Origin of the sequence: Bacillus sp. Y3, from assembly GCF_008123875.1 — a bacterium.
Lineage (GTDB): Bacteria > Bacillota > Bacilli > Bacillales > Bacillaceae > Bacillus > Bacillus altitudinis.
On sequence record NZ_VSSC01000007.1, the window covers coordinates 115,344 to 173,014 of the forward strand.

The window sequence follows — 57,671 nt, forward strand, 5'->3', positions numbered from 1 at the left end:
TAGTCAAATACGCCGTGGCTATGCCGCTTAATAATCCGACACCTAATAGAAGAATACCAACTCCGATCTGCGTCACCACCACATGCAAACCGTCTTGAAAAATAAACGGTGAACCAATGATGCTCCAAAAACCGCCGAGCAGACCAACTAGCGTCATTGTACCTGTCACGAGTGGAATGCACCAAATCACCATATACACAGAAAGAAACAGCAGGAAGACTGTTGCTAGAATACTGCCCCATAACGGAAAGCCTAAAATGAGGATGGAGAGCCTTGTGGCTTTTTCTCCAAACGTCGGCACCTGAACGGTTTTGATTCCTTGTTCCTTCATAATCCCTTCAGCGATGATGGCAGGCTGACCGACTTGATGAACTGCCTCCTGTTCACTGTAGCCATCTTCCTGATAATCCTCGATCATTTCATCGTAATACTCGATGAACCGATCACTTTCTTTTTCGCCTAGACGATGCAGGTGCTTCTCCAAGCTGGCTAAAAATTCTTTTTTATTCATTGCTCTGTCCTCCAGAAATAAAGTCGTAAATCGCCATCACTTGATCCCATTCCGCTAAAAATTGCGCGATATGCTCCCGTCCGTTCTTTGTCATCCGGTAGTATTTTCTTAATCGACTGTTATGTTCCTGTGAATAGGTCTCCACATAATTGTTTTGCTCTAACCGCTTTAATATCGGATATAATGTCGATTCTGAAATCTCAATACAATGGGACATATCTTTAATCATTTGATAACCATAGGAATCGCCTTTCTTTAATACCGCCAGTACACAGAATTCCAGTAATCCTTTTTTTAGTTGTGCATTCATGTTTACAACTCCTAACTATTCATACTATACAATACATAGTATGATGTGACAAGAGGTATTTATTTTGTAAAAGCATAAAAAAAAGACCCCCACAGGGCCTTTCACTTTTATATATTCACAAATCCTTCTCCAAACACATCACGCACGTCATGGACAACAACGAATGCGTCTCGATCAATTTTCTTAATGATTTTCTTTAAACGCATCAGCTCCTGTTTTTGAATGACCGCATAGAGAATTTCCTTCGATTCCTTTGAATAATGACCGCGACCGTTTAAAATGGTCACGCCTCGATCCAAGGTGTGATTGATTTCTTCTGCAATATCATCTTTGCATGAAGAAATGATCGTCACTGCTTTTTTCGTGTTAAGCCCTTCTATGACGAAGTCCATCACCTTAGTCGCCACATACAACATCACAATGGTAAACATTAATTTTTCCGCACCAATAATAAAGTAAGAAGCAAAAACAACGATCAGATCAAAGAACAAGATGGCGTAGCTCACGTTCCAGTCTAGATACTTATTCGCAATTCGCCCGAGGATAGCAGATCCCGCTGTTGTACCGCCCGCTCTTAAAACAAGACCAATGCCAATCCCAATGATGATCCCAGCGAAAATAGAACCAATGATCAATTCATGGACATTCACCACCCATGTAGTGGTCAAATGTAAAAATAGAGAGTTACTTGCGACAGCTACCACTGTGTAGATCGTGGTCTTCTTGTCCAAGTATTTATACCCCACAAGTAATAAAATCGCATTCAACACAAGGTTTGTCAGCCACGGCGCAATCTCAAACATATAGTAGAAAATGATGGACAGCCCCGTTACGCCGCCTTCACCAAACTCAAGTGGAATGACAAACATGTTCACAGCTGCAGCAAATAAAAAAGAACCAACTAGAATCATTGCAATATCTTTTACACATTTTTTCAATTTCTTCTTTCCTCCTTTTTTAAGCATATAAAAAACCCTCTTTCTGCACGAAAGAAGACAGTCGTTGGACAAAATAAAAATCAAAAGACGGCGCCTTTTGATGAAGCTTTCTGAAATGAACCTTTCCATAATATATATCTCTTTTTAGAGGCTGTCAATGACTTGGTTTTCTATTATTTCGACTGCATGTTTATGCACTCAAACCCGCATGTTTTCAGGGTTTTTCCGTCATATGATGCTTATTCCTCTCCTTGACAAAAACACTTTAGTCATTTAAACTACTGCCTCATATCATATCCATTATTTCCGATCGACAAAGGAGGCTGTTTGATTTATATGAATCCTATTCAAAGCCGTTTACAGGCTCACACACCTTTGATTTTAGATGGTGCACTTGCAACGGAGCTTGAACGAAAGGGCTGTGATTTAAACGACAGTTTATGGTCAGCCAAAATCCTCATTGAACAGCCAGAATTGATTCAGCAAGTACACTTGGACTACTTCCAAGCAGGTGCTGACTGTGCAACAACAGCCAGCTACCAAACGACAATTGATGGCTTTGCTGAAAAAGGCTATACAAAAGAAGAAGCCATCGAATTAATGAAACGATCTGTCATTTTAGCAAAAGAAGCATGTGAGCAGTTTTGGCAGGATGAGACACAACGTAAAGAGCGGACAAAACCATTTGTCGCTGGATCTGTGGGGCCTTTCGGCGCTTATTTGTCTGATGGTTCAGAATATAAGGGAAATTACGGTCTCACGGAGCAGGCACTCATTGATTTTCACAGACCAAGAATTCAAGCTTTAGTAGAGGCTGGTGCAGATATTCTCGCTTGTGAAACCATCCCTTGTCTCATTGAAGCAATCGCCATCGCTAAACTGCTGGAGGACGAATTCAGCGGTGTGTATGCGTGGATCACGTTTAGCGCAAAGGATGGCAAGCACATTAGTGAAGGGGATCTGCTGAGAGACTGTGTACAAGCGCTCGAGCCATATGAGCAGATCGCTGCTGTTGGCGTAAACTGTACACCGCCGCAATATATGTCTTCTCTTATTCAGGAGATGAAAAAAGGGACGAGCAAACCGATTGTCGTGTATCCGAACTCAGGGGAATTATATGATCCTGAAGAAAAGGTTTGGAGCGGAGATACGTCTCACCATACATTTGGTGAATGTGCGCAGCAATGGTATAAAGACGGCGCACAAATCATCGGCGGCTGCTGCCGGACGACACCAGAGGATATTACCGATATCTTAAAACAGGCAACATCGTAGCATCATGACTCAACACACATACTTCTAAGCAAAAGGGCGGGAAGACATGGAACAAGCAAAAGATCAGTCACAACAATATCAACGAAAAATGACAAGCCGTCACCTGTTCATGCTTTCTTTAGGCGGCGTGATTGGCACAGGACTCTTTTTAAGTTCAGGATATACGATCAATCAGGCCGGACCTGCGGGAACGATTTTGGCTTATCTGGTCGGGGCATTAATTGTGTACCTCGTGATGCTCTGTTTAGGTGAACTGTCTGTCGCAATGCCGGTTACAGGCGCTTTTCACACATATGCAACAAAATACATTGGGCCCGGCACAGGCTATACAGTGGCTTGGCTTTATTGGCTGACATGGACCGTGGCACTTGGTTCAGAATTTACAGCGGCAGGTCTTTTAATGCAGCGCTGGTTCCCGGACACATCGGTTTGGATGTGGAGCGGTGTTTTTGCGCTTCTCATCTTTTTACTCAATGCTTTTACAGTTAAATTTTTTGCAGAATCGGAATTTTGGTTTTCTAGCATTAAAGTCATGGCTATTATTCTCTTTATTATCCTTGGCGGAGCCGCGATGTTTGGATTGATTCCACTAAAAGGCGGTGAGGCCGCTCCGTTCTTCTCTAACTTCACTGGAGATGGGGGTCTCTTCCCAAACGGCTTTTTACCGATTTTAATGACCATGTTGGCTGTTAATTTTGCTTTTTCGGGTACTGAGCTGATTGGGATTGCTGCGGGCGAAAGTGTCAATCCAGATGAGACCATTCCCCGGGCGATTCGCACGACTGTGCTACGTCTTGTCCTGTTTTTTGTCGGAACGATCGTGGTCTTAGCCGGCTTAATTCCAGTAGAAGAAGCCGGGGTGATCAAAAGTCCTTTCGTTGTGGTATTTGACCGCATCGGTATTCCTTATGCGGCAGATTTCATGAATTTTGTCATTCTGACAGCGATTTTATCTGCGGCAAACTCAGGGCTATACGCCTCATCTCGCATGCTATGGTCCCTTTCTGAAGAACGAACATTACCTAAAAAGCTGGCAAAATTGACGTCAAAGGGAATTCCTTTGAATGCACTCATTTTGAGTATGATTGGGGGCATTCTCTCTTTGCTATCGAGTGTCATCGCACCTGAAACAGTGTATCTGGTTCTTGTTTCAATCTCTGGACTCGCCGTTGTTGTTGTATGGATGGGAATTGCAGCTTCACAGTTCATGTTTCGCAAAAAATTCTTACAGGATGGCGGACAGCTTCATGATTTATCTTTCCGAACCCCGCTCTATCCGGTGGTTCCGATTGCTGCCTTCCTCCTATGCCTTGCATCTGTGATCGGCATTGCTTTTGATCCAAATCAGCGTATTGCTCTTATCTGCGGTATCCCTTTTATCGCACTCTGCTATGCTGCCTATTACGTGACAACATGGATTCAGAAAAAACGAGAAAACCCTGGTGTATAGCACCAGGGTTTTTGTTTGTCCCAAAAAAGGATATCACTAGCAAAACAAAGACATTTTGGTATATGATAGGAATCTATGATTTTCAGGATGAATCAAGGGAGCTGTTTTTAATATGGAAATGACCATTACAAGAGCATTAAGTGAACTGAAAATGTTAGATAAGAGAATCAGCCGAACGATTGATGAAGCCGTACTCGGTGGTTTGATCATCGGGAAACATATACAGAACGGATTTCAAAATCAAGAAGAAGTAGAAAAAAAGGCAAAAGCAGATGACCAATCGATTCAAGCATTAATCAAACGCCGAAATGCCATTAAATCAGCCATCGTTGTGTCGAATGCTACGACAACGATTGAGGTGGCGGGTGTTAGCATGACCGTAGCAGAAGCTATTGAACGCAAGACATCCATAGATTACGATATTCGTTTTTTACGAAAATTAAAAAAGGTCTACACAGAGCTGGTTGACCGGTCAGAACAAATCAATGAAGATGTGAAAAAGAGACTGGATCAACATTTAGAAACACTATTTGGGAAAGACGGAAAAACACAAGCCGCTGCCAACCAAGAGATCGTCAAGTCATTCCTAGCTGAAAATGAGGCGGCGATCATTGACCCTCTTCGTCTTCGAGTGAAGATTGAACAGCTTTCGAAAGAGATTGAAGATTTCCAAATGGAAGTGGATTTCTCCTTATCAGAAAGCAATACCTTGACCAAAATACAGATCGACTAGTCGCTTTTGTTAGTGAGCCGAAAATCGATAGGACTAAACACCTCCGAGGGAAAGGTCATTCCCTCCTCATCTGATGATCATCTTAGGATGATCCATGATAAAAGCTCAAAGCTGAACGTTCAAAGCTGAAAGCTCAAGTATTCAAAGTTCTTATCCATCAAAGTTCAAGATGAAAAGCTCAATGCTCGATCGAATCTGGGAGAAACGGCTCATGAGTGTTTGTTTATCGACTCTTTCGGTTGCCGCCCAGCAGGTTTGCTAACAAAAAGAAAAGGATGTCACTAGCTGACATCCTTTTTTTCTATGAAAACGACAGGAATTTCGCCAAGTCGCCTCTTCTAGCAGATTAGTAACGTGATGTATATGCCAAATGGTACACACTTGTCACATTTGAAGATAGCGTGATGTCGTTTGATGTGAAAGTCACTGGAACGATATCGTAGTAATGTGTAGACCAGCCTGCATTATTGTATGTACGGTAGCCTGCACCTGCAGGAACTTGAATCGTTAGTGAAAATTGTCCATTCTCGTCTGTTGTACCTGTTGCTGTTTGAGCATATGATTTGATTGCTGCTTCAAAATAAAGCTGAATTGGCTGATTCGCCATGAGTTGACCACTTGTGTCCTTTAATGTTCCTTTAAAAGTAGCTGGATAATATGAACCTACACGATATTTACTACCAGAACCGTAATTGACCATACCACCGTCTGCTGCTGTGACGCCTGTTACTTGTACGGATGCTGGTACTGCTCCTGTTTCCTCTGCATGTGCAAAGCTTGGGAAAACGAGAAGCAATGATAGAAAGAAAGCAAACATGATTTTTTTCATCGATAAATCCTCCTTTTTTTTCCTACTATATTACTATCGACAGTTATTGTCATTTTTCCAGTAAAAACAAAAAACTTCCCTTTTTATTCAAAAAAGGGAAGCTACAAGACTATTTTTTCACAACAACTTTCACTGCTTTACTTTCTCTTTTTCTCACATCTGAAGCCGTCACATACAAGACAGTTTTGGCTTTTTGCGGCTTGATTTTAGCCGTAAATGCGCCTTTGCTATTGGTTTTGACCGTTTGAATGACTTTCTTTGATTTGTTCTTCACCTTGATCGTCAAGCCTGCACCCGCAGTTCCTTTGACCGTTTTACTTTTCACTGTTACTCGATTCACCTTTGGCTTAGCTGGCGCTTTGCCCTTTTTCACGACCGTTTTGAGCGAAGTCGCAGCCTTTCCTTTTGATATCTTGATGTGAAGCACTTTATTTTTGTTTTGATGCTTGATCTTCACACTAAAGGTTCCCTTTTTGCTTGCCGTGCCTTTTCCAAGCAGGGTTTTGCCTCTATACACAGAAATGGCAGCGCCGGCTTTCGCCTTTCCTGTCACCTTTTGATGCTGATCTTCTACTTTGTTAACTGATGCGTTTAATTCAACAGCACTTAATGCGGCAAAAGCATTGAGTCTGCCATGTCCTGTCATCCAATCGATACCCGGAATTTTCGGATCAACAACAGGCTCGTCATTTTCATCATAGAAAATGTCATCTGTTCCATCAACAGCTTTAAATGAAATATCATCCGCTGTATTTTGTAAAATATTTCTCACTTGATTTGGTTTCAGGGTTGGATTTTTAGAAAACAGTAATCCTGCTGCTGCTGCAACATACGGTGTAGCCATTGATGTCCCGCTTAGGTATGAAACATTCCCATCAGGCATTAAGCTTGGAATATCAGACCCTGGTGCAGACATGCTTAATCCTTTCCCATAGCTTGAGAATTCAGCGGCAATATCCATGCGATTGCTTGCACCAACTGCCATGGCGTACTTGGAAGTCGCAGGATAACCCATTTCTGGAATGCCATCGTTTCCGCTCGCCACTACCACTAATACATTTTTTTGTGCAGCATAGTTCATCGCATATTCAATGACCTTGCTGTAGTAGCCGCCAAGGCTCATGTTGATGACCTTTGCACCTTTGTCCACTGCATGTTTAATGCCAAGAGCAATATGCTCTGTATCTCCATTTCCATACGCATCCAGTACTTTGACTGGGATGATACCTGTATGTTGATTCAGCCCTGCCATGGAGTAATGATTGTCGGCTTTTGCTGCAATGATACCTGCCACATGGGTACCGTGGCCATTGTCATCAATTGCATCTTTATTACGGCCAATCAGATTAGCACCTAAGTCTGTGCGAACCGTTCCGCTTAAATCGGACAAACGGCTGTCGACACCTGTATCCACAACAGCAATTAACGTTTGCTTCATTTTGCTTGTGCCAATCAATGTATTCATTTGTTCAAACTTCACATCAGCGCCTTTTTTCCCACTGTTCTGCGCACTGTTTTTCAGCGGCCACTGGTAACCATACTGCGCGTCATTACTGAGCGCACGATACGTTTGTACAGGCTCTGCAAATTCAACATTCGGCATACTAGAAAGCTTTCTCGCCGTGCTTTTGATCACAGCTTTGCCTGCTTTAAGCGTTTTGCCAGCTGATTCTTTCCCTGCCGGTACATCGTAAACATACATTCCTTTAAATAAAGGATTTACTGACTGAGATGTCACACGGTTTTCTTGAATTCCGTAGCCTTTCATCTTCTTTTTTGCGGATTGAAGCGTTTGTCCATCCTTTAATTTAAAGATGATTTTGTTTGTGTTGACCTTTTCTTCTGGAACAAGCTTTTGTTTCTCTAATACATAACCGATCGATTTTCCTTCAAGCTGATCGATTCCTACTTTTTGTCCCACTGTTTCTAATTCCTTTTTTAGATAGGCTGGACTTGCCTCTTTGAGCATATCAAAAAGGGAACGGATCGCCTGTTGCTCTTTCTCTGTGACGATATGACCGCTGAATGCACCATTTTTCTCTACGTCATTCAGCAATGATTTTAATGTAAGCAAATGATTGTACACCGTTTGCTGCTTTTTTTGATTGTTGATGAGTTTAGATTTAAGAAACGGCTTTGTTTTTTGTAGCAGACGTGTAAGCTTCTGACCATCGGCTGTTTCATTGAATCGTTTGTCTTCGATCGTACGAATGGATTGAAGAATTTGACGTCCATGCTTTTTCTCAATAATGATGATCCCTAGCTCTTCTTCTTCAGGGAAAATCGGTTCAGATGGCGGAAGATTCGCGCCTTTATACCCGATTGTATATGCTGCATCCTCTTCCTCATCACGGCTGTCTTCCTCTGAACCTAAATACAGCACTTTGACATAGTAAGGACCTGACCATGCATGCGGGAAGTTGATTTCTGTCTCTCCACTTGCTGTGTCCACACGATATCTCGAATAAGTGTCATCCTTTATCGCTCTATCCTTACTTGGGTAGACCGATACAGATAACACTTGTTTGCTTTTGACAGCAATTTGCATATGTGTATGTTTTGCCACATCTTGTGCAGATGGCGTGATTTGGTACCATGACTCTTCTTTTTCATTCTGTAATGTACCTGAGATGACTTCACCATTTTTTAACCCAATGGCTTCATTGACACTTGTGCCCTTACTAACTGCTGATGCCTCGTACCCAGGTAATGCAGCCATACATAGAATGATAGCCATGAGTACAACCACACAGGATTTGACCTGCTTTTTAAACATGAAAAGACCCCCTTATCTTTTACAATACCTTGGAAGAATATCACAGAATCCCTTTTAGTAGAATCTGTTTTTGACATAATTAAACTCGTTTTAAGCTAGGATTTGAGATATTCAGATGGCTAGTCTGATCGCTTCATAAACTTTTTGCCATTTCAAACGGAAAATGATGCTATTTAACCATGTCGAAAAGTACATTACAATCGAATTGTAAGCGCTTAACAAACAAGAGAGAAGGGATCAGCTTGTTCCAAAAAGATCATGTTTTTACACAAGTAAACGGTCGATCAAAGAATGAGATTTTACAATACATTTCCGAGAAAGCTGAAGACCTTCACATTACAGATGATCAGTCAGGGTTATTAACAGATTTGTTGAAACGCGAAGACGAAGTCTCAACAGGACTTCAGCAAGGTTTTGCGATTCCTCATACAAAAAGCTCTGCTGTTCAAACGGCTTCACTTCTCTTTTTAGAACTTGAACAACCCATTGATTGGGGAAGCTTCGACGATTTGCCAACAAGCTATTTATTTACACTGCTCGTTCCACTAGAAGAGGCCAATGTCACACACCTCAAATTACTGTCTGGCATTGCCACAAGTTTAATGGAGCCTGCTTTCATCGAAAAGATTCAACCCGGTCAAACAGCAGACTATTATTACGAAGTCATTGAACAACAATTGAAAGAGGGGATTACACAATGAAAATTGTCGGTGTCACTTCATGCCCAGCAGGGTTAGCTCATACACCAATGGCAGCAAAAGCATTAGAGAATGCGGGTAAACAGCTTGGACACGAGATTAAAATCGAGCAACAAGGAATTATGGGACAGGTGAATGGCATTACAGCAGAGGAAGCCAAGCAGGCAGACCTTTGCATTATCGCCTCCAATCAGCATATTAACGACGCTGAACGCTTCTCAGGTATTCCTACTGTTCGTGTCGAAATCGGACGCGCCCTAAAAAATGCCGAGCAAATCATCACAAAAGCCGTTGCGCTGGTTGAAAAGAAAAAATCTGAATCCCAATAAACAAGAGCAATGCCATATAGAAAGGAGCAAAGCAGAATGAAAGCAAAATTAAAAGTCATTGAAGGCCACCTCATGACCGGTATTTCTTATATTCTTCCGGTGATCATCGGAGCTTCACTTATCGTTGGTTTAGCCAAACTAGTCGGGTTAGGTTTTGGTGTATCAGATTTAAACGCCTATAAAGATGCAGGCGGCATTTTACATTGTGCCTATTTGATGGAACAGGTTGGCTGGACAGGCATTGGCTTAATGAACGTACTGCTCGCTGGCTTTATTGCCTATTCGATTGCGGATAAATCTGGTCTTGCAGCCGGCTTTATCGGCGGAGCTCTTGCCAGCTCAACAAATGCTGGTTTTATCGGCGCCGTCATTGCAGGTTTCTTTGCCGGATATGTCGCTCTCTTTGTGAAAAGAAAAATTCAAATTCAAGGCTCCGCAGCTGGACTCGTCCCTCTGCTCATCTTACCGCTCATTACTGTTGGCTTAACCGGACTTCTCATGTCCGTTCTGCTGGGCGGTCCATTAGGGGCTTTGAACACCGCATTAATTGAATGGATCAAAGGCATGGTCGCAGATGGAACAAGTACACTCGCACTTGCTCTCATTTTAGGCGCCATGATTGGCTTTGATCTTGGCGGCCCAGTGAATAAATCAGCTTGGATGGCTGGTAATGCGCTCTTCCTATCAGGTGTCTATCTTCCTGCCATTCTCGTCAATATCGCGATTGTCATTCCGCCGCTTGGATACGGGCTTGCGACATTGATTCGAAAACGCAACTTCTCTCCTACCTTTAGAGAAGCCGGACGAGGCGGTCTTGTGATGGGGATTATCGGGATTACAGAAGGAGCCATTCCCTTTACACTCGTCAATCCTTTGAAATTGATTCCGCTGAATGTCGTCGCTTGTGCTGCTGGAAGCGGGGTTGCTGCCTTATTAGGTGTCCATGACATCATGCCGCCAATTGGCGGACTCTACGGATTCTTCTCAGTAGGAAACTGGTGGGCATATTTAATCGGCGCGCTAACTGGCGCACTTGTTATTGGAATTGGTGCCAACCTACTTGTGAACTTCTCTGAGAAAAAAGAACCCCAAAAGCCAGAACATGATCAGAAGCAGAAAGAAGAAGATGATTTTGACCTTGTGCTAGAAGGATAATTTGAACAAAGAAAGGTGTCGTTACACAATGACTGTCAATGTACATGTGATTCCACATACTCACTGGGACCGGGAATGGTATTTTACCACCTCCCGCTCCCGTATCTACTTAATGAAAAGCGTAATGGACATATTGGACACCCTCGAAACAGATGAACGGTTCCATTACTTCATGCTCGATGCACAAGCATCCTTGCTAGATGATTACTTGAAATGGCGCCCAGAGGATGAGGATCGAATCAAACAGCTCGTCACAGCAAAACGCCTCATCATCGGTCCATGGTATACACAAACGGATCAGCTCGTGATTTCTGGGGAATCGATTGTACGGAACCTGCAATATGGGATTGAGCGCTGTCAGCAGTTTGGACATGTCATGAAGGTCGGTTATGTCCCTGATTCCTTCGGTCAATCTGCACAAATGCCTCAAATTTATCAAGGCTTTGGTATTGTCGACACAGCCTTTTGGCGCGGCGTTTCTGATCATATGACGAATCACACAGAATTTAATTGGCGCGGGGCGGATGGCAGCGAAGTGTTTGCAGTGAATCTGCCATTTGGCTACTACTACGGAGGAAATATTCCTGAAAAGGATGAAGACCTGCAAGCCTTTCTTTCTGAAAAAATCGGGGCGCTGCAAGCAAAAGCCACGACAAAGAATGTCTATTTCCCAAATGGCTTTGACCAGGCGCCTATTCGTAAAAACCTGCCTGACTTATTAGAAAAAGCCAAAGAAATAGACGAGCACCACTATCAAATCAGCAGTTTAGAAGACTACATTGCAGCAGTGAAAAAAGAGCGGACTTCTTTTGAGACATTAGAAGGAGAACTCATTCATGCCAAGCATATGCGAATTCATAAGTCTATTTTTTCAACAAGAGCAGATTTGAAAATCTTAAACAACCAAATTGAAAACTATCTTGTCAATGTGATGGAGCCGATCCTTACAATCAGCTATTCACTCGGACATGACTATCCGCATGACACGGTGCGTGATATTTGGTACCTCATGTTTGAAAATGCAGCGCATGATAGCATTGGCGGCTGTAATAGTGATACGACGAATCAAGATGTCTTCTTCCGCTATAAACAGGCAAAGGAAATCGCCGAGAATCTTGTGGACTTACACATGCGTCTCATCGCCATCCGGCTGCAAACTGAGCAAGAAATCACGTTCACTTTATTTAATACACTGCCTTCAAAGCGCTCTGAAGTCATTGAAGTCGAAACCTTTATCACAGAACGTCCATTTACACTAAAAGACGCTGATGGACGAACTCTTCACTACACAGTCAAAAGCAAAACCGATGTGACAGATTATGTCTTGGCACAACAGATTTCACTTAACCCAAGTAAAGAGGTGTACATGCCAAAGCAAGTATGGAAAGCTGTTTTACTCATTGAAGCAGTCGACTTGCCTTCCGTTGGTTATACACAAGTCAGCATGGTTTTCGATGAATCTAGTGAATCCATTTTGGAAAAAACAGAAGGTCGTGTCATTGAAAATACGTTTTACCGCATTGCAGCAAATGACAATGGGTCATTAGAAATTACGGATAAACAGACCGGACGAACGTTCTCTGAGCAAATGATCTTTGAAGACAACGGAGATGATGGGGATTCTTATAACTATTCACCACCGCGCGAGGATCTTTATGTATCATCTAAAGATATCTCATCAGCCGACATCACCGTATCTAAAAGCAGTTTACAGGAAGAGCTCACCATCAAGCTTCAATTGACTGTCCCATATGATTTAAAGGAACGTTCGGAGCAAAAGGTGACGACTTCCCTCCCGATCACAGCGAAGGTGGCTTTAAATAAAGATGAAGCGGTCATCCGTTTTCATGTGAATGTGGACAACCATGCGCTAGACCACCGTCTACGGGTACTCTTTGATACAGGTATTGCATCAAACGTATCACTCAGCGATCAACAGTTTGGCACCATCGAACGTCCAACGGAGCTGACGCAAGAGCTAGAATGGTGGAACAATGAACATTGGGAAGAAAAACCGATTACCATTGAACCCATGCAATCATTTGTTGCACTTCGCGATGAAGCATATGGTGTCTCTCTTTTAACGGACTGCGTCAGAGAATACCAAATCACAGGCGCGGACTACACAACCATTGCTTACACACTCTTCCGCTGTTTCGGAAAAATGGGGAAAGAAAACCTTCTTTACCGTCCTGGCCGGGCTTCTGGAGAAAAAATCGTGGAAACACCTGACGCCCAGCTTCAAGGATCGCTATCATTCTCCTTTGGCATGCACTATAGCCAAGAAGCGGTGAGTGAAGGACACTTGGCTCAGCTTGCTAAACGTTACACCACCCCGGTTCAGTGCTACGAGCGGGCAGACTTTTTAAACGGTCGTTTAATTTTCTCTTTCCGAGATGAAAAAGAAGACTTACAATCTACTTATAGCCTGCTTGACATTGAAACAGACGGGGCTGTTCTAAGCGCTTTGAAAAAGGAAGAGCATGGAACAGGCATTGTCATTCGTCTCTTCAATCCATATTTAACACGTCAAACAGCCGCTTCAATCAATAGTTCATCTCTACAACATGGAGAAACAGCGAATTTAGGCGAAACACCTGAAGGACATATACTGAAAGCACAACATGGATCATTACACATTGAACCGCTCACGCCTTGTCAGGTACAAACCTACATTGTAAAGAAAAAATGAACATGTAGGGGCGGGATCCATTTGGATTCCGCCCCTCTTTAATGGAGGGCATTGATCATGCGAATTGGAGGCATCGAAGCAGGCGGTACAAAATTTGTCTGCGGCTACGGAACAACAGACGGAACGATTGAACATATGACTTCCTTTGCAACAGGGAACCCAGAAGAAACATGCCGGCAAGTGATCGAATACTTTACAGAGCATCCAGTCGATGCGATTGGCATAGGCGCATTCGGACCTGTCGATGTAAAAGAACACAGCCCCAGCTATGGAACGATTCTCGAAACACCCAAAACAGCTTGGCGCCAATTTCCATTACTCTCAACCTTAAAACAAGCACTCGGTCTCCCTATGAAGCTTGATACGGATGTGAACTGTGCGGCGCTCGGTGAAGCTCGTTTTTCAACAGAAACAGACAGACCAAATTCCTTGATCTATATCACGGTTGGGACGGGAATCGGTGGCGGTGCCTATATTGAAAACCGCCTCATTCACGGACTGCTTCATCCAGAAATGGGACATATCACCGTTCAGCGCCACCCTCATGACACCTATGGGGGCTGCTGCCCGATCCACCATGATTGTTTAGAGGGACTAGCATCTGGACCTGCCATAGAAGGCCGCTATCATACATTGGCACAAATGCTGCCAGAGGAGCATCCAGCCTGGTCACTTCAAGCTTATTATCTTGGGCAAATGACCGCAAATTTATTACTCACCCTTTCACCAGAACGCATTATTTTGGGTGGAGGTGTCATGAAACAGCCGGCCTTGCTGCCGCTCATCCTTGAAGAAACAGACAAGCGCCTTCATGGTTACTTACAATTACCAAAGCCATTAAATGAAATCGTCACAAAGCCTTCCTTTGACGGATTATCTGGTTTAATGGGAGCCATCGCCCTTGGAGCTGATGCCTTAAAGGAACAAGGAGCGGCGCAATGATGATGACGGCAGATACTCGAACCTACCAGCTCATTCAGCGGCTATTTGAAACGAAAGGGTTCGTGAAGCTGGAGGAGCTCACTGCCTCTTTTCGCTTATCTGACCGCTCCATCCGCAATTTAATCAAAGAAGCAAACGAGCTGTTAACACAAGCTGGAGCCATGATCAAGACCATCCGCGGGAAAGGGTATACGCTCTTAACAAGTGACCAAGACGCTTTCCTGCTTTGGCTTCATCAGCAAAAGCTTCCTGCCCGCTCTCTCGTACCCGTCATGCCAGAAGAGCGCATACGATTTATGATGAGAAAACTATTGCTTCAATCAGACTACTTAAAAATTGATCAATTAGCAGAAGAATTGTTCATCAGCCGTATGACGGTCAGCAGTGATTTAAAAAAAGGACGGGAGCTGTTAGCCCGTTACGGTATGACCCTTGTCTCAAAGCCTGGATTTGGCTTAAAAGTAGACGGAGACGAATTGCAAAAAAGGACGTGCTACGCAGACTTACTGCTTGAAGAAGAACCCGCCCTATCTCATATAACTGAGCGGGAACAGCTTCATTTCCCTGACATTTCACTTGAAACCATTCGATCCATTGTGCTGACAAATCTATATCAAGAATCACTGCTCATTAAAGATATTGCCCTAAAGAATTTAGTGATTCACTTAGCGATTGCCATTCAGCAAACGCAAAAAAAACAGCGGATACCCGCCAGTACTACTCACACACAAAGACCGCCAGTGTTAACAAGAATCGCTCAAAAGATCACTCATCAAATAAGCGACACGTTTCATGTCACCTTATCAGAGGATGAAACAGATTACTTGGTGATGCATCTCTTAGCGAATCAAACGTGGAAAGAAATCGATGAGCACCAAACGACAGAAGAAGTGCGTCAGGCGGTGACACGATTTCTCCAGCACATTGAAAAAACAAGCGGTCATCGTTTTGTAGATGACGATATCCTGCGTCAAGATTTGATGCTGCATATGAAGCCATTATTAAATCGAATCCAATACGGCGTGTCTTTACAAAATCCGCTTTTGCATGAGATCAAAACTTCTTATCCATATCCGTTTGATTTGGCCGTCAGCGGACTCAATGCCTTACAGCTGGTGCGGACGCCAAATGAAGATGAAGCGGCATATGTTGCCTTACATATTGCTGCTTCATTTGAAAGAAGTCATCTTGACACCTCGCAAAAAAAGAGGGCCATTATTGTATGCGGATCTGGACTAGGAACAGCACGGCTGCTTGAAATTAAATTGAAGGCGGCCTTTCAACATGAGCTTGAGATTGTTGAGCTTTATTCTTATCAGGATTACGCTTTTAGCACGACTTTGCCATGTGATGTGATTATTACAACCGTACCTCTCGCACCAAAAGGGAAACCAATCATTCAAGTGAATGCTTTTTTTGAACATCATGATGTCCAGCGTGTGAGTGAGGTCATTCACCTGTTAAACGGACACGGTTCCCCTTCGCAGGAGCTGATGGCTTTTTTCCAAGAACGATTGACCTTGTTGGATGTGAACCTTTCAAGCAAAGAAGAGGTATTAGATACGCTTTGCAGCCGGCTGGAGGCGCATCAGCTTGTTTCATCTTCTTTTCGTTCCTCCGTGCTGGAGCGGGAGCAAATGTCATCAACTTATCTTGGCAAGGGGATTGCGATGCCTCACCCGCTCATCACAAATGAAGGCACCTCCTGCGTGGCAATTGCACGATTGAAACAGCCAATTGATTGGCAGGGAGATCAAGTATCTCTGATTTTCTTGTTAGCCATTCAGAAAGATGACGCTGCCTGCATGAATCAATTTTTTGAACAAGCTGTCGATTTGTTAGACAGCCCTGACCGCCTTCACTCCTTGACACATGCAAAGACATTTGATGAGCTGATGCATGTCCTGTTTCAATAGCACATAAGGCCACCCAAGTGAAATCGGGCGGCCTTTTATTCATCTATTCCTTACATACGAATCAATCGTATATGACATTTTTTCCTTCTTCCCTTAACTTTTTTAACGACGTCAGCATATGGTTGATTTCTTCATCGGAATGTCTTTCCCAAGCGCCTAATTCTGCGACAATTTTCAAAGGGGATGTCGATCGATAAGAACGGGTCGGATTCCCTGGAAACTTTTGATCCGTCAAATTCGGATCATCTTCAAACTCGCCTGTCGGTTCTACAACATAAATTCTCTCTTTGGAATCAGACCGGGCTAATTCAGCTCCCCATTTGGCTGCGTTTAATGTTCCAGTAAAATAGATGTGGTTCGATTGTTTATCCTGATAATTGGATAAATGCAACGGTTCAAGCAGGTCCCCAATCTTCAATTCTGCTTTCGTCCCATGAAAAAACGGCCCAGGATCTAAAACATCTTTCTTGTCATTCATACAGCCACATCCCTTATCGTTTTTGACTTGCGTATAACAGTATACGGGCTGATGCGGGCTGAAAACAGTCTATAAATGAGATTAAATTCGGGGTATAATGATAGTAGAGAGTAAGATGTGATCGGTAAACTCCAGCAAGTTGAAAAAACAGCAAGCATACATACAAAGCAGTCTTCTTGAAAGAGATAAAAAGCTGTTAGACGCCATAAAAGCCAAAGAGACGTTTGACGTTTTATGTGGTTGGCGTGTTGGCACATAATCAATTAAATTCTTCAGGAAGGGTGTAATGAGATAATGAAAGATAGAGATAAGATTTGCCATATATATGCACAAAAAAGTTGGCATATGGATTCTTATATTATTGGTAATCGTGAGGGTTTAATTGAATTAAAGAGTGCTATTGACCAAGCATTGAAAAGTAATGTTGGTCAAGCTGAATTGTTTCCATCAGATTTAGAGGATTATACAACTTACGTTGCTTTAGTTGATGATAAAGAAGAGTTGGATTCACTTATTATGCCTTACACTGATGAGGATAATGATGATGAAAACTTGATACATCCAGTTGATATAGTTACAAGTCATGAAGAGAAAAAAACCCCTAAAAATTAGGGGTTTTTTAGTGTGAAATTGTTACTTCCCGATGTTCTCTCCATTTTGCTCGATCAATGTTTCATACCAATAAGAGCTCTTTTTCCGAATTCTCTTCAGGTCTTTCAGATCAAATTCGTCACGATTGACGTAGATAAAACCGTAGCGTTTTGAGCAGCCTTGGTGTGTACTGATTAAGTCGATGGCTGACCACGGGCAGTACCCGAATACCTCTACACCGTCAGTGATCGCCCATTTGATTTGTTCAATATGTTTTTCTAAATAATCAATTCGATAATCATCCTGAATCGATCCATCCGCTTCTAACTTGTCAAAAGCGCCTAGCCCGTTTTCCGTAATAATAAGAGGCAGCTGATAGCGATCGTAAATCTCACGCATCGTTGATCGGAAACCGGTAGGGTCAATCTCCCAGCCAAATGCATTTTTACTTAAGAACGGGTTGTTCCCGCCTTTGTAGACGCCATCTTCACCAGATTTTAAATGCTGATCTCCACCGCGGGCAAATTCATCATTGCCATCTCCTTTACTCGCTTCAACCGTTTGAGATGTGTAGTAGTTAAAGGCAATGAAGTCTGGTTTTGCACTTTTCAAAATATCCATATCTCCCTCTTCAATCACAGGAAGAATGTCTTTTTCCTTCATGTATGCCCATGCAAGGTTGTTATAACGACCGAATACCGCCATATCAAGATACAGCCAGTTGCGGATCGCATTGTAATTGGCCGCAGCAATGACATCCTCAGGTTTTGGAGATGCCGGGTAAATAAGGGCGATGTTTGGCGCTGGTCCGATTTTCGCCTCAGGCAGCAAACGATGACAAAGCGTCATGGCTTTCGCCTGTGCCACAAGCATATGGTGGTTCTGCTGATATAGTTCTTTTTTCGGATTTTCTAAATTTGGATCCAGTGTACCTAGAGCTGATCCATGTAAGATCATCATGTTTTGTTCATTAATGGTCAGCCAATATTTTACCTTCTCACCATACTCTTGGAACAAAACCTCCGCATAACGTTCAAACGCATCGACTGTTGAACGATTTGACCAGCCGCCTTTCACTTGAAGCGCATGAGGTAAATCAAAGTGATACATCGTCACAATTGGTTCAATGTCATAGCGTCGCAATTCATCAATGAGAGAATGGTAGAAGTCAATTCCCTTTTGATTGATCTCCCCATCTCCATCTGGAATGATACGTGTCCATGCAATAGAGAAACGATAAGCCTTCAAGCCCATTTCTGCAAACATCTTCACGTCTTCTTTATATCGATGATAGTGATCGCTGGCTACCTTAAAATCAGTTGTTCCCTCAGGATAGCTTTCTCTCATATCAATGACTGAAGGTCCCTTGCCATCCTCGTTCCACGCACCTTCTACTTGATAGGCGGAAGTCGATCCGCCCCAGAAAAAGTCTTTTGGAAATGGTGCTAGTGTTGAATATCTCATGATTATGTCCTCCCTTTTCTTAAACTAAGTGTAAAAATGATTGTCCTGGTGTCACTTGTTTTTCTTCTGTCTCAATGATATCGCTAAATTCACCGGAATTGGTAATAATCACAGGTGTTGTGACAGACAGTCCTGCTGCTTGAATGGCCTCAATATCAAACTCCGCAAGCAGTTCACCTTCTGTAATCGTTTGGCCCTGCTCAACCTTCGGCGTAAAATGACGGCCCCCAAGTTGTACAGTATCCAGTCCAATATGAATGAGTACTTCTGCTCCGCTTTCAGAGGTGAGACCGTATGCATGTCCTGTTGGGAATACCGTTGTCACGACCCCAGTTACTGGTGCAAACAGCTTGCCTTCTGATGGAATAATGGCTGCGCCCTTACCTAAAGCGCCAGATGAGAAGGCTTTATCTTGCACCTCTTCTAGCTTGATGACTTCGCCAGATAAAGGACTTTTCACATGAGCTGCTTTGACACCATGTTCATTTTCAGATGCTGGTGCAGAACTAGCTGCAGGAGCATCTTCTTCATCCACAGGATCTTTGAATCCAATCAAATAGGTTAAGACGATTGAAAGGACAAATGAAACGGAAATTCCGATTAAGAATCCTGTAAATCCTTGACCATAGAAGATCGGAAGTGTCAGTAAACTCGGAAGACCTGATGCGATCGCAATACTTTGTGAATAACCGATAATGGCACCACCGACACCGGCAGAGATCACTGCTGCAATAAATGGTTTTTTCAAACGAAGTGTGACCCCGTATACAGCTGGCTCTGTAATTCCAAATACAGCAGAAACCGCTGTCGAACCAGCTAATGATTTCAGCTTTTTGTTCTTTGTTTTCAGCATAACACCGATTGAAGCACCGGCTTGTGAAAATACAGCTGGCGCAGTGGCCGGCTTAATATGATCTTTTCCATGAACCGCAATATTATTTAAAATGACTGGCACAAGCCCCCAATGGATACCGAAGATCACAAGAACCTGCCATGCCATCGCAATTAAAGCACCGGCAAGTGTAGGGCTAAAGGAGAATACTTTCAGCAGGATGGCTGCAATTCCGTTCCCTGCATACACACCAAATGGTCCAAATACGATCAGTGTCAGTGGAACGACCGTGACCAGTAAAATCAGTGGTGTAATAAAGTTTTTCACACTTTCATGAATGACTTTGTTAAAGAAACGTTCGATATATCCCATCACAAACACTGCCAAAATAATCGGGATAACCGTTGATGTATAAGACATTAAGACAACCGGAATGCCGAAGAACGACACATCTCCGCCGCCTTTTGTGAGCTCTTGAATAGTCGGGTAGATCAGTGCACCTGCAATCGTCACAGCGACAAATGGATTCGCTTTAAACTTCCTAGCAGAAGTGAATGCGAGCAACAGCGGCAGGAAGTAGAACAAGCTGTCTGATGCGGCAAATAAAATTTGATACGACGTATCTTCAGGAGATAACCATTTTGCATTGATACAGATGCCTAGAAGTCCTTTTAAAATACCGGCACCCGCCATGACACCTAGAAGCGGTGTGAAAATTCCAGAAACAATGTCGACGAATTTTCCAAAAAGACTTGTACTTTCTTCACTTGATCTAGCAGATGAAGAAGTGGAATCCTCTAATAGATTCGTAAACTCCCCAATCTCTCGATATACCTCTGGTACGGTGTTGCCAATGACCACCTGAAACTGGCCGCCGCTTTCCATGACAGTCACCACACCATTTAATTTTTCAATGGCCGCTTTATCTGCTTTTGATCTGTCATTTAATGTGAAGCGAAGTCTTGTGGCACAGTGAACCAATGAATGAACATTTTTCTCTGTCCCGATATGTTTGATAATGTCTTCTGCTAATTGACGATGACTCATACAAAAACCCCCTTTTTTTCAAAAAAATACGTTTTTAGGCAAAATAAAAACCTAAACGGGCACCAAAAATAGTCGCAACTTGCTATTGCGCTTTTTCAGTGAACGTTTAGGTTTTGCCTGCCGAACAGTCACAATCCTCTAAGACGATCATTGTGAAACCGTATTCTTTTATGTTTATGAGCAAATAGTACCACTCACTTTTTATGATGTCAACGCTTTCTTTTAAAATTCTATCTTTATTTTTCTCGTTTGATGAGTCGATTCAAATGAATTGATAGATAGAGCATCTCCTCTGATGTCAGGTCGCGATGATACGTTTGATACACATATTCTGCGATTTTCTTTGCGCAATCGTACGCCTTCGGATATTTCACTTTAATCAGCTGATATAAATCTTGATCTTCACTGACGAGTAACGTTTCGTTGATGAGACGCTGTACGAAAAAGCGTAAATGTGTGAGAAAACGATAAAAGTTGAGCGAGTCTTCATCAAATTCCATGTTCAGATGATATTTCACAATGGTCAGTATGGCATTCACTTCTTTCGTGATATTGACCGTTGTATTCATGTCTTCATTGAGCTCTGCATTAATAATATGCATGGCAATAAAGCCCGCTTCATCTTCAGGCAGTTCAATATGAAGACGATCTTCAATCATCTCAAGGCATTCCTTCGCCACGAGAAACTCATCTTTGTATAAACGTTTAATCTCCCAAATCAGTGAATTCTCAATCAAGTGGTTTTTCTTTAATCGTTCGATGGCGTAATGAATATGGTCTGCCAGCGATACATGCAGACTTTCGTTTAATCTTCGGTTCAGCTTTGTATGTGCGTATTGGATCATTTCCTCGGTCACCTTGACGACATCATACGGAACCTCTTGAAGCAGCATTTTCATCCGCTCATGTACGGAATGATCCTCTAAGCGGAACACTTTATCAATTAACGCCTCGTCTACCGGATCGCCGGGACGTCTTTGAAAAGCGATGCCTCTGCCCATGACGACGATTTCTTTTCCTTGTTCATCTATCACACTAATGACATTATTGTTTAGAACCTTTTGAATCTGCATCTCCAAACACCTCCGTCTATAACCAGCCATCTACACTCAAAATATGCTCTCATCTTAACACAACTGTCAAATCACTTGGCGTTTTTATCTGACTTTTGAAATAGATTTCACGATATTTTTACTTCTTTCTTGCTGGTCTGATCCTCCCTCGGCCTGCATACAATACCCCGAGGAGGTGACCTTCGATGAAGGCTTTTTTCTGGTCAGCATCTTTTTTATTCATGTTCATTCTGACACTCTTTATTCTAGGTATTGTTTTTTGGCTTAGTGGACAAGGCTTAGATCAGTTATGGAGATATGCGCTTATCTGTCTTGTGACAGCCACCGTTCTACACGGCGTTACCACTTGGCTAAAGCAGCATGTCATGCATCATCCATCCAAATAAAAAGGCTGCCCTCATTATTCAGGCAGCCCTTCCGTTATTCCTTAGATGAGGCGGCTTCTTTCTGAGAAGCACGCAGTTCATCATTAATTTTTTTCGCATCTTCTAAAAACTCTGTTTCAAATCCACTTTTGAGTGCCCACATATAAAATAACAACGCCACAACTGCAATGAGCGCCATATCCCAGCCATAATGAATGACGTTATACCCGCCAAATTTATCACTACCGAGACAGGAAATCGTCATCATCACAAGCAAATACACAACCATCCAAGCACCTGCTTTAAAGTGACGGCCAAAGCCCTTCCACTTCGCTTTTGCTTGATAGTAAAAATAGATTGGCAGACCGATGAGAATAATGAACAGCACCTGACCCGTCAGCGGCCATCTCGCCCAGTACAGTGTCAATGATGCAAAGACAAAACCAAGCGGGGCAATGATGCTGAGTCCTTTAATTCGCAGTGGACGATATAAATCTGTGCCCGTCTTTCTCAGCGTCATCACTGTCACAGGTCCTGTCAAATAGGAAATCAGGGTCGCCACAGAAATAATTTCAGCGAGAACCCCCCAGCCTCTAAACAAAAACAGAAAGATAAACGATACACCCAAATTAAAAAACATCGCTGGACGAGGCACACCGTAAATTGGGTGCAGACGGCCAAGTACACTCGGCATGTACTTGTTTTTTTCCATCCCATAAATCATACGAGACGTCGTCGCCGTATACGTAATCCCTGTGCCAGAAGGAGAAACGAACGCATCTGCATATAAAATAAGGACAAGCCAGTTAATCCCTAGCGCAATGGCAAGGTCAGCAAATGGCGAGTTGAAATTCAAATGCCCCCAGCCATTCACAATCATTGATGGATCGACAGCGCCAATAAAAGCGATTTGCAGCAGCACATAAATGACCGTTGCAATCAAAATCGATCCAACAATGGCGATTGGAATCGAACGCCCTGGATTTTTCGCTTCTCCTGCCATATTAATCGGGCTTTGGAAGCCATTAAAAGCAAACACAATCCCCGATGTTGCCACAGCTGTGAGCACACTCGCCCAGCCGTTCGGCGCAATACTTGTTCCAGAAGTAAAATTCTCACTATGAAAACCTACGAATAAGAGCGCACCAATTGTTAATCCTGGAATGACGATTTTAAAAATCGTAATGAATGTATTCGCCTTTGAAAACAACCCAACTGTCCAATAATTGAGCAGAAAATAAATCACCAGCAGCACACTTGCCACCATGAGCCCCTCAGTCGTCAAAACCCCTTTTGTGACCAAATGGCTTGTCCACTTTGCCCACTCCCAAGGCCATGAGCTCATGTATTGAACGGAGGCAACTGCCTCAACAGGAATCACTGAGACAATGGCGATCCAGTTTGCCCAAGCGGCGATAAATCCAATAAAAGAGCCATGTGAATATTGCGTATATTTGACCATTCCGCCTGCCTCTGGAAACATCGACCCGAGTTCACTATAAGACAATGCGATAAATAAAATAACCACCATCCCGATCAACCATGACAAAATAGCAGCAGGGCCGGCGATTTGAGCAGCCCGCCAAGCACCAAAGAGCCATCCTGAACCAATGATTGAGCCAAGACCTACCATCATTAAAGCGAAAGTTCCCATCCTACGATGCAAATGATTCATGTTCATAACACCTTTCGATTAAAATACAGAGCATGTGTCGAGCAAGCGCCTTTCTTTTATAGCAGCTCACCTTTCATTCCATTGGCAAATACTTTCTGATCTGAACTTTTATCTTTGTTCATTTTTTTGCCTGTTATATTATCTCTCAATTCTCCATTTTCTGAAATAGTCGAACATGCTTATTTCAAAAGAAAGCGCTTTTTCAACTGTTCAATCTATTAGACTGATTAACTACCTTTACCCTTATTTTGAAAAAAACAAAACAAAAAAGAAAGAGGAAATGACTTCCTCTTCCCTCTGAACACATATCATCCAAAGAAAAAAGGATAAAAGGGAAACCCTCTTATCCTTGTGAGATTGCTTGTTCTTTTTCAATGACAGCTAGTCTTTCTTGAACTTCTTCTTCAGATAAATTGTGCTGTTTCACATAAAGGTTACGTTCGCTTGTGCGGCATTCATGGCTGCAGCTGCGCATATATTTATGCTCGCTTTCTTCTGTTGCAATCATTTTGCGGTTACATGCAGGGTTCGCACAGTTCACATAACGCTCGCAAGGTTCGCCAGTGAAGAAATCTTTTCCTACCACAACGTGCTCTGTTTGATTGACTGGAACCGTTAGGCGGTTATCAAACACATAACATTGACCATCCCATAGCTTTCCTTGAACTTCTGGGTCTTTTCCGTACGTGACAATTCCACCGTCAAGCTGGGATACATCTTCAAAGCCTTCACGCTTTAACCATCCTGAGAATTTCTCACAGCGTACGCCGCCTGTGCAATACGTCAGAATTTTTTTCCCTTCAAGAATCTCTTTGTTGTCACGAATCCACTCAGGTAATTCACGGAATGTCTCAATGTCAGGGCGCACAGCACCTCTGAAGTGACCGACATCAAACTCATAATCATTACGTGCATCAATCACGACCGTATCAGGTGATTGCATTTGCTCATAAAATTCAACTGGACTGAGATGTTTCCCCGTTAATTCTAGCGGATTCACATCATCTTCAAGACTTAAATTCACCAATTCATTACGGTGGCGGACGTGCATTTTCTTAAACGCATGACCATCCGCTTCGTCAATTTTAATTGGCATTGACGCAAAGCGTGGATCTTCTTTCAATGCTTGCATGTACTTGTCCGTTTGCTCAATGGTACCAGAAACGGTTCCGTTTATGCCTTCAGATGAAACAAGAATACGACCTAACAAACCAAGTTCCTTACAGAATGCTAGATGCTCTGCTGTAAACGTTTCTGGATCCTCAATGGGGACATATTGATAGTAAAGTAATACACGATATTGTTTTTCCATATATATAAACACCTCTTAAATTTAATTAAAACATACCATTGTATATCATACAGGAAATACATACCTTAAGGCAATGTCAGCAGTTCAATTCCATAAAACGGAAGGGTCTATGGTCTCATATTGTTCGATTATTTGACAGAACTTTCTGTAAAATGAGATGATTTAAGAACTATATGATTTTGTAAAGGAGCATAAGTCCATGATCCAGCCAGAAGAGATCGTCAGAAGCGGTCCTAACCAGTTTATTTCTCAAAAGGGGATTTATCATGAAATCGAGTCACTTGTTACTCCCTTTCAGTCACCAGCTATAGTGACAGGATATGACTCATATCAAGCCTTTTCACAGTACACAAAGCTTCCATCCGAGTGGCCTGTTGTTCAGCATAAAGGTTACAGTTCACCAAATGCGATCACACGAATTGCGGAAGAACTCAAGAGTTCAGATGTGATCATCGGGATCGGTGGCGGCACGATTTTAGATACAGCGAAGTCTGTTGCCGACGCTCTCCAAATTGAAGTGATCATGGTGCCGACGATTCCTGGGACATGTGCGGCTTCTACACCGCTCAGCGTCATTTATGATGACAAGGGAAATTTTATGAGGGTCGACTATCATAAGCGGTCCAGCTATCTCACGTTAATTGATCATACTTTTTTGCTTTCATCTCCTCTTTCCTACCTCCAAAGCGGAATTGGGGATACACTGGCAAAATGGTATGAAGCGGAAGCCATTATTCGTAACACAAAAGGCACCTTGCCGCTCATGGTACATGCTGCATTAAAGCAGGCAGTGTACGTTCGTGACATTCTTCTGACTCATAGTGAAGAAGCCGTTAGCAGCTTAAAAACAGGCCAGCTTTCTCAAGCCTTTGCAGATGTAACAGATACGATCATTACGTTAGCCGGAACAGTCGGCGGCTACGGAGGACGTTATGGCAGAATGGCAGGAGCCCATGCCGTTCATAATGGATTAACATTTATTGATGAAACACATCATGTGTTACATGGACAAAAAGTGGCCTATGGCATTCTCGTCCAGCTTGCCGCAGAAAACCGTATGACGGAAGTAGAAGAATTACTTGAGCTCTATCAAACACTCGGATTACCTAGAACGATGCGTGAGCTTGGCATCACAGCTCAGCTAGAGGAAGCAGCACATACAGTGGCAAACCATGCTGCACGTAAAGATGAAACCTTTTGTTTGATTGGAGACTATACGAAAGAGCAAATTGTCGACGCCATTCAAATCATTGAGACCTATCAGCCTCAAAAAACGGTTTGAACATATGGGCAAATAAAAAGCACAGGCATCCCGCCTGTGCTTTCTTTTTATTAAAAATCGAAGTTATCTGGGTCTGGACCCGTGCGCTCATCTTCATTGAGCTGATCAATGACACTCATTTCATGGGCGGACAACTCGAAATCAAATACGTTTGTGTTTTCGATGATTCGGCTCTTCGTCACAGATTTCGGAATGGTGATAATGCCATGCTGCAAGTCCCAGCGAAGAATGACTTGCGCCACTGACTTCTCATGTTTTTTCGCAATATCTTGAAGCACCGGATGGTTAAGAAGTTTTCCGCTGCCTAATGGCGACCATGCTTCTACATGAATGCCTTTTGCCTTGCAGTAGTCACGTAAAGGCTCCTGCGTCAGCTTCGGATGCAGCTCAATTTGATTGACCATTGGTACCACTTCTGCCTCTTCTAATAAATCTTCTAGATGGTGCTGATGGAAGTTACACACGCCAATGGCTTTCACGCGGCCATCCTTATAAAGCTTTTCTAGCGCCTTCCACGTTTCTTTATATTTGCCTTCAACCGGCCAATGGATTAAATAAAGATCCAAAACATCCAATCCAAGTTTGTTCATACTTGTTTCAAAGGCTTCAAGCGTTGACTCATACCCTTGATCACTATTCCAGACTTTTGTCGTAATGAACAGATCATCGCGAGAGATGCCTGATTGCTGAATGGCTTTGCCTACACCTTCTTCATTTTGATAGGCCGCTGCTGTATCTATACTGCGATAGCCCGCTTCAAGTGCGTCTTTGACTGCATTTACAGCCTCATCCCCATCTTTTACTTGCCATACACCAAAGCCAAGCTTCGGCATTTCCACTCCGTTTGCTAATGTGACTGTATCTGTTAATCCACTCATCAAACAAACCTCCGCTTCATTTTTGCTTACCATGCACTATACCCGAATGTGCGAAAGATCATGCATGAAAATAGACCATTCATAGACTGAATGATCTCAGATAGTTGACAAAGGGCTAAAATGAACTTGATTTTAGCCCTTTGTCTTCTTTTCAGCGTGATAGAAAACCTTTGCAGCCCTAGGAAGGACGAGTACTGGCGCGGAGCGAATTTCACATTCGTGAGCACCGGCACGCAGGACTGACAAAGAATGCGAGGGTTTGTCTACACGCTGAAACCATTCATAGACTGAATGATCTTATTTGATGTATTGTCCCATATCGACTTGATTTGCATCAACAATTTGGTATTCACTGATTCGATTTTTTGTTTTAGAACCATCATATGTCTCTAAAAAGCTTTGGTCATAAAAAGTCAGACCATACATTTGCTTTTCGTTCTCGTACACTCTGATCCAATACGATTCTTTTGAGGCTTTTTTAGCCTCGTTTATTTTCTTTAATTGAATACCCGAAAATTTCTTCAGCAACTTTTGAATATCCTCTTTCTTGTCCACCACAACGCGCTCATCATCATGCTCAATTTGAATGGAAGTCACTTTATCTTTATCAATCGAGACCACATCATCAAAAGCATATGTTTTGGCATTAATCATAAAATAAAGACCTATTCCGATGAAAATAACGACTACTAAACCAATGATCCACTTCTTCAACCTAACTCCTCCTTCAATTCACGCCTTCCCTATACAAACAGCGAGGTCCAATCATCCTCCTCAGAGAATACTTGAATCCCATGCTGTTTCAGCAAGGCAGACGTCACACCGTCCCCAGCCTTTGTCTTACCGTTAAATTCTCCCCGATAGATCATCCGGCTTCCGCAAGAAGGGCTGTTCTCTTTTAACACGACGGATGTTGCGCCAAGAGTCTGAACCTGCTTAAGCGTGTCTTGTGCACCTTTTACATACATCTCTGTCACATCTGTTCCATCAACATCAACAACAGCAGCCTGCCCCCGTAAGACATCATGACCATCTCCACCAATAATTTCTGCGGGAGGTCTTGGTGTAGAGAAGCCGCCAAGCAGCTCAGGGCAAACTGTTACCGCCTTTCCTTCCTGCACAAGCTCCTCGATACGTTGATCTAATCGATGGCTGCCATTATAACGGACCTTTAATCCCGCAAGACAAGCGCTGACAACGATCATGTATGTTCCTCATTTCTATGTATTGAACGTTTTTTGCTGACTTTAAAATAAATCCATAAAGGCAAACAGAGTATCGTGTACATCAGAAAGGGCAGAGCACAATACAAAACAGCCGCCCAAATGGACCCTTCAACTCCTATGATCCCAAAAAAATAAACAAATAATAGCAAGCTGACAAACAATCCGACGAACGGCATGATAAATACATATTTTTTGAAATTTTCCATCATCTCTTCCACCAACACGGTTCCCTCCCTCAATCATCATCACGAATAACGTCAATATATGTTAATTTTACCATAAAAAAACCGAAAGCATCTAGTTTATAGAAAGCTTTCGGTCCGTTATTTATATCTTTTCCTTCCAAGCCTTTAAGAAGCGCTCAATAACCTGTAGTTCGTCTTCATTAAATTCATGGAGGAATTCTAAATAGGAGGAGACTGCCTGTTCATGAAGTTCATCATGCAGTGCCGCAAGCTGTGTGCCTTCCTCTGTGAGTGAATAATAGACGGATTTCTTGTCACCTTGCCGGTGGCGATAGTCGACCATACCTTTTTCGATGAGCTTTTTTACAGCCTTCGTAATGGCTGGTTTTGATAGTTTTAGTTGTTGTGAAAGAAATGTATTATTGGATTCATTAGGGTTTGCTTGAATCATAGATAAAATATGAAGCTGTGTAAGTGTCCAATCTTGCTTGAGTGTATCAGTCGTGGTAATCAGTGGATCTGTTGGATCGTTCCGTTTCTTTTCCCTATGCATAATCAAATCTTGAATCGCTTTTAAGACAATCTGCTCGTTTGTTTCCATCTGAACCTCCACTCTTAACTGGTTAATAAAATGGTACTAATAATCAATATAGGAGTCAAAAGAAATGTGGGGATGAGGAAAAGAATGGGTCATCAGACCTGATAAATAAAAGAACTTTTTTACTAGATTGCAAGAGACGACACAATTTCCTTTTCTTTGCTATTATTTATGATAGGTAACCCTCAATTAAGAAAAGAAGGTGAGAGAATGAAAACAGAGCAGCAAATGGCCATTCGCCAGTTAGAAGAAAAAATAAATTTGTTTTCTTCTGTTGTCAACGGATCGTTCCTATCAACAGAAGATTTCGTTCTATCAAACACGCATATATCAACTGACACGTTCAATTTGTTATTACCCATTTCAGCGCACATACAAGATCAACAAAAAGCGGAAGCTGCCATCGAACAAATGCAGCAACAGCAGCTAGCATTCAGCACATGGATCACTCAAAGCCTGCTCCACCCCGATTGGTCGAATACCATGCAGAAATATGGGCTTCAAGAAGTAGAACGCAATACCATCATGATGCTTGAACATACAAACGACATCGATCAAAGGACCTCTCAATCGCTTACGATCAAGGAAGTGACTGACGATCAAACCTTTCTCGATTATCAACATTTATTTATCGAACTTTTCGAAGGATCACCTGAGGCAATCTCTTTAAACAGCTATTTCCAGCGCTTTTCGATTGAACGATTACACCCGAGTACCCGCATGTTCGTTGGATATGAACACAACAAACCGGTCACAACGGGCTTATTGATTGAAACAGCAGACAGCTACGGTATTTATGATGTCATCACAAAGGCAGAACACCGCGGAAGAGGACTTGGCAGTGACATGTTTCATTACCTTCTGACCCAGACAGATAACAAACAAAAGTGTGTGATGTTACAAGCCTCAAATGACGGCAAACATATCTATCAGCGTGCCGGATTTCATCCAATTGGAGAAATGGTTATTTTTGAATAGAAGATGACATTTTTCCTGACGTATCAAGGGCAAAGAAAGGCATCCTGTCTCTTCTTTGCCTCCAACATCTCACCATAAAAATGAATGTACATTCATTCATTCCTTTGGTACATTTAAAAAAAGGAGCTGAAGAACAAATGGTTCGACCAGGCGATCAATTTCAAACAAGCAAAACCTATACGCATGAAGATGTGATCCAATTTGGCGAGATGACAGGTGATCTTGGCAAACATCATACCGAGCTAGATGATCAAGGCAGGCTCATGGTACACGGTTTTCTCACAGCAAGTCTAGCCACGAAGCTTGGCGGTGAGTTTCATTTTATCGGTCAAGAGATGACATGTACCTTCATACGCCCTGTTTATACAGGTGACACCATTACCTGTCAGATGGCCGTCACCAAGGTAGAACCCCTTGAAAAATACCATCGTGTCCACCTTTTTTCCCGTTATATCAATCAGCATGGAGAAGAAGTCATTACTGGTAAAAGCGAAGGTGTGGTTTTCAAAAAATAAAAAGCTGCCTATGATGAGGCAGCTAACTAACACGAAAACGATCTTATTCTCTTCTATTCAGCCTGATGCTGACGATCCATATAAAGCGGCGGTCTCTTTAATGAAATCACTGCACAGCTAAAGGCAATCAGCACAAAAACAGCGCCGAATTTAGCCAAATCAACAGATGAACCGGTCATTGTAAACATGACGCCGCCCACTGCTGATCCAATGGAAATCCCAATTTGCAAAGCGGATGTATTCAGACTCTGCTGAATATCAGACGTCACAGGGTCTGTTTGAATCAAATAGCTCTGCAAAGCAGGTGTCAGTGCCCAGCTAAGAGCACCCCATAGGACAACCATCACCATAAAGAGCATAAACACTCCCGCTGTATAAGGAAGGATAAACATCACAATGGCAAACGCCATGGTCACAAGCAAAATGGCTTTTCCTGATCCTAGTTTGTCACTCAGCCAGCCGCCAAACCCATTCCCGCCAATCGACGCAAGCCCGAAGACCAAATAACAAATACTAATCCAAAACGGAGTCATATGGAGAACTTCCATCAGAAATGGCGTGAAATAAGAATACAGCATATAATGACCAGCAAGCATGAACAAACTAATCAAATGCGCACTGAAAATTTTCGGATGCCCTAAAGAACGAATTTGTTCTTTAAGCGGTGTGACTTTTTCAACAGGCATTTTCTCCAATAGAAAATAAATGAGTACCATGGATATGGCTGACAGAATACTGATTCCTAAAAACATCACTCTCCAGCCAAAGCTCTCTGTAATAAAAATACCGATCGGTACACCGAGAACAAGTGATGAGCTAATCCCAATAAAAATCAGACCTAATGCTTTCGCTCGATGAGCTGGTTCCACCAGCTTGGCGGTAATCGTCAATGATAACACCACAACAAGCGCTGTACTCATGGCAATCAAGACCCTAGAGATCATGACAAGGGCAAAGGTGGAACTAAAATATGTGAATACATTGCCTAATGTAAAGACCAATAATGCGATTAAATAAAGACGCTTTCGTTCAATTTTGGCTGTGACGGTCAGTAGCACCGGTGCTGAAATAGCATACACAATCGCAAATACCGTGATCAGCTGCCCAGCTGTCGCAAGAGACACATTGAGATCCTCTGCTAAACTTGGCAAAATGCCCCCGACCACAAGCTCAACTAATCCAACCGCAAAAGTAGAAACAGCTAATAAATAAACTCTCCAGTTCATGTCTAACATCCCTTCTCTATATCATGGCTTTCACTTTTGATACAGGGTGCAGACAAACAAAAAAACCCTGATTACAAAAAAGGAAAGCGCGCTTTTGTAATCAGGATTTATCGGATCCTGGTAGAAACCCTCAAACCATATTATTGAGGTTATACAAGTCTATTTTTTTCTTCAAATATATTAGCATAGCCTTCCATAACGTGCAAGCTGCAAAAACAGAAAGTGTTTGCCAATGGCTCAGCAACATAAACGACCTCAGAAGGGTATGAAATGAACTTGCGGACCAACTTGCTTTCTCCCCCATTTACAGGTAAACTGATGAAAAATCAACGAACAAGGATCAACGTAGATCTGGAATAGTAGCTTGAATCGATCTTTACCAGAGAGGGAACGGTGCTGAGAAGTTCCTACTGACATCTTCAAGTGAACCTGCCGATTTAGTTCTGTTTCATACAGCGGTTCATACCGTTATCATGATCGAGTGTAAAGCTGTGCTTTAAATTAGGGTGGTACCACCAGGAATGGTCCCTAACTTAAAGCACAGCTTTTTTGTTTTTTAAAAGGAGGAAAAAGACGATGTCAAAGAAACAATTTGTTGAGAAAATTACAAGCATGGAAGACGACTTTGCCCAGTGGTATACAGATGTTGTCACAAAGGCGCGTCTCGTCGATTATTCAAGCGTTAGAGGCAGTATGATCATTCAGCCATACGGTTTTAAAATTTGGGAGAATATTCGCGACGAACTTGATCGTCAAATCAAAGAAACGGGTCACGAGAATGTCTATATGCCGCTCTTTATCCCAGAAAGCCTTCTCCAGCAGGAAAAAGATCATATCGAAGGCTTTGCTCCTGAAGTGGCGTGGGTGACACATGGCGGTGATTCGGAATTACAGGAAAGACTCTGCGTCAGACCAACATCCGAGGTGCTGTTCGCCGAGCATTATAAAAACATCATTCATTCCTATCGTGATTTACCGAAGCTATATAACCAATGGGCCAATGTCGTCCGCTGGGAAAAGACAACACGTCCATTCCTTAGAACCCTTGAATTCCTCTGGCAGGAAGGGCACACTTGTCATGAGACAGAGCAAGAAGCGATTGAAGAAACAGAAAGAATGCTCCATGTCTATGCGTCTATTTGTGAAGAGCTTCTAGCGATCCCTGTCATTAAAGGAAGAAAAACAGAGAAAGAAAAATTCGCTGGCGCCCGCTTCACCTATACGGTTGAAAGCTTGATGCATGACGGAAAAGCCCTGCAAACCGCCACTTCTCACTTCTTCGGCAACGGATTTGCCAAGGCGTTTGGCATTGAATTTTTAAATCGCGAAGGAAAATTAGAGCATGTCCAGCAAACATCATGGGGCTTCACCACAAGAATTATTGGCGCTATGATCATGGTGCATGGCGATGACAGAGGACTAGTCCTGCCGCCAAACATTGCGCCAACCCAAGTACGTGTTGTGCCAATTGCTTCCCATAAAGAAGGTGTCCTCGATCATGCCTATGAATTAAAGGATCGACTCGCACGCATCGCACGCGCTGACATCGATGCAAGTGATAAACAGCCAGGCTGGAAATTCAACGAATGCGAAATGCAGGGCATCCCATTACGCGTAGAAGTAGGACCAAAGGATATGGAAAAAGGCCAGGTGATACTTGCAAGACGAGACACAGGTGAAAAGCAAGCCGTCACGTTAGATGCACTCGAACAAACCATCACGGCCACGCTTGAAGACATTCAGCAGACGATGTACGAAAAAGCAAAAGAACGATTACATGAAAAAACATCAAACGCCCACACAATCGAAGACATCGAGCAGCTTCTTGCCGAAGAAAACAGGTTGATCAAAGCCATGTGGTGCGGCGATGAAGACTGTGAAAACGACATCAAAGAGAGAACAGGGGCGACATCACGCTGTATCCCGTTTGAACAAGAATCCGTTTCTGACACATGTGTCTGCTGCGGGAAACCTGCTTCTGATATGGTGTTCTGGGCAAAAGCCTACTAATCATATTTCAAATTTTTTACAAATAATGCAGGGGTTTGTCTATACACTGAAGCATCTTATACGATGCTTCTTTTTTGTTAAAAAGAGCCAAATATCCATTGACCTCCTTCACACATTCCTCTATAATTCATATTAATATAATCGGTTTTTAAGACTTTAACTGGAGTGGTGATCTATGAAGCGCTGGCTCTCAATTTTTAACGAACGCTGTCCAAAATGTAAAACAGCATTAGATGTCTCGAAGTCCAATGCCTTGCAAGGCAAAGTCGTGAAAACATGCCCCAATCTTCATTATCAAAAAGAGTACCACCCTGCACTTGAAACGTATATCGAGCACGATGACATGAAATAAAAAAGACCAACACATGTAAAAGAGCCCTTGCTCTCAGTTGTTGGTCTTTTTCTTATAATAAATCCAGCCAGATTTTAATTGCTGTAGCTGTAATCATCACGGCAAGTGCCCATTGCAAATAAACGGCATTGATCTTCTGACCAATCTTCGCCCCAATCGGCGCAGCAATCAAACTGGCCGCCATTAAGACAAGCGCAGGCATGAACATGACTTGACCCGTCAGCACTTTCCCAGCCGATGCGCCGATCGCAGAGAGAAACGTAATCGCCAGAGACGAGGCAATCGTCATCCGCACAGGGATTTTGAGAATCGATAGCATCACCGGTACTAAAATAAAGGCACCGCCTGCACCTAATACGCCCGATACACTTCCGATCACAAAAGCAATTCCAGCCGCCAGTCCTTTATGAAAGGTCACTTCTTCATCCGCCTCTGCCCGCTGTCCTTTTTTTGGAACAAGCATTAAAATGACAGCGACAATGGCAAGAAGACCATAGACTACATTGATGCCTTTCTCTGGAAGGAAATGTGATAAATAGCTCCCTAATAAACTCCCTGCCAATATACTGCTCCCCATATATAAAATCAATGGTCGATGTAAAAATCCGCTTTTTCGATACGCCAGCACACCGCCGAGTGTCGAAAATAGTACTTGAATGGCACCAATCCCTGAAACCTCGTGTGCCGATAATGCCATCACTCCGACAAGAGGCGGGATATAAAGCAGCATGGGATAGTTGATCACCGATCCTCCTATTCCGACCATTCCTGATAAGAAGGAACCAATAAATCCGATGATAAATAAAGTAATGAAAAATGCAAAATCCACGCTGGTCTCCTCCTTTGCAAAAGGAAAAGGGGCTCCCTCATAGATACCCCTCTCCCCTTTAGGACCCTTTTCTCACCCAGAACTTCAGCACATGCCCTTCATCTGTCTGTGTGATCAATTCATGTCCGCTTGACTTAGCCCATGCAGCCAAATCAGCTTTGGCCCCTTTATCTGTTGCATGTATTTCTAATACTTGACCTTCTGCCAAGTCGTTCATTTTTTTCTTCGTCCGAATAATTGGCATTGGGCATGCAAGCCCGGTTACGTCTAAAATGTGATCTGATGTCATCTGATCATCCCTCGCTTCTTTATTTTATTGAACATTATCGAATCGCACAACGGTTTGGACCAATTTCCATGTCTCGCTGCGCTTCCTCGTCTGGATGCAGCTTCCCCATATTGGTAGACCGAATGTCTTGATAAGCGTTTGGCTGTGCAGGGAGATCCTGCGTGACCATTTGTCTAAATACGTCTTCATCTTCAATGTTCAGCCCGTGATTTTCTTCAAACAAAGCGCCTAGCTCCTTCCAAACGCTCCCGTTTTCATTAAGCTCATCCACGATCATAAAATGTGCAGGCAGCACAATCAATTCTGCCGAAAGCGCCTTATATCGTGTATAAAGGGTTTCTCTCAAATCACCTACCCAGTCCTCCGCCATACCGGCTAGATCAGGTCTTCCAATCGAATCAATGAACAAAATATCACCTGAAAGGAGGTAACGGCCGTCTACGATAAAAGAGGTTGAACCAATCGTATGGCCCGGTGAATAAAGGGCATGAATATCAATCTCCGTCGCTCCAATCGTCACACGCTGCCCTTCTTCAAGGTGATTGTACGCAAATGTCACCTCTTCGGCGTCTTTTGGCGGCAGCCAGTAGATAGCGCCAGTCTGTTCAGCCAGCTTTTTCCCGCCAGATATATGGTCCGCATGAAGGTGCGTATCAAACACATGCGTCACTGTGACATGATGCTTTTTAGCAAATTGCGTATAAAACTCCGTCATTCTAGCCGCATCAATAATCGCAGTTTCCCCATTCGACATGATCATATAGGACAAGCACCCCTTGCCCATTCGCACAAATTGGTACAACTCTCCACCGCCAGTTAAATCACCGATCTTCACTGGCTCTAAATGCTCACTCCATGCCTTCATGCCGCCTTGCAAATAATGGACCGTTCTGCCTGCCTCTGACAGCATCTCTGCCACCATAATAGAGGAGCCTTCTTTCGCACAAACGACCAGTACATCTAGGTCATCCGGTATGTTCTCCACCATATCCTCTACGCCATCAAGAAGCTCAAAGTAAGGCACATTTAAATATTCAACGGCTTTCCCTTCAATTTTCCAGTCCTGCACATCTGATTCGTTTCGTACATCCAACAAAAAGATCGGCTCTTTGTTGATGATCTTTTTTGTTAACTGTTCTGCTGTCATTGCTTTTACAGTCATCGTTTCATTCAGCTCCTATTTTTCAATCTCTCCTGTCCAGCTGTTCATGCCTGGCACTACATTGATCAATTGATGGAATCCTTTTTCTTTTAACTTTTGTGCGGCTAATTCACTTCTTCTGCCTGAATGACAGATGAGGTAAATGAGCGTCTCTCGGTTCAATTCTTCTGCACGTTGTTCCACCTCACCGAGAGGAATGTGAACAGCTCCTGGAATATGACCCGCTTCGTATTCATCTGGCTCTCGTACATCTAAAATAAACAATGACTGATCTTCTTTTACCTTCTGTTGAAACATGTGCAACGACATTTCCGAAATCATTGACTGCTCCTCCTGTTTCGCTCCGCCTTTACGAATCAAATGATGAAGCACCTGTCCTTCTACTTTTGTTCCTAAAAATTCATGACCGGCGCTTTTTGACCAAGCTGCTAAATCCGCCGTAGACCCTTTGTCAGTTGCTTGCACTTCAAGCACATCTCCTGGCAAGAGCTCATTCATTTGTTTTTTCGTTTTGACAATGGGCATTGGGCATGCCAATCCTTTTGCATCTAGAATTGCTGTTGGTTGCTGCATTGTTTTTCCTCCTTTTATAGGGGTGGGGGTATATTACAAAGCCTATTGATACCTATAATCGCCAAGCATTCATGCCACCCTTGATATTCGTAATGTGGGTAAATCCCTGTTTTTTTAACAATTTAGCCGCCTGCATACTTCTCATCCCGCTTTGGCAGATCACATAAATTTCTTTGTCTTTCTCAAGCTCATGCGCTCGATTCCTTAACTGTGGTAAGGGGATATTTTGAAATCCTTTTATATGATTTGTTTGAAACTCTAAAGGTGATCGCACGTCTATCAGCTGTTGATGCCGACTATGCAATTTAGGTTTCAGATGAGCTGCGTCCATTTGTTTCACACCCCGTACAGGAAGAAAACGGCTCACAATCAAAGCGATCACAATGATGAGCAAAAGCGTTTGAATCATGTATGAACACCTCCCTAGATAAATAAGTTCACATTCCCGATTTCTGCCTCTGCTAAATACGCTGCCACACCTGCATATTGAATGTCTGCTAGTAACTCGTTCTCCTGTAGCCCTAAAAGATCCATCGTCATCGTACATGCCACGAGGTTGATGTCTTGTTCCTTCGCCATATCAATGAGCTGCGGCAGGGTCATGGCATTGTGTTTGTTGATCACATGCTTAATCATCTTCGGTCCCATTCCTGCAAAATTCATCTTTGACAGCCCCATTCGATCAGCGCCGCGCGGCATCATTTTGCCAAACATTTTTTCTAAAAATCCCTTCTTCAGAGGCACCATCTCTTCCTTACGCAAGGCATTCAGCCCCCAAAAGGTATGAAAAATAGTCACCTCGTGATCATAAGCTGCTGCGCCATTTGCAATAATATAAGCGGCCATCGCTTTATCATAATCTCCACTAAATAAAACAATTGTTGTTCGTTTTTTCTGTTCCTCCATTATGATCCTCCTTATCTCAATTACCCGTTGGGGTATACAAAAAGCAAAAAATATATACACATACCGGTAAGGGTATATTATAACAAGTAAAAAAATTCGTCAACCTTCAAAGGCTGAGGAATTTCTTACCGGCTTTTCACCAAGAGCTCAACCGCTTCTTTGACAAGCCCCTCTGTATCCTTGCCCTGCTCAAGACTTTCACGGACACACTGTTCAAGGTTTGTACTCACAATCACACCCATTGCCCGATCAATGGCATTGCGTGATGCAGACAGCTGCGTCACCACCTCGCGGCAATCCTTTCCCTGCTCCATCATCGCAAGAACCCCTTTAATCTGCCCTTCAATCCGGCGAAGACGATTCTTCATCTGCTGATTATACTCCACGTTTAACACTCCTTTCTCTTTTCCCTATGATCAGATAGTATACCCTGATAGGTATTTAGTCAAACATGATGATGGTATTAAAAAGAAGAACTATTGATATAAATATCACAACAGTTCCTCAATTTTAAGTACTTTATTCTTCCAAAGATCGGGTAAATTTAGATTTCAAAATCTACAGGATACTATAGGGTTATAAAATCTCATTCCTTTTCCATATCACTTATTAAATCATACTTAGATAGATAAATTCCCCCACCTATCGAAAAAACAATACAGAGAATAGGAACTATAATTAGTGTCATAATAATTGAGACAACTGGAGGTAAACCAAACATAGGATGCCTAATCAGCATAAATTCATTCCCAAGTAGCATTGGATTATCTGAGAAAATGGAAAGAAATAAAATACAGATACAAATTATGAAACTATAAATTGTTTTAAAAATTAATGTTAAAAAAGCAAAGATAAAAGTAAAAAGAAATGTGCCAGCTATATTTAAGAGAATTGAATAAACAATAATTTGACTATAAGAGAATTGAAAGGACGAATATCTTAAAATACTTTCGCCGTAATCTGTCAAGTTATTTACTGTCCCCCCACTCAATTTCCAAACAAACCAGGTAAGGGACAATATTAATATGTAGAAGATAAATATTGCGGCACAACAAAATAATAGTTTGCTTACCCACATTTTAAATATTGACTTTGTTCTAACTCTAATAAAGGCACTATGGGCAAATAGATCTTCTTTTATAAAAGTATTGACCAATATTGCACCACTTAATTGAAATATAATCCATCCAAAAGGAAATTCAATTGTTTGTTGTTCGACAAGTTCAAAGGGAACACCTGCAAAGGTTTTACCAATAACATCCCAAAATGCAACATTACTTTTAGTTAAACTAATATGCAGAAAATAAAGGTAGTATAGGAAATTAAACAACCCTAGAATAGATATAATGATAAAAGTTTTTGTAGTTCTATGAAACCCAAGAATCATATCTCTTTTAAAAAGTAATAATAAACCAATCATGTAAAAAAGCCCTCTCTTATCAACTAACTAGAACATAGCATAACATAGCATTTTAAATAAAAAAATACAAAAAAAGGTGTATTTTTCTTTATTTTATTGTATAATTCTCACGTACCGGTACAAATTATGGTTTTAGTGGGGAAAATAGTGAAAAAGTTATTTACATTTTTTTTAATTTTAATAATGATATCTTTGATTAGTGCTTGTCAATCAAATAATTTCAATAACACCATAAAAGACAAAGCTCCAGATCCTTCTGTAAGTATAGAAGATTTGGATAATAGCACAAAGGATGATTCTAAAATATTCTATTTTGATACCGAACAAAAGCAAAGTCTTTTTAAAGTTATATTTTGGGAAAAGTTGAAAGAGGATCATTATTATCAAGGTCAGATAAAGAATAATGATGTGGCAATTGAAAATGTTTTCAAAGGAGAGGACATTGAAGTTGGACCACTTCCTAAAAATTATGAATTAGCGATGACCTTTAGTCAAAAAGAACCTCCCCCATCAAAAATCTTGGGAAAATTGAAAGATGATAGAGGAGTTACTCATCAATGGGAACAACCTTATGATAGATCAGATGTAGATCACGATTATTTAATTAATTTACCAACATTCAAAGGTCAGAAAGCAGAAATAGCATTAAGAATGATTTGGCTAAATAAAGATAATAATTGCATAGGTGTCGCAGATAAATACTTAATTGTAAGTAAACAATGAGGTGAAGACAGTTGAAAAACAAAATAATCATTAGCCTAACTTTAATTCTAGGAGTAACCTTTTCTACTATAGGAATTGTGCATGTCTATGCAGGAGAACCAAGTGGCAACTATAAAGATACTAATTATAATTTTAGATTTCTAAAAGGAAATCCATATGATGAGACAACATCTAGAACAAAATTTACTAAATCTTGGTATTATATGAACAGTGAAAAGAATAATACTTCTTATGTAGCCTGGGCCAGATCTAAAGGAAAAGATGTTTCAGATGGCCACTATTATACAATTAAGAAAAATTATAAAGGAGTACAACTCCTATACAATTTGGCAGTTGAAAAAACATTCTTGGGAATAGGATATCCGCCTGTTTCGATAGGTGCTAAGAAGAATGCAGCTGGTCATGCTAATGGCAAATGGAGTCCCGATTACGATCCAAAAAGCCCTTGATTCTATTAGGCTCTTTAAATTCAAAAGAGAACTATGTGACACAGCGACTCAGAATTAACTGAGTCGCTTCTATATTTAGTTTTAAATAAACGAAATGGAGAGAAACATGTTTTATTTGCTTATATTACGATTAATAAAGCGCCCTTCTTTTTACATATCATTAGCCATTGGTGCAATTTTAGCGATTGCTTATTTTTGGACAGAAGAAATGCCACTCAAAGAACATTTAGAACTTACAGGAGGAATTTCTTTTACCCCTTATACAAAATGGATGGGGATCGGTGGAATATCAGATTATCCAGCACTTTACATGTTCTTATTACCAATTTTGGCAACACTCCCATTTTCAGATCTGTACTCAAGAGATCGGTCAACTGGTTTTTTTCGCTTTTTAATTATTAGAGGAAAACAAAAACAATATTTCTTTAGTTTGTTTCTTATAAACTTTTTAGCAGGTATGCTCACAGCTGTCTTTCCCCTATTATTAAATATTTATTTGTCTTTCATGAGACTTCCAAATATAAAACCTGATAGAGCGATTAACAATGAGATGCCTTTAGACTCTGATAATACTTTCTTACCAGATCTATATTATACACATCCCTTTGTTCATATGCTTTTATATGTCATATTGATTGGTATTTTCTCTGGTATGTTCGCAAGTATAGCTTTGGGATTTGGAATGTTTATTAAAAAATCATTTGTTGTTCTAATTACACCTTTTGCAAGTTTATATGTCATAAACATGGTACTTTCAACACTAGGGCATCAGGAAATGATATCAACAAGCTTCTTGCAACAACAGGCTACAGATGGTGTGAGTCTAGCAAGTCTTGTTTTACACTTGTTTATCGGATTTATGTTAAGTTTTTCATTATACATTCTAGGGGTTAAAAAGAATGTTATTCGTTAAAGAACTACATATCGTTTTACTCGACATATGCCGTTATAAAGTGCGATTATTCATCTGGTTTTTTTGTTATTTGCTCTGTATTTTATATTTAGTCAAAGAAAGTATACCGCAACATGGAATAATGGGAATACCACAATCTTTAAATTTATTTTTCTCTTCCTATACATTTATTTTTCCCGTATTACCCCTTTTTCTAATGTTTTTTTCATTTGGAATCGTACCTTTTTTCGACTCTTCTCGTTTTGTTCGTTATCAAAAAAGAGAAAAAGTATTTTTATCGTTATTATTACGTGTCTTTTGGATCTGTCTAATATTCACTCTCATATACCTAATCGGTGGTTTCCTTCTGGGTGGCTTCCTGTCAGGAAGGTGGAACAACGTTTGGCTGTCTACAAAAGGAGCTCCATACTTAATATATGGCGATCAACTACCTTTAGATGAATACTTTTCATCTAATATCATGTTAATTAGATATCTGATTACAAGTTTATTGGTATTCCATCTGATCGGACTATTTGTTGTGGTTTGCTATTTGTTAAGTAAAAATTATATATACAGCTTTATTATCATTTCATCTGCTGTGATTCTTGATAAAATGCTTAATATTTATTTTGGTTTTTCTTTCATTAATGACTCACTGTCATTAGAAATGACATCTTGGCTTATACCAGGTTTATTTTCTAGAATGATTTATTTATTTAGTGGTTTTGGATTACTTTTTACTTTTCTAGCATATAAAATTTTTATCAAACAAGATTTTTTAACTGAATACGGCAATGATCATGAAAAAGAATATTAATCGAGGTGAAACTCATGTCAGAAGAATATATTAAAATTGAGGCATTAAACAAATTTATTAAAAAAAACCAAGTCCTTAAGAATATTAACTTATCATTACAAAAGGGGAATATTTATGGTTTTCGTGGACCTAATGGATCCGGAAAAACAATGTTGTTTCGTGTATTATCCGGATTAGTAAAACCAAGTGATGGAAAAGTAACTGTAGGTGGGAAACAATTACTCAGAGACATCTCATTTCCCGAAAATGTTGGAATATTAATAGAGTATCCTGGTTTTATCCCAGAATATACTGGTTTTGCTAACCTAAAATTACTCTCTATGATTCAGAATAAAATTAACGATAACGAAATTTCTGCTGTGATTTCTCGTGTAGGGCTTGATCCAAATGACAAAAGAAAGTTTAAAAAGTATTCTCTTGGGATGAAACAACGTTTGGGAATAGCTCAAGCAATTATGGAAAAACCGGATTTGCTCATTTTAGACGAACCTACTAATGCTTTAGATGAGAAAGCAGTCGAAATAGTACATCAATTACTCGTAACATTAAAAAATGAAGGTAAAACAATTTTGATCGCTAGCCATGATAAAGAAACTCTTCAAAAGGTTTCAGATACGATTTATGATATTGAATCTGGTGAAATTATAAAAGAAACGATTGTTGATAGGGATAAAGAAAAATGAGAAAAAAAGTAATAGTAATTTCAGTGATGACTATAATTTTTATCTTAATCAGCATGTTCCGCTATCAACAAGTGAATAGTGAATACTCCAACTATAAAGTAACAGAAAAAAACCTTACGACAAATGAAACGTTTGAATTTCTAAAAATAAGTCATACGTTTAAAAAAGCTAAGAAAATTAATACCATTGATGAAATGAGAAATAAAATAACTGAATACAGCATACCATTTACATTAAAAAATAAAACAAACGATAAACTTCCCCTACATCCTGAATTTTATAGAATGATGAGGGGAGAGGAAGAAACCCAGACCATAGACTTTATTAATAATAAAACAGGCAAAAGAGTTAAAGATATTAAGCCTCATCAATATATAAGCGGTACCGTCACCTTTACATTTGCAAATAATGGTGAGGGAAATTTAAAAACGCCTAAACTCCATATGATCGGGAGTGATGGAATATCAGTTGAGAAATTCATTGTGAAAATTGATTACTTCAAGTAGCATATACTATTCAAATCAAAAGAAATACGTCCTTTTGTCCTCTTCTACTTTAAGAGGATTTTTTATATAAAAAGGCGAAGTTTTACTAAAGTTAAAGTACGAAGGAAATTAATATATGAAAGCAGATGAATTCATGCCAAACAATCAAAAATCCACCCCACTCCACTGAAAAATCACCATACCTCCTTCAGCACAGCACACACACAATGCCTTCATCCAAATACAAATAACCAATTGCTACTATACTAGTTGTTTTTTAAAATCTACACAAAGTTAAAGAAGTATTCTTTGAATCAGCCCTATTCTTCTCTCCAAACAACAGCTACCCTTCAATTAAACGTTTCAACTTAAGCTCAGTTTCAGTATCCTCAACTGGAGTATAGACACTGCATCTTAAATCAGTATCCCCATACACTTGTAATGAAGTGAGATTAAACAACATTTTCCCTACCTTAGCATGACGAAATTCAATTAATACTTCAGGTGCATAGCTGATCTCATTTTCATTCCATATTTTACGAAACTCAGGATATGCCTGCTCCATCTCTTCTATAAATTGTTCATACCAGTCGTCCGCCACATACTGTCCATAATACGTTCTAAATATGGCGATATATCCTCTTACAAAATGCTCCCAATTCACGGCTAAACTTTTAAATTCCTTTCTTGCGAATAGTAAGCGGATGATATTTCTTTCTGCCGGGATGATTTGTTCAAAGTCCAAAAATACATTAGCTGCTGCTTGATTCCACCCAACAATCTGACTTCTTCTATCAGATATAATCGTTGGACAATAACGAAGTTCCTGCAGAATTTTCACTAAAGCCGGACTGATTTCCTTCTCATTCTCAATGATATAGGATTGTTTCACACCTTCCTCTAACGCTAAAGCGTACAAATATCTCCTTTCATCGTTATTTAATTGTAATGCACTAGAAATCGCATCTAATACCGAAGTAGATACTTTGATATCTCTGCCTTGCTCTAACCATGTATACCAAGTAAGACTCACACCGGCTAGTTGAGCCACTTCTTCTCTTCTGAGTCCTGGTGTTCTTCGGCGGGTTCCTACTGGTAAACCAACCATTTGAGGCGTAATTTTTGAACGTTGGTTTTTTAGAAATTCTGATAATGCTTGAAGTCTTGTTTCAGGTTTCAATAAGATCACCCTTTAAAATATTATTCATTATACTAGGATAAACAACAACTTGTAATAGGATAACACAATGGCTAAAGTTAATAAAAACAAGGAGGGAATGATCATGAAAAGAGTTGTCATTACTGGAATGGGAGTTATTTCCCCGCTAGGAAATGATATAGATAGCTTTTGGAATCAACTCGTTAAAGGACAATCGGGAATATCTCACATTGATTCTTTTGATACGACTGATTATAAAACAAAAATAGCTGGAATCGTTCGTGATTTCGATGCAGATGAAATATTAGGGAGAAAAGAAGCAAAGCGATTAGATCGTTTTAGTCAGTTTGCCTTAGCAGCCGCCGAACAAGCATTAGAACATTCACAATTACAGTTAGATCAAGTAGATCTTGAACGTTTAGGCGTATATGTTGGTTCAGGAATCGGGGGCATACAATCGCTTGTTGATCAGGTGAATGTATTAGATAAACGAGGTCCATCGAGAGTAAGCCCTAGCCTTGTCCCCATGATGATTTCAAATGCAGCTGCGGCCCAAATCAGCATCAAATTAGGCGCACAAGGGCCATCATTGTCACCGGTCACAGCTTGTTCTATCGGGAACACCTCTATTGGTGAAGCTTTCAATGCGCTCCGAAACGATGAAGCAGATATTATATTTGCCGGTGGAGCAGAAGCTGCCGTCAATCAGATATCTTTGGCTAGCTTTGGAAACGCACATGCACTATCTACTAGAAACCAAGACCCAAGTCGAGCCAGCCGCCCATTCGATACAGATAGAGATGGCTTTGTGATGAGTGAAGGCGCCGGTATCTTAGTATTAGAATCATTAGACAACGCAATTCATAGAGATGCACCGATATTATGTGAAGTAGTGGGATACGGGGCTAGTTCAGATGCACATCATATGGTCGCTTCACACCCAGAAGGTAGGGGTGCCTACTTAGCCATGAAGAAAGCATTGAGAAGTGCAGATATATCAACAAGTGAAATCGATGTTATTAGTGCTCATGCAACAAGTACACAAGTAGGTGATCGTTCAGAAGTTCTAGCCATTAAGAAATTATTTGGTGATCGTTCAGGCGAAATTCCAACAACGGCGAACAAGTCAATGACTGGGCACATGTTTGGTGCTGCTGGCGGAGTAGAAGCGATTGCTTTAGTGGAAAGTTTGAGACGAGGAATGATTCCACCAACTATTAATGTAGAGAAACAAGATCCAGATTGCAATTTAGATGTTGTATTAGAAGCGAGACAGCTTCCATTGAAATATGGGCTATCCAATTCTTTTGGTTTTGGAGGACATAATTCAGCCATCTTGTTAAAACATTACGATTGAAGTAGTGAAAAGAATACAATGAATTGATCAAGGGTTTATAGCCCTTGATTTTTCATGATGGGAATACCTCACAGACAATTGATCACGGACCTCAGCTATCTGATATAATAATTATATTCCTGTTTAGACGGTTTTGAGGATGAAGATAAGGATGAGAGTTTGGATTTAGTTATTAATTTCAAGACTCAACAATTTTGGAAACATTTAAAGTTCAAATCTTCTATTGGAACACAAACAATACATCTTAATTAAGAAATAAATGAGAACGCCCATAACATTTTAAAAGTAAGGAAACTATCTTATTAACCTCCTTACTTTTATATCAATACACTATTATTGAATACTAAATAGCATTAATCCCATTTTTCCATATGTACTTTTAATTCTGGTATACTTAATATCCTTTGTATCTCTGTATCATTTTCCGTATCTATATAACTTTCTTCTTCATGAGAAGATGTAACCAGCCATTCTTCTCCATTTTTGAAGAAGGACAAGTCTTCTGGTAAATTTGGTTGCTCCCAATCATATAAAGAATTTGCGAATTCTTTTAGAATACTCTTCGCATTTTCATCTGTATAATAGTAATAAACTTTTGCTGTATTGTTAAATATCATTGTGCTAGCCCATTCTGATTGTTCTTTCATCTCTTTCAATGAACTTTCAAGTCTTTTTAGGAAGGGATCAAAAGATTTTAAAGATCCCATATCTTTTCTTAAAACTAAATGAAACTCATCACAAATTTCGAAAGCCAAATCAATTAATTTGGAGTACTGCTCACCTTTTGGATTTTGATCAATAACTAACATATTAACACCTTCTCATATACCCATTTTTTAGATTTTTTGAATGTATGTTCTTTTATGCTTCTTAAACTAAAATTATGCAACATAAGTAACTCCTGTAATAGTCACCGCTAGACCTATTGAAATTAAATGTGCTAAAAGTGCTTCTCCACCAAACGAAGAGATTACTAGAATGAATAGTATATATTTATTTCCAACACCATTTTTAACACATATTTTCATAAAAACACAAAGCTATTATAACAGCTTTTTATTAATGATTAAATACACACAAGACGAATATAGTAATAAATTCCATTTATAAGGCGTTAATATAGGTTTTCATAATTAATGAAGCGAATAAAAGAATTGAAAACAAATCTATTGAAAGTTAAAATTTCCACAGCAGTCCCTATAAATCTTTGACCTAATTATAGTTTTTTGATTTTTGCTCAGTTTCAAAATAAAGAACTATCGGTTATTATCCTACGTAACTTTTTTGAAGTAGTACTATCTAAATTCAAATGAAATTCCTTAAGCTCATCACCCTTTACACTCAAAAAGATTTGATAAATAAATATGAAGGGAGGAGATTCCATGTCTACTAACAATAAACCCAACAGATTAATCACTGAAAAATCTCCATACCTTCTCCAACACTCCCATAACCCAGTTAACTGGTATCCATGGGGAAAAGAAGCATTTGATAAAGCAAAAAAAGAAAACAAGCCTTTGCTGGTAAGCATCGGCTATGCCACTTGCCACTGGTGCCACGTCATGGCACACGAAAGCTTTGAAGATCAACAAGTCGCTGACATCCTAAACGAGCATTTCATTTCAATCAAAGTCGATCGTGAGGAGCGTCCGGACATTGACTCGATGTATATGTCCGTTTGTCAGATGATGACTGGACAAGGCGGCTGGCCGCTCAACGTGTTTGTCACGCCTGATCAAAAGCCGTTTTATGCGGGGACTTATTTTCCAAAAAGAAGTGCTTACGGCCGTCCTGGCTTCATTGAAGCACTGACGCAATTGATGGATGCGTATCACAACGACCGAGATCATATTGAATCATTGGCAGAAAAGGCAACAAATAATTTGCGGATCAAGGCAGCAGGGCAGACAGAAAATACGCTCACTCAGGAGTCGATTCACAAAGCCTATTATCAGCTCATGAGCAGCTTTGATACGCTGTATGGCGGCTTCGGTTCTGCGCCTAAATTTCCTGCACCTCATATGCTCACGTTTCTCATGCGTTATTTTGAATGGACAGGGCAAGAAAATGCGTTATATGCTGTCACAAAAACGTTAAACGGTATGGCAAACGGCGGTATTTATGATCATATTGGTTCTGGATTTACTCGGTATTCAACCGATGAAAAATGGCTTGTGCCGCATTTCGAAAAGATGCTGTACGATAACGCCTTGCTGATAGATGCCTACACCGAAGCCTATCAAATCACTCAACACCATGAGTACGAAAAGCTTGTCCAAGACCTCATTCAATTTATTAAACGAGACATGATGAATCGTGACGGCTCTTTTTATTCCGCAATCGATGCCGATTCAGAAGGAAAAGAAGGGCAATATTACGTTTGGACAAAAGAGGAGATCATGACCCATTTAGGTGATGACCTCGGCACTTTATTTTGTGCGGTCTACCACATCACAGAGGAAGGAAATTTTGAAGGACAGAACATCCCTCATACCATTTCCACCTCATTTGATGACATCAAAGCAGCATATTCAATCGACGACAAAACCCTTCATTCCAAACTGCAATCCGCTCGACGCATTTTACTCACTGTAAGACAGCAGCGACCTACACCGCTAATCGATGACAAGGTACTCACCTCGTGGAATGCGCTGATGATCTCCGCACTTGCCAAAGCAGGGAGTGTCTTTCATGAAAAAGAGGCCATCCGCATGGCAAAACAGGCGATGTCTTTTCTCGAAACACACCTCATCCAACAGGGACGCCTCATGGTCCGCTTCAGAGAAGGGGACGTAAAGCATCTAGGCTTTATCGAGGATTATGCGCACATGCTCACAGCGTATATGTCTTTATACGAAGCGACCTTTGACCTAGATTGGCTGACAAAAGCCAGAGCCGTTGCTGAAAATATGTTTGAACTGTTTTGGGATGAGCAAATCGGGGGCTTTTTCTTCTCAGGCTCAGATGCAGAAGCGCTTGTCGTTCGTGAAAAAGAAGTATACGACGGGGCCATGCCGTCTGGTAACAGTACTGGACTCCAACAGCTTCTGAAACTAAGCAGAATGATCGGACGTCAAGACTGGATCGAAACACTAGAGAAGATGTTCAACGCCTTTTACGTCGATGTCTCTTCCTATCCAAGCGGACATACCGCCTTTTTACAAGGACTATTAAGCCAATATGCCGTAAAACGAGAAATCATTATTCTCGGGAAAAAGGGCGATCCGCAAAAAGAACAGCTTCTACAAGCATTGCAAAAACGATTCATGCCATTTGATCTCATTTTAACTGCCGAAACAGGGCAAGAATTAGCAAGGCTCGCACCTTTTGCAAAAGATTACAAAACGATCAACGACAGCACGACGGTCTATATTTGTGAAAACTACAGCTGCCGCCAGCCGATCACCAATCTCGACGAAGCGATGGAACAATTATTCCAAACTTGAGCTGTCATATGATGACTATGAGAAGACAAAATGAGGACAAACAGATAAAAAAAATGTCAATCCGCTAACAATTCGTCTATACGGTTTTATTTTTCCTCTAAAACGGTTAGAATGCGCACTAGATGTTCTCATACCGAAGGGAGAGAAAATAATTGAAAAAAGTATCATATACACTCATTGCTTGTCTGTTATCAGTGGGGCTTGCAGCCTGCTCATCAAACGATGCGAAACAGGATAAGCAAAACGATTCAGCCAAAAGCAAGGAAACAACACAGGCTGACCAAAAAGAGCAGCAAAAGCAAATGGAAGAGATGCAAAAGAAATTAGACGCACAAAAAATTGATGATCAAAAGGTCGTTGCGACCGTCAACAAAGATAAAATCACAGGCAGTGAATACAATAGCGCCTTATCGACCATTCAAGGTCAACTTCAGCAGTCAGGACAAGACCCAACATCTAAAGAAGGCGCAAAAGCTGTCAAGAAGCAAACCATTGATGCGCTAGTAGGTCAAGAGCTCATCCTGCAAGATGCTGAGAAGAAGGGCTATAAAGCCTCTGACAAGCAAGTCGATAAGCAGCTAAAAGAAGAAAAGAAACAATTTAAAGACAATGCTCAATTTGAAGAAGCACTCAAAAAGAGCGGACTGACAATGGATCAGCTGAAAAGTGATATTGCCGACAGCATCAAATACAGCCAATATGTCGACAAAGAAATTAAATCAGCCTCTGTGTCTGAAAAAGACGTCAAAGCGTACTATGACCAATACGCCGATCAAATGAAAAAACAAAAACAAAAAGCACCTGATTTCAAAGACGTCAAATCACAAATCAAGAAGCAGTTAGAATCTCAAGAAAAGCAAAAAGAAGTACAAAAAGAAATTGATCAACTAAAGAAATCTGCAAAAATTGATGTATCGATTTAACCACTATTAAAAATCCGCCATTGTGCGGATTTTTTTCATCACTTCATGAACTGTTTTTCCAAAATAATGACAAAAGCCTCATCATAAACATCTACTCCATCCGATATGATGGGAGTACAAAAGAAAGCGTTATCAATTCTTTTGTCTCTGAAAAAGTACAAGATCAAAGACAGACCTCGTACTTTTGTTTCAGTCATATCTACAAGAGGAGGATGTTTATGTTCAAATGGTTTAAACCCGCTCCGCATATCGACAGGCTCGATGATGCCAAAACAGACGAAACCTATAAACGGCTGCGGCTGCAAGTCTTTTTGGGAATCTTTATCGGATATGCGGGCTACTATTTGCTGCGCAAAAATTTCGCATTTGCCATCCCTTATTTACAGGAAGAGGGGTTCACAAAAAGTGAATTAGGCTTTGTACTAGCGGCCGTTTCAATCGCTTATGGCTTTAGTAAATTCATTATGGGAATGATCTCAGACCGGTGTAACCCAAGATACTTTTTAGCCGCTGGACTCTTTCTATCAGCTCTTATCAATATTCTATTTGTCTCATTTCCATGGGTAACATCCAGTGTATGGATCATGTTTTTATTCATGTTCTTAAACGGCTGGTTTCAAGGAATGGGGTGGCCGCCATGCGGACGAACGATGGCACATTGGTTTTCGGTGAGTGAACGTGGAACGAAAATGTCCATTTGGAACGTCGCTCACAATATCGGCGGGGGGATTCTTGCACCGCTTATCACATTAGGAATTGTTTTGTTTGCGACGTGGAAAAGTATCTTTTTCTTCCCTGCCATCATCGCCATTATCGTCTCCTTCGTCATCATTCTTCTCGTTCGGGACACCCCGCAATCCGCTGGTCTTCCGCCAATCGAAGAATACCGAAATGACTATCCGGCACAACAATATGAAGATCAAGAAAAAGAATTAACCGTAAAAGAGATTTTGTTTAAATATGTACTCAACAATAAATTCCTTTGGTATATCGCCATTGCCAACGTCTTTGTGTACTTTGTCCGTTACGGGGTCGTAGACTGGGCACCTACCTATTTAACAGAAGCAAAAGGATTCTCACCAGAGCATTCACGCTGGTCTTATTTCCTTTATGAATATGCAGGCATCCCTGGTACATTATTGTGCGGGTGGATTAGTGACCGCTTCTTTAGAAGCCGCCGCGCACCTGCTGGCGTCCTCTTTATGATTGGCGTATTAATTGCGGTTCTTGTGTACTGGTTAAACCCTGCTGGCAATCCAATGGTTGATAACATTGCCCTCATCAGCATCGGGTTTTTAATTTACGGACCCGTCATGCTCATTGGACTGCAAGCCATTGATCTCGCTCCGAAAAAAGCCGCTGGCACTGCTGCCGGGTTGACAGGATTCTTTGGATATATTGGTGGCTCTGCTTTTGCTAATGCCATGATGGGCGTCGTCGTCGATCACTATGACTGGACAGGAGGTTTCATTTTACTAGTTGGTTCTTGTATCCTTGCGATTGTGTTCCTCGCCATGACATGGAATACAGGAAAGCGCGTAGAGCAAGCTTAATGAAAATCACATAAAAGATTCATCTCCGCCCAACATGCCCTTTACATCTATTTCTTATGATGGAGGCAGTTACCGTAAAAGGAGGATAAAATATGAAGAAAAGTAGATTACTTGCTTTCGTGTTACTCTCTTTTGCTTTACTGTCTTTTGGTTGGGTGCCGACCACCATGTCGGCACATGAACATCTTTTATCTCCAGATCGCATTTTAACCGTTGCACACCGCGGAGCATCAGGGTATGCCCCAGAGCATACCCTAGCTTCCTACAAGCTCGCCACAAAGATGAATGCAGATTACCTCGAACTCGACCTTCAAATGACAAAGGATGGACACCTCATCGTCATGCACGATGAAACGGTTGACCGGACGACAAACGGAACCGGCTGGGTCAAAGACCTCACACTCGCCGAAATCAAACAGCTCGATGCCGGTGCATGGTTTAACGAAGCCAACCCCGACAAACAAAATGCCCACTTTATTGGACAGCAAGTCCTCACATTAGATGAGGTATTACGCTACTTCGGTAAACGAGAAAATTATTATATTGAAACCAAAAGACCAGACATCTATCCGCAAATGGAAGAAAAACTATTGGCCGTCTTAAAGAAACATCATCTTCTTGGAAAACATACGAGAAAAGGGCAGGTCATCATCCAATCTTTCAGCCAAGAAAGTCTATTAAAATTGCAGAAACTCGCCCCTCGGCTTCCAAAAGTACAGCTTTTAGACAGGGCGCAAATGACATCTATTACAGATGATCAGCTCGACTTCATCAAATCGTATGCAGTGGGGGTCGGACCGAATTTTAGAGCTTTGACACTTGAAAATGTACAGCAGGTCAGAAGCCACGGACTCCTCCTTCACCCATATACAGTAAACAGCGAAGCAGACATGACACGTCTTCTGCAATACGGCGTCACCGGTCTTTTCACCAACTTTCCAGATGTCTTTCAGCGTGTCAAAGCTTCTCTGTAAACGACAAAAGCCTTGCGGGTCCACTCCGCAAGGCTTTTGATTATTCCACCGTTTGATCAGAAGAAGCTGTTTCAATCGGTTTTCGTTTACCAATTCCAAAGATGAAGAAGCTAAGCGCTACAACAATCAAGAAAACAATCCCCACAATAAGAGAAATACGCGTATCCTGATTAATGAGCATAAACACAAGAACCATCAATAAAAAGCCAATCGTAAGATAATTAGAAACTGGTGCTAGCGGCATCTTGAATGGATGCTGATCAAGCGCTGCCCCCTTCGCTTTTCTGAAGCCAATATGACTAATCAAAATGACAAACCAAGGCACCATACCAGGAAGGACACTCGCACTATACACATAAACGAAAATGTTTGGCGGAGAAACGTAATTTAAGACCACCCCAACCGCTAAACCAATCAGCACAGCAAATGTCCCAAAATACGGTACACCATTCTTCGAAATTTTTGTAAAGAAAGCAGGTGCCTGTCCATTCACACCTAATGTATAAAGCATACGTCCTGCACTGAAGATTCCACTATTACAGCCGGACATCGCTGCTGTAATGACAACAAAGTTAATAATACCTGCTGCTGCCGTAATTCCAATTTTCGCAAACGTCGCCACAAATGGACTGCCTAGCGTATTCAGCTGATCCCACGGATACACCGTTACGATGACAAAGATCGCACCGATATAGAAAATCAAAATACGCCAGATGATGCTTTTGATGGCATTTGTCAGCGTCTTTTGCGGATTTTGCGCCTCACCTGCAGTAATCCCAATGAGCTCTACCCCTTGATAGGCAGCAATCACTAGGGACAATGCAAACAAGAAACCGCTAAATCCACCTGTAAAGAATCCGCCGTGCGCCCAAAGGTTAGACAAACCAATCGCTGTTCCACCATTGCCAAACCCAAAGAAAATAATGCCTAAACCTGCAATGATCATTAAAATAATCGTCACAATCTTGATCATCGCAAACCAGAATTCAAACTCACCGAATGACTTAACCGAAATCAAGTTGGCCGCACCTAAAATGATCATGGCGATTAATCCCGGAATCCACGCTGGTAAATCAGGGAACCAATATTTCATATAAGCACCTACGGCGATAATCTCAGACATCCCAACAATGACCCACTGGAACCAGTTACTCCAAGCTGTCATATACCCCGCAAGCGGATGAATATATTGATGCCCAAATGTAGCAAACGATCCCGTACTCGGTTCAAGATACAACATTTCTCCCATCGCACGCATAATAAAAAAGATAAAAATACCACACACTGCGTACGCGAGAAGAACCGATGGACCTGTCCATTGAATGGCTTTAGCTGATCCCATGAATAAGCCAACACCAATTGTGCCGCCAAGCGCAATCATTTGAATATGACGAGCACTTAACCCTCTCTTTAATTCCTTTTGAGCCACTTCTATTCCCCCTCATCAACAAACAACATAAAAAATAAAAAATCAGAATTTTCATTCTGATTCAAAATCTTCAATCTTTCGATGTATATTATCATAATAAATCTACCCTTAAAAAACAATTGTTTTTTTGAGGAAAACACTGTTATTATAATATTCAGATATTTAAATTCCTTAAATTTTGTTATTTGCATATAAAAAGTTAGGAACCTTTTATAACTAAACATATTTTTAAAACACGACCTTCTTCTACTAAATAAAGACCGAACAACGATAATCAAAAAGACATAATCAAATGACTATGCCCTTCAATTATATTCTCATAATATTTCTAAAACACCGTACGCTTAATAAAGACTCTACTGCTTTTTATCTTTTTTTTCTCTAGTAAGAATCTTTATTGTAAATAAGGAGACTAAGCCGATTAATATCAACACGACCTCCATCGTACCGGAAATATGACTAAACTTCAAAAAGGCTATAAGTAGAATAACCATTCCAACACCTATATAAAAGATTAAATTATTATTTTTTTTTGATGAATTCGACATATACTAAATCTCCTTTTTTGTATATTTAAATAAATACAGTTAAAGATTTATATATACAAATAACAGCCGCAATCACAATTATTTGTACATTTGGTTTCTTCTCAACATATCTTAACCACAGACTAACAACAACTAAACCTAGATAAAAGAACGGATTGAAGAAGATATTCGTTGAGAAATTTTCTGCTGTCAAATTATTTGCGTTTGATAACACAATAGTGTCTAACACTTGGTTTACATTTAAAATGAGATTAAATAAACTAGCAATGAAAAAGCTTTTCATCATATTTACTCTAATGTTCATCATGACAGAGCTAATATGAATGAGTAAAGAAACAATCACAACATCTATTAATGACGCTAAAATTAATAGTATAATTGTCATTAAAATCACCGTATTTTCCCCTACATTGATAGATGATTTTTTTAATAAGGGGGCAGAAATAGCATCTGTAATGTAAAGCGATACAATGAAATGAATGAATATAATGACGCTCCAAATGAATAGTAAATTAAGCTTTTCTTTTTTTAACATGTCCATCTCCCTATAAACAAAAGAAGTTCACTATAATAAGAATTCAACCACTGCAGCTAATAACAATAAAGCTGTCCCATAAATAAAGTATCGGATGACTGTATAAATATCTCTCCAAAAATCAAATCTGTGATCAAAAACGAAATATTTCAAAAACAAACTGACTGGATAAATACCGATTTTAAAGAAAAAATAAATTGCAGGAAGTTCAATCACTCCATGCAAAATATGATAAAGAACGTATCCTATATCATGCCCTAACAATAGAGCTCCCTTCATTGTCACTCCAAGCAGATATGCATTTGAAGCGATGAGAAAGGTGGTGAGCAGGCCTGCTGTAACGACACCAACGACAAGAACCATACAGTATAAAAAATTGTTAGTAAAATAAAGGAACACACTATCCTCTACATACATGACATCCGAGGGTGCTTTTTTAGTTATTATAAAACCAATAACACCGAATACTACATGAAGGAGTATAAATGATAGAGTAGAGACTGCTGAAAGTCTAACTTTAATTTTATTTATGAACAATTTCTTCATACTGCTCCTCTAAATAAAAAACCTTATCACATATCCCTCTTAATGTTTCAATTTGATGTGTTGAGAATATAATCGAACATTGTTTGCTCGCAAGTTCTTTAAATTTTTCAATGATCACTTTTTGACTTTTCTCATCAATACCTGTAAGTGGTTCATCTAATAATAAATAATGAATATCTTCATTGATGAGTGCGGCACAAAGCGCCAATTTTTGTTTCATTCCGTGAGAATAATGTTTGATCAATTTATCCTTATTCGGATATAGAGTATAGTCCTTTAAAATACTATGAATCTTTGCAACATCTTTTTTCTTAGAAACAGATTGTATAAATACAAGGTATTCATATCCTGTTAAATATTCATATGATCTAGGTACGTCAGGCACAAACACTACATTTTCCTCGGCCTCTTTCACGATATCACCACTATGTAACTCATAAATACCAGCTAAACATTTTAATAATGTCGATTTACCCGAGCCATTAGAACCAACTACAGCAACAATTTCGCCTGGTATTAACTCTAAATTGATCTTTTCAAAGATCAAACTGTTTCCATAACTAAAAGATGCTTTCTTAATTTGCATTTTTCATTACATCCTTCACCTTGGTATTTCTCAAATACAAGATCGCGACGACGAGAATTGAAATTTGGATCACGATTAACGTCACTATGTACTTTCCTAATTGAAATGGCATCTCCAGACTAAAAATTTCCATGATGAATATAAAGGAAAGCAAAATAGAGATTATGTACAAATAAACATTTTCAAATACGACTGCCTTACTTGAGTTTCCTATTTCATAATCACTTTCTGGATTTATTTTCGGAAAGAGTATGGCACCAATCGTAGCAGCTAGCCCCATGTTGATAAATACAAAAACAATTAAAAGAGCAACGCCAGTAATGAATGAATAAGGAATATGTAAGATGACCATAGTTATGACACTAAAGATTACTGGAATTCCAGATAAAATCAAATAGATATATACTTTCTGAACCAAGATTTCATTTAAAGAAATATTCCATGCAGTATTTGGTGGCAATGCAAAAAATTCAATATCAGGGCTAATCACCTTTTTTAAATAATCTGTTATAAAATTTGAGAAAGCCACAGCGATAAATATGATGGATAACAGAATATAGGAATCATTCCCTTTTAATAATAAACTAACCAATACCGGAACTATCGCTAAGGCACATACTTGTAGGACATATAAATATTTCAAAAACCTGAGTTTATTGTAGTAAGTTCTTTTTATAAGTAAGATATCTTTGTTAAAGAATACTCTCTTTTTAAACCCCACCTTATGCTGAACAACAGTTTCC

Annotated in this window: 58 protein-coding genes and 1 riboswitch (2 of these 59 cut by a window edge); of the genes, 27 read left to right on the top strand and 31 right to left on the bottom strand. The window is 40.7% G+C overall.

Annotation, left to right across the window (positions count from 1 at the left end; translation table 11 throughout):
* From FXF70_RS16410 to FXF70_RS16420, 3 genes are all read right to left on the bottom strand, one after another.
* Window positions 1-511: the 5' portion of a DUF1700 domain-containing protein gene (locus FXF70_RS16410; protein WP_017366536.1), read on the bottom strand. The gene continues 77 nt to the left of window position 1, outside the view; the window shows 511 of its 588 coding nt (coding positions 1-511); the start codon lies at window positions 509-511; its stop codon lies beyond the left edge, outside the window.
* A complete protein-coding gene (locus FXF70_RS16415; RefSeq protein ID WP_025206674.1) occupies window positions 504-821 on the bottom strand; it encodes a PadR family transcriptional regulator in 318 nt (105 codons plus the stop codon). The genes FXF70_RS16410 and FXF70_RS16415 overlap by 8 nt, the downstream gene beginning before the upstream one ends.
* Window positions 822-928: 107 nt before the next feature.
* Window positions 929-1,759: a YitT family protein gene (locus FXF70_RS16420; protein ID WP_025206673.1), complete on the bottom strand. Its 831-nt coding sequence runs from the start codon at window positions 1,757-1,759 to the stop codon at window positions 929-931.
* 336 nt (window positions 1,760-2,095) lie between these two features.
* Between FXF70_RS16420 and mmuM the strand changes: the two genes are divergently transcribed.
* The 3 genes from mmuM to FXF70_RS16435 all read left to right on the top strand — a co-directional run bounded on the left by mmuM (window position 2,096) and on the right by FXF70_RS16435 (window position 5,217).
* Window positions 2,096-3,034, top strand: coding sequence for a homocysteine S-methyltransferase (mmuM, locus tag FXF70_RS16425; protein WP_017366533.1), 939 nt, complete (start codon window positions 2,096-2,098; stop codon window positions 3,032-3,034).
* A 46-nt stretch (window positions 3,035-3,080) separates the two neighbouring features.
* Window positions 3,081-4,484, top strand: a complete 1,404-nt coding sequence (mmuP, locus tag FXF70_RS16430; protein WP_008342173.1) for an S-methylmethionine permease — start codon at window positions 3,081-3,083, stop codon at window positions 4,482-4,484.
* A gap of 112 nt (window positions 4,485-4,596) precedes the next feature.
* Window positions 4,597-5,217 (top strand): hypothetical protein, encoded by a 621-nt coding sequence (locus tag FXF70_RS16435; protein ID WP_148780766.1) that lies wholly within the window; start codon window positions 4,597-4,599, stop codon window positions 5,215-5,217.
* A 346-nt stretch (window positions 5,218-5,563) separates the two neighbouring features.
* On the opposite strand, the gene FXF70_RS16440 is transcribed toward FXF70_RS16435, so the two are convergent.
* A complete protein-coding gene (locus tag FXF70_RS16440; RefSeq protein WP_007498435.1) occupies window positions 5,564-6,046 on the bottom strand; it encodes a DUF2059 domain-containing protein in 483 nt (160 codons plus the stop codon).
* 109 nt (window positions 6,047-6,155) lie between these two features.
* Window positions 6,156-8,822 (bottom strand): S8 family peptidase, encoded by a 2,667-nt coding sequence (locus FXF70_RS16445; protein WP_148780767.1) that lies wholly within the window; start codon window positions 8,820-8,822, stop codon window positions 6,156-6,158.
* Between the two features lie 242 nt (window positions 8,823-9,064).
* On the opposite strand from FXF70_RS16445, the gene FXF70_RS16450 reads away from it, so the two are divergent.
* From FXF70_RS16450 to FXF70_RS16475, 6 genes are read left to right on the top strand one after another with little or no spacing between them, the layout of a single operon-like run.
* Window positions 9,065-9,523, top strand: a complete 459-nt coding sequence (locus FXF70_RS16450; RefSeq protein WP_008342176.1) for a PTS sugar transporter subunit IIA — start codon at window positions 9,065-9,067, stop codon at window positions 9,521-9,523.
* Window positions 9,520-9,849 (top strand): PTS fructose transporter subunit IIB, encoded by a 330-nt coding sequence (locus FXF70_RS16455; RefSeq protein ID WP_007498438.1) that lies wholly within the window; start codon window positions 9,520-9,522, stop codon window positions 9,847-9,849. Before FXF70_RS16450 ends, FXF70_RS16455 begins: the two co-directional genes overlap by 4 nt.
* A gap of 36 nt (window positions 9,850-9,885) precedes the next feature.
* A complete protein-coding gene (locus tag FXF70_RS16460) occupies window positions 9,886-11,004 on the top strand; it encodes a PTS fructose transporter subunit IIC (RefSeq protein WP_148780768.1) in 1,119 nt (372 codons plus the stop codon).
* 28 nt (window positions 11,005-11,032) lie between these two features.
* On the top strand, window positions 11,033-13,696 hold the full coding sequence (gene mngB, locus FXF70_RS16465) for a mannosylglycerate hydrolase (RefSeq protein ID WP_148780769.1): 2,664 nt from the start codon (window positions 11,033-11,035) through the stop codon (window positions 13,694-13,696).
* A gap of 57 nt (window positions 13,697-13,753) precedes the next feature.
* Window positions 13,754-14,638 (top strand): ROK family protein, encoded by an 885-nt coding sequence (locus FXF70_RS16470; RefSeq protein WP_058336297.1) that lies wholly within the window; start codon window positions 13,754-13,756, stop codon window positions 14,636-14,638.
* Window positions 14,635-16,554, top strand: a complete 1,920-nt coding sequence (locus FXF70_RS16475) for a BglG family transcription antiterminator (protein WP_098681015.1) — start codon at window positions 14,635-14,637, stop codon at window positions 16,552-16,554. Before FXF70_RS16470 ends, FXF70_RS16475 begins: the two co-directional genes overlap by 4 nt.
* A 61-nt stretch (window positions 16,555-16,615) precedes the next feature.
* On the opposite strand, the gene arr is transcribed toward FXF70_RS16475, so the two are convergent.
* Window positions 16,616-17,032: an NAD(+)--rifampin ADP-ribosyltransferase gene (gene arr, locus FXF70_RS16480; RefSeq protein WP_007498448.1), complete on the bottom strand. Its 417-nt coding sequence runs from the start codon at window positions 17,030-17,032 to the stop codon at window positions 16,616-16,618.
* Between the two features lie 294 nt (window positions 17,033-17,326).
* On the opposite strand from arr, the gene FXF70_RS16485 reads away from it, so the two are divergent.
* Window positions 17,327-17,644, top strand: a complete 318-nt coding sequence (locus tag FXF70_RS16485) for a hypothetical protein (RefSeq protein ID WP_035390595.1) — start codon at window positions 17,327-17,329, stop codon at window positions 17,642-17,644.
* A 21-nt stretch (window positions 17,645-17,665) separates the two neighbouring features.
* On the opposite strand, the gene FXF70_RS16490 is transcribed toward FXF70_RS16485, so the two are convergent.
* From FXF70_RS16490 to licT, 3 genes are all read right to left on the bottom strand, one after another.
* On the bottom strand, window positions 17,666-19,087 hold the full coding sequence (locus tag FXF70_RS16490) for a glycoside hydrolase family 1 protein (protein WP_008343856.1): 1,422 nt from the start codon (window positions 19,085-19,087) through the stop codon (window positions 17,666-17,668).
* Between the two features lie 19 nt (window positions 19,088-19,106).
* On the bottom strand, window positions 19,107-20,966 hold the full coding sequence (locus tag FXF70_RS16495) for a beta-glucoside-specific PTS transporter subunit IIABC (protein ID WP_099496272.1): 1,860 nt from the start codon (window positions 20,964-20,966) through the stop codon (window positions 19,107-19,109).
* Between the two features lie 236 nt (window positions 20,967-21,202).
* The gene (licT, locus tag FXF70_RS16500; RefSeq protein ID WP_017358738.1) at window positions 21,203-22,039 is read right to left on the bottom strand and encodes a BglG family transcription antiterminator LicT; all 837 of its coding nucleotides are present in this window, start codon (window positions 22,037-22,039) and stop codon (window positions 21,203-21,205) included.
* A 185-nt stretch (window positions 22,040-22,224) separates the two neighbouring features.
* Between licT and FXF70_RS16505 the strand changes: the two genes are divergently transcribed.
* Window positions 22,225-22,425 carry a hypothetical protein gene (locus FXF70_RS16505; protein ID WP_046526618.1) on the top strand — a complete coding sequence of 67 codons (201 nt, stop codon included), beginning with the start codon at window positions 22,225-22,227 and terminating at the stop codon, window positions 22,423-22,425.
* 34 nt (window positions 22,426-22,459) lie between these two features.
* On the opposite strand, the gene FXF70_RS16510 is transcribed toward FXF70_RS16505, so the two are convergent.
* Together FXF70_RS16510 and trhO are read right to left on the bottom strand one after the other, a co-directional pair.
* Complete coding sequence (locus FXF70_RS16510) at window positions 22,460-24,079, bottom strand: glutamate/serine transporter AimA (protein WP_008343861.1); 1,620 nt, start codon at window positions 24,077-24,079, stop codon at window positions 22,460-22,462.
* Window positions 24,080-24,422: 343 nt separating this feature from the next.
* The gene (gene trhO / locus FXF70_RS16515; RefSeq protein ID WP_007498459.1) at window positions 24,423-25,391 is read right to left on the bottom strand and encodes an oxygen-dependent tRNA uridine(34) hydroxylase TrhO; all 969 of its coding nucleotides are present in this window, start codon (window positions 25,389-25,391) and stop codon (window positions 24,423-24,425) included.
* Between the two features lie 199 nt (window positions 25,392-25,590).
* Between trhO and FXF70_RS16520 the strand changes: the two genes are divergently transcribed.
* A complete protein-coding gene (locus tag FXF70_RS16520) occupies window positions 25,591-26,673 on the top strand; it encodes an iron-containing alcohol dehydrogenase family protein (RefSeq protein ID WP_035390603.1) in 1,083 nt (360 codons plus the stop codon).
* A 50-nt stretch (window positions 26,674-26,723) separates the two neighbouring features.
* Here FXF70_RS16520 and FXF70_RS16525 read toward each other — a convergent pair whose 3' ends face one another.
* From FXF70_RS16525 to FXF70_RS16550, 4 genes are all read right to left on the bottom strand, one after another.
* Window positions 26,724-27,551: an aldo/keto reductase gene (locus FXF70_RS16525; RefSeq protein WP_148780770.1), complete on the bottom strand. Its 828-nt coding sequence runs from the start codon at window positions 27,549-27,551 to the stop codon at window positions 26,724-26,726.
* 297 nt (window positions 27,552-27,848) lie between these two features.
* Complete coding sequence (locus tag FXF70_RS16535; RefSeq protein ID WP_007498466.1) at window positions 27,849-28,265, bottom strand: DUF5301 domain-containing protein; 417 nt, start codon at window positions 28,263-28,265, stop codon at window positions 27,849-27,851.
* Window positions 28,266-28,294: 29 nt separating this feature from the next.
* Complete coding sequence (locus tag FXF70_RS16540) at window positions 28,295-28,756, bottom strand: 2-thiouracil desulfurase family protein (protein ID WP_148780771.1); 462 nt, start codon at window positions 28,754-28,756, stop codon at window positions 28,295-28,297.
* Window positions 28,757-29,104: 348 nt separating this feature from the next.
* Window positions 29,105-29,563 (bottom strand): MarR family transcriptional regulator, encoded by a 459-nt coding sequence (locus tag FXF70_RS16550; RefSeq protein ID WP_017366520.1) that lies wholly within the window; start codon window positions 29,561-29,563, stop codon window positions 29,105-29,107.
* Window positions 29,564-29,770: 207 nt separating this feature from the next.
* Here FXF70_RS16550 and FXF70_RS16555 point away from each other — a divergent pair, with 207 nt between their 5' ends.
* Together FXF70_RS16555 and FXF70_RS16560 are read left to right on the top strand one after the other, a co-directional pair.
* Entirely contained in the window at window positions 29,771-30,538 is a 768-nt protein-coding gene (locus tag FXF70_RS16555; protein ID WP_148780772.1) for a GNAT family N-acetyltransferase, read from the top strand.
* Window positions 30,539-30,675: 137 nt separating this feature from the next.
* Window positions 30,676-31,053 carry a hotdog domain-containing protein gene (locus tag FXF70_RS16560; protein WP_148780773.1) on the top strand — a complete coding sequence of 126 codons (378 nt, stop codon included), beginning with the start codon at window positions 30,676-30,678 and terminating at the stop codon, window positions 31,051-31,053.
* A gap of 53 nt (window positions 31,054-31,106) precedes the next feature.
* On the opposite strand, the gene FXF70_RS16565 is transcribed toward FXF70_RS16560, so the two are convergent.
* Window positions 31,107-32,279, bottom strand: a complete 1,173-nt coding sequence (locus FXF70_RS16565; RefSeq protein WP_148780774.1) for an MFS transporter — start codon at window positions 32,277-32,279, stop codon at window positions 31,107-31,109.
* 77 nt (window positions 32,280-32,356) lie between these two features.
* Window positions 32,357-32,456: riboswitch (purine riboswitch) on the bottom strand.
* Window positions 32,457-32,855: 399 nt separating this feature from the next.
* Between FXF70_RS16565 and proS the strand changes: the two genes are divergently transcribed.
* Together proS and FXF70_RS19115 are read left to right on the top strand one after the other, a co-directional pair.
* Complete coding sequence (proS, locus tag FXF70_RS16570) at window positions 32,856-34,289, top strand: proline--tRNA ligase (RefSeq protein ID WP_144716628.1); 1,434 nt, start codon at window positions 32,856-32,858, stop codon at window positions 34,287-34,289.
* 175 nt (window positions 34,290-34,464) lie between these two features.
* Window positions 34,465-34,641 carry a hypothetical protein gene (locus FXF70_RS19115; protein ID WP_017358723.1) on the top strand — a complete coding sequence of 59 codons (177 nt, stop codon included), beginning with the start codon at window positions 34,465-34,467 and terminating at the stop codon, window positions 34,639-34,641.
* A gap of 52 nt (window positions 34,642-34,693) precedes the next feature.
* On the opposite strand, the gene FXF70_RS16575 is transcribed toward FXF70_RS19115, so the two are convergent.
* From FXF70_RS16575 to FXF70_RS16610, 8 genes are all read right to left on the bottom strand, one after another.
* Entirely contained in the window at window positions 34,694-35,470 is a 777-nt protein-coding gene (locus FXF70_RS16575) for a sulfite exporter TauE/SafE family protein (RefSeq protein WP_017358722.1), read from the bottom strand.
* A gap of 58 nt (window positions 35,471-35,528) precedes the next feature.
* The gene (locus tag FXF70_RS16580) at window positions 35,529-35,759 is read right to left on the bottom strand and encodes a sulfurtransferase TusA family protein (RefSeq protein WP_008343881.1); all 231 of its coding nucleotides are present in this window, start codon (window positions 35,757-35,759) and stop codon (window positions 35,529-35,531) included.
* Window positions 35,760-35,793: 34 nt separating this feature from the next.
* Window positions 35,794-36,921: an MBL fold metallo-hydrolase gene (locus FXF70_RS16585; RefSeq protein WP_148780775.1), complete on the bottom strand. Its 1,128-nt coding sequence runs from the start codon at window positions 36,919-36,921 to the stop codon at window positions 35,794-35,796.
* 15 nt (window positions 36,922-36,936) lie between these two features.
* The gene (locus tag FXF70_RS16590; RefSeq protein WP_060780712.1) at window positions 36,937-37,494 is read right to left on the bottom strand and encodes a sulfurtransferase TusA family protein; all 558 of its coding nucleotides are present in this window, start codon (window positions 37,492-37,494) and stop codon (window positions 36,937-36,939) included.
* Between the two features lie 52 nt (window positions 37,495-37,546).
* Window positions 37,547-37,903 (bottom strand): rhodanese-like domain-containing protein, encoded by a 357-nt coding sequence (locus FXF70_RS16595; protein ID WP_148780776.1) that lies wholly within the window; start codon window positions 37,901-37,903, stop codon window positions 37,547-37,549.
* Between the two features lie 14 nt (window positions 37,904-37,917).
* Window positions 37,918-38,400, bottom strand: coding sequence for a DsrE/DsrF/DrsH-like family protein (locus tag FXF70_RS16600; protein ID WP_148780777.1), 483 nt, complete (start codon window positions 38,398-38,400; stop codon window positions 37,918-37,920).
* Between the two features lie 125 nt (window positions 38,401-38,525).
* Window positions 38,526-38,786, bottom strand: coding sequence for a metal-sensitive transcriptional regulator (locus FXF70_RS16605; RefSeq protein ID WP_003217059.1), 261 nt, complete (start codon window positions 38,784-38,786; stop codon window positions 38,526-38,528).
* A gap of 200 nt (window positions 38,787-38,986) precedes the next feature.
* Window positions 38,987-39,820 carry a hypothetical protein gene (locus tag FXF70_RS16610; protein WP_008359322.1) on the bottom strand — a complete coding sequence of 278 codons (834 nt, stop codon included), beginning with the start codon at window positions 39,818-39,820 and terminating at the stop codon, window positions 38,987-38,989.
* Window positions 39,821-39,967: 147 nt separating this feature from the next.
* Here FXF70_RS16610 and FXF70_RS16615 point away from each other — a divergent pair, with 147 nt between their 5' ends.
* The 6 genes from FXF70_RS16615 to FXF70_RS16640 all read left to right on the top strand — a co-directional run bounded on the left by FXF70_RS16615 (window position 39,968) and on the right by FXF70_RS16640 (window position 43,893).
* Entirely contained in the window at window positions 39,968-40,543 is a 576-nt protein-coding gene (locus FXF70_RS16615) for a hypothetical protein (protein ID WP_017358716.1), read from the top strand.
* A gap of 11 nt (window positions 40,544-40,554) precedes the next feature.
* Complete coding sequence (locus tag FXF70_RS16620) at window positions 40,555-40,992, top strand: hypothetical protein (protein ID WP_008359326.1); 438 nt, start codon at window positions 40,555-40,557, stop codon at window positions 40,990-40,992.
* A 106-nt stretch (window positions 40,993-41,098) separates the two neighbouring features.
* Window positions 41,099-41,905 (top strand): hypothetical protein, encoded by an 807-nt coding sequence (locus FXF70_RS16625; RefSeq protein WP_008359329.1) that lies wholly within the window; start codon window positions 41,099-41,101, stop codon window positions 41,903-41,905.
* On the top strand, window positions 41,892-42,704 hold the full coding sequence (locus FXF70_RS16630) for a hypothetical protein (RefSeq protein WP_008359331.1): 813 nt from the start codon (window positions 41,892-41,894) through the stop codon (window positions 42,702-42,704). The genes FXF70_RS16625 and FXF70_RS16630 overlap by 14 nt, the downstream gene beginning before the upstream one ends.
* 14 nt (window positions 42,705-42,718) lie before the next feature.
* Entirely contained in the window at window positions 42,719-43,387 is a 669-nt protein-coding gene (locus FXF70_RS16635; RefSeq protein ID WP_148780778.1) for an ATP-binding cassette domain-containing protein, read from the top strand.
* The gene (locus FXF70_RS16640) at window positions 43,384-43,893 is read left to right on the top strand and encodes a hypothetical protein (RefSeq protein ID WP_148780779.1); all 510 of its coding nucleotides are present in this window, start codon (window positions 43,384-43,386) and stop codon (window positions 43,891-43,893) included. Before FXF70_RS16635 ends, FXF70_RS16640 begins: the two co-directional genes overlap by 4 nt.
* 322 nt (window positions 43,894-44,215) lie before the next feature.
* Here FXF70_RS16640 and FXF70_RS16645 read toward each other — a convergent pair whose 3' ends face one another.
* Window positions 44,216-45,052, bottom strand: a complete 837-nt coding sequence (locus tag FXF70_RS16645; RefSeq protein WP_008359338.1) for a helix-turn-helix transcriptional regulator — start codon at window positions 45,050-45,052, stop codon at window positions 44,216-44,218.
* 103 nt (window positions 45,053-45,155) lie between these two features.
* On the opposite strand from FXF70_RS16645, the gene fabF reads away from it, so the two are divergent.
* Window positions 45,156-46,388 carry a beta-ketoacyl-ACP synthase II gene (gene fabF, locus FXF70_RS16650; protein ID WP_148780780.1) on the top strand — a complete coding sequence of 411 codons (1,233 nt, stop codon included), beginning with the start codon at window positions 45,156-45,158 and terminating at the stop codon, window positions 46,386-46,388.
* Window positions 46,389-46,741: 353 nt separating this feature from the next.
* Here the strand turns inward: fabF and FXF70_RS16655 are convergent, their stop codons facing one another.
* Window positions 46,742-47,197, bottom strand: a complete 456-nt coding sequence (locus tag FXF70_RS16655; RefSeq protein WP_148780781.1) for a stage III sporulation protein AH — start codon at window positions 47,195-47,197, stop codon at window positions 46,742-46,744.
* 573 nt (window positions 47,198-47,770) lie between these two features.
* On the opposite strand from FXF70_RS16655, the gene FXF70_RS19385 reads away from it, so the two are divergent.
* The 4 genes from FXF70_RS19385 (at window position 47,771) to FXF70_RS16675 (ending at window position 53,284) form a co-directional block, all read left to right on the top strand.
* A complete protein-coding gene (locus FXF70_RS19385) occupies window positions 47,771-49,834 on the top strand; it encodes a thioredoxin domain-containing protein (protein ID WP_148780782.1) in 2,064 nt (687 codons plus the stop codon).
* A 152-nt stretch (window positions 49,835-49,986) separates the two neighbouring features.
* Window positions 49,987-50,757 (top strand): SurA N-terminal domain-containing protein, encoded by a 771-nt coding sequence (locus tag FXF70_RS16665; RefSeq protein WP_148780783.1) that lies wholly within the window; start codon window positions 49,987-49,989, stop codon window positions 50,755-50,757.
* A 218-nt stretch (window positions 50,758-50,975) separates the two neighbouring features.
* Window positions 50,976-52,310, top strand: coding sequence for a glycerol-3-phosphate transporter (glpT, locus tag FXF70_RS16670; RefSeq protein ID WP_008343899.1), 1,335 nt, complete (start codon window positions 50,976-50,978; stop codon window positions 52,308-52,310).
* A gap of 92 nt (window positions 52,311-52,402) precedes the next feature.
* Complete coding sequence (locus tag FXF70_RS16675) at window positions 52,403-53,284, top strand: glycerophosphodiester phosphodiesterase (RefSeq protein ID WP_148780784.1); 882 nt, start codon at window positions 52,403-52,405, stop codon at window positions 53,282-53,284.
* Window positions 53,285-53,324: 40 nt separating this feature from the next.
* On the opposite strand, the gene FXF70_RS16680 is transcribed toward FXF70_RS16675, so the two are convergent.
* From FXF70_RS16680 to FXF70_RS16700, 5 genes are all read right to left on the bottom strand, one after another.
* A complete protein-coding gene (locus tag FXF70_RS16680; RefSeq protein ID WP_148780785.1) occupies window positions 53,325-54,713 on the bottom strand; it encodes an amino acid permease in 1,389 nt (462 codons plus the stop codon).
* A gap of 573 nt (window positions 54,714-55,286) precedes the next feature.
* Window positions 55,287-55,796 (bottom strand): hypothetical protein, encoded by a 510-nt coding sequence (locus FXF70_RS16685; protein WP_017366501.1) that lies wholly within the window; start codon window positions 55,794-55,796, stop codon window positions 55,287-55,289.
* A 30-nt stretch (window positions 55,797-55,826) separates the two neighbouring features.
* Window positions 55,827-56,342, bottom strand: a complete 516-nt coding sequence (locus FXF70_RS16690) for a stage II sporulation protein M (RefSeq protein WP_017366500.1) — start codon at window positions 56,340-56,342, stop codon at window positions 55,827-55,829.
* Window positions 56,320-56,928, bottom strand: coding sequence for an ATP-binding cassette domain-containing protein (locus tag FXF70_RS16695; RefSeq protein WP_051626190.1), 609 nt, complete (start codon window positions 56,926-56,928; stop codon window positions 56,320-56,322). The genes FXF70_RS16690 and FXF70_RS16695 overlap by 23 nt, the downstream gene beginning before the upstream one ends.
* Window positions 56,918-57,671, bottom strand: partial view of a hypothetical protein gene (locus FXF70_RS16700; RefSeq protein WP_148780786.1) — the 3' portion only. Its footprint extends 737 nt past the window's final position; 754 of the gene's 1,491 nt are visible here — the last part of the coding sequence; its start codon lies off the right edge, out of view; its stop codon occupies window positions 56,918-56,920. The genes FXF70_RS16695 and FXF70_RS16700 overlap by 11 nt, the downstream gene beginning before the upstream one ends.

Excerpts from the sequence above, each read along its gene's own strand:
- FXF70_RS16415 (WP_025206674.1), bottom strand. The coding sequence starts at position 821 with ATGAATGCACAACTAAAAAAAGGATTACTGGAATTCTGTGTACTGGCG.
- mmuM (WP_017366533.1), top strand. The coding sequence starts at position 2,096 with ATGAATCCTATTCAAAGCCGTTTACAGGCTCACACACCTTTGATTTTA.
- mmuP (WP_008342173.1), top strand. The coding sequence starts at position 3,081 with ATGGAACAAGCAAAAGATCAGTCACAACAATATCAACGAAAAATGACA.
- FXF70_RS16435 (WP_148780766.1), top strand. The coding sequence starts at position 4,597 with ATGGAAATGACCATTACAAGAGCATTAAGTGAACTGAAAATGTTAGAT.
- FXF70_RS16440 (WP_007498435.1), bottom strand. The coding sequence starts at position 6,046 with ATGAAAAAAATCATGTTTGCTTTCTTTCTATCATTGCTTCTCGTTTTC.
- FXF70_RS16445 (WP_148780767.1), bottom strand. The coding sequence starts at position 8,822 with ATGTTTAAAAAGCAGGTCAAATCCTGTGTGGTTGTACTCATGGCTATC.
- FXF70_RS16455 (WP_007498438.1), top strand. The coding sequence starts at position 9,520 with ATGAAAATTGTCGGTGTCACTTCATGCCCAGCAGGGTTAGCTCATACA.
- FXF70_RS16460 (WP_148780768.1), top strand. The coding sequence starts at position 9,886 with ATGAAAGCAAAATTAAAAGTCATTGAAGGCCACCTCATGACCGGTATT.
- mngB (WP_148780769.1), top strand. The coding sequence starts at position 11,033 with ATGACTGTCAATGTACATGTGATTCCACATACTCACTGGGACCGGGAA.
- FXF70_RS16470 (WP_058336297.1), top strand. The coding sequence starts at position 13,754 with ATGCGAATTGGAGGCATCGAAGCAGGCGGTACAAAATTTGTCTGCGGC.
- FXF70_RS16475 (WP_098681015.1), top strand. The coding sequence starts at position 14,635 with ATGATGATGACGGCAGATACTCGAACCTACCAGCTCATTCAGCGGCTA.
- arr (WP_007498448.1), bottom strand. The coding sequence starts at position 17,032 with ATGAATGACAAGAAAGATGTTTTAGATCCTGGGCCGTTTTTTCATGGG.
- FXF70_RS16485 (WP_035390595.1), top strand. The coding sequence starts at position 17,327 with ATGAAAGATAGAGATAAGATTTGCCATATATATGCACAAAAAAGTTGG.
- FXF70_RS16490 (WP_008343856.1), bottom strand. The coding sequence starts at position 19,087 with ATGAGATATTCAACACTAGCACCATTTCCAAAAGACTTTTTCTGGGGC.
- FXF70_RS16495 (WP_099496272.1), bottom strand. The coding sequence starts at position 20,966 with ATGAGTCATCGTCAATTAGCAGAAGACATTATCAAACATATCGGGACA.
- licT (WP_017358738.1), bottom strand. The coding sequence starts at position 22,039 with ATGCAGATTCAAAAGGTTCTAAACAATAATGTCATTAGTGTGATAGAT.
- FXF70_RS16505 (WP_046526618.1), top strand. The coding sequence starts at position 22,225 with ATGAAGGCTTTTTTCTGGTCAGCATCTTTTTTATTCATGTTCATTCTG.
- FXF70_RS16510 (WP_008343861.1), bottom strand. The coding sequence starts at position 24,079 with ATGAATCATTTGCATCGTAGGATGGGAACTTTCGCTTTAATGATGGTA.
- trhO (WP_007498459.1), bottom strand. The coding sequence starts at position 25,391 with ATGGAAAAACAATATCGTGTATTACTTTACTATCAATATGTCCCCATT.
- FXF70_RS16520 (WP_035390603.1), top strand. The coding sequence starts at position 25,591 with ATGATCCAGCCAGAAGAGATCGTCAGAAGCGGTCCTAACCAGTTTATT.
- FXF70_RS16525 (WP_148780770.1), bottom strand. The coding sequence starts at position 27,551 with ATGAGTGGATTAACAGATACAGTCACATTAGCAAACGGAGTGGAAATG.
- FXF70_RS16540 (WP_148780771.1), bottom strand. The coding sequence starts at position 28,756 with ATGATCGTTGTCAGCGCTTGTCTTGCGGGATTAAAGGTCCGTTATAAT.
- FXF70_RS16550 (WP_017366520.1), bottom strand. The coding sequence starts at position 29,563 with ATGGAAACAAACGAGCAGATTGTCTTAAAAGCGATTCAAGATTTGATT.
- FXF70_RS16555 (WP_148780772.1), top strand. The coding sequence starts at position 29,771 with ATGAAAACAGAGCAGCAAATGGCCATTCGCCAGTTAGAAGAAAAAATA.
- FXF70_RS16560 (WP_148780773.1), top strand. The coding sequence starts at position 30,676 with ATGGTTCGACCAGGCGATCAATTTCAAACAAGCAAAACCTATACGCAT.
- FXF70_RS16565 (WP_148780774.1), bottom strand. The coding sequence starts at position 32,279 with ATGAACTGGAGAGTTTATTTATTAGCTGTTTCTACTTTTGCGGTTGGA.
- proS (WP_144716628.1), top strand. The coding sequence starts at position 32,856 with ATGTCAAAGAAACAATTTGTTGAGAAAATTACAAGCATGGAAGACGAC.
- FXF70_RS19115 (WP_017358723.1), top strand. The coding sequence starts at position 34,465 with ATGAAGCGCTGGCTCTCAATTTTTAACGAACGCTGTCCAAAATGTAAA.
- FXF70_RS16580 (WP_008343881.1), bottom strand. The coding sequence starts at position 35,759 with ATGACATCAGATCACATTTTAGACGTAACCGGGCTTGCATGCCCAATG.
- FXF70_RS16585 (WP_148780775.1), bottom strand. The coding sequence starts at position 36,921 with ATGACTGTAAAAGCAATGACAGCAGAACAGTTAACAAAAAAGATCATC.
- FXF70_RS16590 (WP_060780712.1), bottom strand. The coding sequence starts at position 37,494 with ATGCAGCAACCAACAGCAATTCTAGATGCAAAAGGATTGGCATGCCCA.
- FXF70_RS16595 (WP_148780776.1), bottom strand. The coding sequence starts at position 37,903 with ATGATTCAAACGCTTTTGCTCATCATTGTGATCGCTTTGATTGTGAGC.
- FXF70_RS16600 (WP_148780777.1), bottom strand. The coding sequence starts at position 38,400 with ATGGAGGAACAGAAAAAACGAACAACAATTGTTTTATTTAGTGGAGAT.
- FXF70_RS16610 (WP_008359322.1), bottom strand. The coding sequence starts at position 39,820 with ATGATTGGTTTATTATTACTTTTTAAAAGAGATATGATTCTTGGGTTT.
- FXF70_RS16625 (WP_008359329.1), top strand. The coding sequence starts at position 41,099 with ATGTTTTATTTGCTTATATTACGATTAATAAAGCGCCCTTCTTTTTAC.
- FXF70_RS16630 (WP_008359331.1), top strand. The coding sequence starts at position 41,892 with ATGTTATTCGTTAAAGAACTACATATCGTTTTACTCGACATATGCCGT.
- FXF70_RS16635 (WP_148780778.1), top strand. The coding sequence starts at position 42,719 with ATGTCAGAAGAATATATTAAAATTGAGGCATTAAACAAATTTATTAAA.
- FXF70_RS16640 (WP_148780779.1), top strand. The coding sequence starts at position 43,384 with ATGAGAAAAAAAGTAATAGTAATTTCAGTGATGACTATAATTTTTATC.
- fabF (WP_148780780.1), top strand. The coding sequence starts at position 45,156 with ATGAAAAGAGTTGTCATTACTGGAATGGGAGTTATTTCCCCGCTAGGA.
- FXF70_RS16655 (WP_148780781.1), bottom strand. The coding sequence starts at position 47,197 with ATGTTAGTTATTGATCAAAATCCAAAAGGTGAGCAGTACTCCAAATTA.
- FXF70_RS19385 (WP_148780782.1), top strand. The coding sequence starts at position 47,771 with ATGTCTACTAACAATAAACCCAACAGATTAATCACTGAAAAATCTCCA.
- glpT (WP_008343899.1), top strand. The coding sequence starts at position 50,976 with ATGTTCAAATGGTTTAAACCCGCTCCGCATATCGACAGGCTCGATGAT.
- FXF70_RS16675 (WP_148780784.1), top strand. The coding sequence starts at position 52,403 with ATGAAGAAAAGTAGATTACTTGCTTTCGTGTTACTCTCTTTTGCTTTA.
- FXF70_RS16685 (WP_017366501.1), bottom strand. The coding sequence starts at position 55,796 with ATGTTAAAAAAAGAAAAGCTTAATTTACTATTCATTTGGAGCGTCATT.
- FXF70_RS16690 (WP_017366500.1), bottom strand. The coding sequence starts at position 56,342 with ATGAAGAAATTGTTCATAAATAAAATTAAAGTTAGACTTTCAGCAGTC.
- FXF70_RS16695 (WP_051626190.1), bottom strand. The coding sequence starts at position 56,928 with ATGCAAATTAAGAAAGCATCTTTTAGTTATGGAAACAGTTTGATCTTT.